Annotated in this window: 55 protein-coding genes and 1 other RNA gene; 32 read left to right on the top strand and 24 right to left on the bottom strand. The window is 37.2% G+C overall.

The genetic code is table 11. The features are described 5' to 3' along the window. On the top strand, positions 1–1,157 hold a 1,157-nt coding region (locus RLO81_RS18925), incomplete at its 5' end, for a TonB-dependent receptor family protein (protein ID WP_350115509.1). A 32-nt stretch (positions 1,158–1,189) separates the two neighbouring features. On the opposite strand, the gene RLO81_RS18920 is transcribed toward RLO81_RS18925, so the two are convergent. From RLO81_RS18920 to RLO81_RS18900, 5 genes are all read right to left on the bottom strand, one after another. Continuing rightward, complete coding sequence (locus tag RLO81_RS18920) at positions 1,190–1,720, bottom strand: ferritin (protein WP_350115506.1); 531 nt, start codon at positions 1,718–1,720, stop codon at positions 1,190–1,192. A gap of 40 nt (positions 1,721–1,760) precedes the next feature. Then, positions 1,761–2,096, bottom strand: coding sequence for a hypothetical protein (locus RLO81_RS18915; RefSeq protein ID WP_350115503.1), 336 nt, complete (start codon positions 2,094–2,096; stop codon positions 1,761–1,763). Continuing rightward, entirely contained in the window at positions 2,077–2,259 is a 183-nt protein-coding gene (locus RLO81_RS18910; RefSeq protein WP_350115500.1) for a hypothetical protein, read from the bottom strand. The genes RLO81_RS18915 and RLO81_RS18910 overlap by 20 nt, the downstream gene beginning before the upstream one ends. Before the next feature lie 320 nt (positions 2,260–2,579). Beyond that, positions 2,580–2,942 (bottom strand): transposase, encoded by a 363-nt coding sequence (locus RLO81_RS18905; RefSeq protein WP_350115497.1) that lies wholly within the window; start codon positions 2,940–2,942, stop codon positions 2,580–2,582. 305 nt (positions 2,943–3,247) lie between these two features. Continuing rightward, on the bottom strand, positions 3,248–4,498 hold the full coding sequence (locus tag RLO81_RS18900; RefSeq protein ID WP_350115494.1) for a DUF819 family protein: 1,251 nt from the start codon (positions 4,496–4,498) through the stop codon (positions 3,248–3,250). Between the two features lie 69 nt (positions 4,499–4,567). Between RLO81_RS18900 and RLO81_RS18895 the strand changes: the two genes are divergently transcribed. The 16 genes from RLO81_RS18895 to RLO81_RS18820 all read left to right on the top strand — a co-directional run bounded on the left by RLO81_RS18895 (position 4,568) and on the right by RLO81_RS18820 (position 18,322). Continuing rightward, the gene (locus RLO81_RS18895) at positions 4,568–5,428 is read left to right on the top strand and encodes a fructosamine kinase family protein (RefSeq protein WP_350115491.1); all 861 of its coding nucleotides are present in this window, start codon (positions 4,568–4,570) and stop codon (positions 5,426–5,428) included. Between the two features lie 139 nt (positions 5,429–5,567). Next, a complete protein-coding gene (locus RLO81_RS18890; RefSeq protein WP_350115488.1) occupies positions 5,568–6,575 on the top strand; it encodes an amidohydrolase family protein in 1,008 nt (335 codons plus the stop codon). Further along, positions 6,542–7,192: a hypothetical protein gene (locus tag RLO81_RS18885; protein WP_350115485.1), complete on the top strand. Its 651-nt coding sequence runs from the start codon at positions 6,542–6,544 to the stop codon at positions 7,190–7,192. The genes RLO81_RS18890 and RLO81_RS18885 overlap by 34 nt, the downstream gene beginning before the upstream one ends. A gap of 34 nt (positions 7,193–7,226) precedes the next feature. Further along, complete coding sequence (trhO, locus tag RLO81_RS18880; RefSeq protein ID WP_350115482.1) at positions 7,227–8,255, top strand: oxygen-dependent tRNA uridine(34) hydroxylase TrhO; 1,029 nt, start codon at positions 7,227–7,229, stop codon at positions 8,253–8,255. Continuing rightward, the gene (gene mog, locus RLO81_RS18875) at positions 8,255–8,785 is read left to right on the top strand and encodes a molybdopterin adenylyltransferase (RefSeq protein ID WP_350115479.1); all 531 of its coding nucleotides are present in this window, start codon (positions 8,255–8,257) and stop codon (positions 8,783–8,785) included. The genes trhO and mog overlap by 1 nt, the downstream gene beginning before the upstream one ends. Positions 8,786–8,791: 6 nt before the next feature. Further along, entirely contained in the window at positions 8,792–9,772 is a 981-nt protein-coding gene (locus RLO81_RS18870) for a peptidoglycan DD-metalloendopeptidase family protein (RefSeq protein ID WP_350115476.1), read from the top strand. 132 nt (positions 9,773–9,904) lie between these two features. Next, positions 9,905–10,588, top strand: coding sequence for a hypothetical protein (locus RLO81_RS18865; RefSeq protein ID WP_350115473.1), 684 nt, complete (start codon positions 9,905–9,907; stop codon positions 10,586–10,588). Positions 10,589–10,765: 177 nt separating this feature from the next. After that, on the top strand, positions 10,766–11,626 hold the full coding sequence (gene hisG, locus RLO81_RS18860) for an ATP phosphoribosyltransferase (protein WP_350115470.1): 861 nt from the start codon (positions 10,766–10,768) through the stop codon (positions 11,624–11,626). A 1-nt stretch (position 11,627) separates the two neighbouring features. Beyond that, positions 11,628–12,914 carry a histidinol dehydrogenase gene (gene hisD, locus RLO81_RS18855; RefSeq protein WP_350115467.1) on the top strand — a complete coding sequence of 429 codons (1,287 nt, stop codon included), beginning with the start codon at positions 11,628–11,630 and terminating at the stop codon, positions 12,912–12,914. Then, positions 12,911–13,945: a histidinol-phosphate transaminase gene (gene hisC, locus RLO81_RS18850; RefSeq protein WP_350115464.1), complete on the top strand. Its 1,035-nt coding sequence runs from the start codon at positions 12,911–12,913 to the stop codon at positions 13,943–13,945. Before hisD ends, hisC begins: the two co-directional genes overlap by 4 nt. Further along, a complete protein-coding gene (gene hisB / locus RLO81_RS18845; protein WP_350115461.1) occupies positions 13,942–15,045 on the top strand; it encodes a bifunctional histidinol-phosphatase/imidazoleglycerol-phosphate dehydratase HisB in 1,104 nt (367 codons plus the stop codon). The genes hisC and hisB overlap by 4 nt, the downstream gene beginning before the upstream one ends. Beyond that, positions 15,046–15,627 (top strand): imidazole glycerol phosphate synthase subunit HisH, encoded by a 582-nt coding sequence (gene hisH / locus RLO81_RS18840; RefSeq protein WP_350115459.1) that lies wholly within the window; start codon positions 15,046–15,048, stop codon positions 15,625–15,627. It abuts the gene before it with no gap. Next, the gene (hisA, locus tag RLO81_RS18835; RefSeq protein WP_350115456.1) at positions 15,624–16,340 is read left to right on the top strand and encodes a 1-(5-phosphoribosyl)-5-[(5-phosphoribosylamino)methylideneamino]imidazole-4-carboxamide isomerase; all 717 of its coding nucleotides are present in this window, start codon (positions 15,624–15,626) and stop codon (positions 16,338–16,340) included. The genes hisH and hisA overlap by 4 nt, the downstream gene beginning before the upstream one ends. Next, positions 16,333–17,085 (top strand): imidazole glycerol phosphate synthase subunit HisF, encoded by a 753-nt coding sequence (gene hisF, locus RLO81_RS18830; protein WP_350115453.1) that lies wholly within the window; start codon positions 16,333–16,335, stop codon positions 17,083–17,085. The genes hisA and hisF overlap by 8 nt, the downstream gene beginning before the upstream one ends. Continuing rightward, entirely contained in the window at positions 17,082–17,666 is a 585-nt protein-coding gene (gene hisIE / locus RLO81_RS18825; protein WP_350115450.1) for a bifunctional phosphoribosyl-AMP cyclohydrolase/phosphoribosyl-ATP diphosphatase HisIE, read from the top strand. The genes hisF and hisIE overlap by 4 nt, the downstream gene beginning before the upstream one ends. A gap of 56 nt (positions 17,667–17,722) precedes the next feature. Then, positions 17,723–18,322 carry a nitroreductase family protein gene (locus RLO81_RS18820; RefSeq protein WP_350115447.1) on the top strand — a complete coding sequence of 200 codons (600 nt, stop codon included), beginning with the start codon at positions 17,723–17,725 and terminating at the stop codon, positions 18,320–18,322. 18 nt (positions 18,323–18,340) lie between these two features. Here the strand turns inward: RLO81_RS18820 and RLO81_RS18815 are convergent, their stop codons facing one another. After that, a complete protein-coding gene (locus tag RLO81_RS18815) occupies positions 18,341–19,111 on the bottom strand; it encodes a bestrophin family ion channel (RefSeq protein ID WP_350115444.1) in 771 nt (256 codons plus the stop codon). A 141-nt stretch (positions 19,112–19,252) separates the two neighbouring features. Here RLO81_RS18815 and RLO81_RS18810 point away from each other — a divergent pair, with 141 nt between their 5' ends. Together RLO81_RS18810 and RLO81_RS18805 are read left to right on the top strand one after the other, a co-directional pair. Further along, a complete protein-coding gene (locus RLO81_RS18810; protein ID WP_350115441.1) occupies positions 19,253–19,963 on the top strand; it encodes a YebC/PmpR family DNA-binding transcriptional regulator in 711 nt (236 codons plus the stop codon). Beyond that, entirely contained in the window at positions 19,963–20,424 is a 462-nt protein-coding gene (locus tag RLO81_RS18805) for a hypothetical protein (RefSeq protein WP_350115438.1), read from the top strand. Before RLO81_RS18810 ends, RLO81_RS18805 begins: the two co-directional genes overlap by 1 nt. Here the strand turns inward: RLO81_RS18805 and RLO81_RS18800 are convergent. Then, complete coding sequence (locus RLO81_RS18800; RefSeq protein ID WP_350115435.1) at positions 20,421–21,902, bottom strand: dihydrolipoyl dehydrogenase family protein; 1,482 nt, start codon at positions 21,900–21,902, stop codon at positions 20,421–20,423. The genes RLO81_RS18805 and RLO81_RS18800 overlap by 4 nt on opposite strands. 106 nt (positions 21,903–22,008) lie before the next feature. After that, a complete protein-coding gene (locus tag RLO81_RS18795; RefSeq protein ID WP_350115432.1) occupies positions 22,009–22,785 on the bottom strand; it encodes a phenylalanine 4-monooxygenase in 777 nt (258 codons plus the stop codon). Positions 22,786–23,036: 251 nt separating this feature from the next. Between RLO81_RS18795 and RLO81_RS18790 the strand changes: the two genes are divergently transcribed. Next, positions 23,037–23,984: a bifunctional helix-turn-helix transcriptional regulator/GNAT family N-acetyltransferase gene (locus RLO81_RS18790; RefSeq protein WP_350115428.1), complete on the top strand. Its 948-nt coding sequence runs from the start codon at positions 23,037–23,039 to the stop codon at positions 23,982–23,984. Here the strand turns inward: RLO81_RS18790 and RLO81_RS18785 are convergent. From RLO81_RS18785 to RLO81_RS18775, 3 genes are all read right to left on the bottom strand, one after another. Then, positions 23,981–27,190 (bottom strand): sensor histidine kinase, encoded by a 3,210-nt coding sequence (locus RLO81_RS18785; protein ID WP_350115424.1) that lies wholly within the window; start codon positions 27,188–27,190, stop codon positions 23,981–23,983. The genes RLO81_RS18790 and RLO81_RS18785 overlap by 4 nt on opposite strands. 153 nt (positions 27,191–27,343) lie before the next feature. Continuing rightward, the gene (locus RLO81_RS18780) at positions 27,344–27,580 is read right to left on the bottom strand and encodes a YkgJ family cysteine cluster protein (protein WP_350115512.1); all 237 of its coding nucleotides are present in this window, start codon (positions 27,578–27,580) and stop codon (positions 27,344–27,346) included. Then, complete coding sequence (locus RLO81_RS18775; RefSeq protein ID WP_350115421.1) at positions 27,577–27,828, bottom strand: YkgJ family cysteine cluster protein; 252 nt, start codon at positions 27,826–27,828, stop codon at positions 27,577–27,579. Before RLO81_RS18775 ends, RLO81_RS18780 begins: the two co-directional genes overlap by 4 nt. Positions 27,829–27,886: 58 nt before the next feature. On the opposite strand from RLO81_RS18775, the gene RLO81_RS18770 reads away from it, so the two are divergent. The 7 genes from RLO81_RS18770 (at position 27,887) to RLO81_RS18740 (ending at position 34,806) form a co-directional block, all read left to right on the top strand. Next, positions 27,887–28,750 (top strand): TolB-like translocation protein, encoded by an 864-nt coding sequence (locus RLO81_RS18770; protein ID WP_350115418.1) that lies wholly within the window; start codon positions 27,887–27,889, stop codon positions 28,748–28,750. 31 nt (positions 28,751–28,781) lie between these two features. Next, positions 28,782–29,147, top strand: coding sequence for a DUF1801 domain-containing protein (locus RLO81_RS18765; protein WP_350115415.1), 366 nt, complete (start codon positions 28,782–28,784; stop codon positions 29,145–29,147). Beyond that, positions 29,144–30,277 (top strand): MBL fold metallo-hydrolase, encoded by a 1,134-nt coding sequence (locus RLO81_RS18760; RefSeq protein WP_350115412.1) that lies wholly within the window; start codon positions 29,144–29,146, stop codon positions 30,275–30,277. Before RLO81_RS18765 ends, RLO81_RS18760 begins: the two co-directional genes overlap by 4 nt. A 196-nt stretch (positions 30,278–30,473) precedes the next feature. Next, positions 30,474–31,586 carry an AI-2E family transporter gene (locus tag RLO81_RS18755; protein WP_350115409.1) on the top strand — a complete coding sequence of 371 codons (1,113 nt, stop codon included), beginning with the start codon at positions 30,474–30,476 and terminating at the stop codon, positions 31,584–31,586. Positions 31,587–31,768: 182 nt separating this feature from the next. Beyond that, entirely contained in the window at positions 31,769–32,743 is a 975-nt protein-coding gene (locus RLO81_RS18750; protein ID WP_350115406.1) for a M28 family peptidase, read from the top strand. Between the two features lie 143 nt (positions 32,744–32,886). Next, positions 32,887–34,221 carry a YfcC family protein gene (locus RLO81_RS18745; protein ID WP_350115403.1) on the top strand — a complete coding sequence of 445 codons (1,335 nt, stop codon included), beginning with the start codon at positions 32,887–32,889 and terminating at the stop codon, positions 34,219–34,221. Between the two features lie 174 nt (positions 34,222–34,395). Continuing rightward, positions 34,396–34,806: a hypothetical protein gene (locus RLO81_RS18740; protein WP_350115400.1), complete on the top strand. Its 411-nt coding sequence runs from the start codon at positions 34,396–34,398 to the stop codon at positions 34,804–34,806. Between the two features lie 5 nt (positions 34,807–34,811). Here RLO81_RS18740 and aroF read toward each other — a convergent pair whose 3' ends face one another. The 10 genes from aroF to RLO81_RS18690 all read right to left on the bottom strand — a co-directional run bounded on the left by aroF (position 34,812) and on the right by RLO81_RS18690 (position 45,197). After that, complete coding sequence (gene aroF, locus RLO81_RS18735; protein WP_350115397.1) at positions 34,812–35,822, bottom strand: 3-deoxy-7-phosphoheptulonate synthase; 1,011 nt, start codon at positions 35,820–35,822, stop codon at positions 34,812–34,814. An 87-nt stretch (positions 35,823–35,909) separates the two neighbouring features. Next, entirely contained in the window at positions 35,910–36,707 is a 798-nt protein-coding gene (gene trpA, locus RLO81_RS18730; protein WP_350115394.1) for a tryptophan synthase subunit alpha, read from the bottom strand. Between the two features lie 39 nt (positions 36,708–36,746). Next, positions 36,747–37,937, bottom strand: coding sequence for a tryptophan synthase subunit beta (trpB, locus tag RLO81_RS18725; RefSeq protein ID WP_350115391.1), 1,191 nt, complete (start codon positions 37,935–37,937; stop codon positions 36,747–36,749). A gap of 43 nt (positions 37,938–37,980) precedes the next feature. Next, the gene (locus RLO81_RS18720; protein WP_350115388.1) at positions 37,981–38,604 is read right to left on the bottom strand and encodes a phosphoribosylanthranilate isomerase; all 624 of its coding nucleotides are present in this window, start codon (positions 38,602–38,604) and stop codon (positions 37,981–37,983) included. Next, positions 38,597–39,406, bottom strand: a complete 810-nt coding sequence (gene trpC, locus RLO81_RS18715; protein WP_350115385.1) for an indole-3-glycerol phosphate synthase TrpC — start codon at positions 39,404–39,406, stop codon at positions 38,597–38,599. Before trpC ends, RLO81_RS18720 begins: the two co-directional genes overlap by 8 nt. Before the next feature lie 3 nt (positions 39,407–39,409). Continuing rightward, positions 39,410–40,420, bottom strand: a complete 1,011-nt coding sequence (gene trpD, locus RLO81_RS18710) for an anthranilate phosphoribosyltransferase (RefSeq protein ID WP_350115382.1) — start codon at positions 40,418–40,420, stop codon at positions 39,410–39,412. 55 nt (positions 40,421–40,475) lie between these two features. Then, a complete protein-coding gene (locus tag RLO81_RS18705) occupies positions 40,476–41,099 on the bottom strand; it encodes an anthranilate synthase component II (RefSeq protein ID WP_350115379.1) in 624 nt (207 codons plus the stop codon). Further along, positions 41,096–42,493: an anthranilate synthase component I family protein gene (locus RLO81_RS18700; RefSeq protein ID WP_350115376.1), complete on the bottom strand. Its 1,398-nt coding sequence runs from the start codon at positions 42,491–42,493 to the stop codon at positions 41,096–41,098. Before RLO81_RS18700 ends, RLO81_RS18705 begins: the two co-directional genes overlap by 4 nt. A gap of 351 nt (positions 42,494–42,844) precedes the next feature. Next, on the bottom strand, positions 42,845–43,048 hold the full coding sequence (locus RLO81_RS18695) for a 30S ribosomal protein THX (protein WP_350115373.1): 204 nt from the start codon (positions 43,046–43,048) through the stop codon (positions 42,845–42,847). An 82-nt stretch (positions 43,049–43,130) separates the two neighbouring features. Next, positions 43,131–45,197, bottom strand: a complete 2,067-nt coding sequence (locus RLO81_RS18690; protein ID WP_350115370.1) for a M13 family metallopeptidase — start codon at positions 45,195–45,197, stop codon at positions 43,131–43,133. A 171-nt stretch (positions 45,198–45,368) separates the two neighbouring features. Between RLO81_RS18690 and RLO81_RS18685 the strand changes: the two genes are divergently transcribed. Both RLO81_RS18685 and RLO81_RS18680 read left to right on the top strand, forming a co-directional pair. After that, on the top strand, positions 45,369–45,860 hold the full coding sequence (locus RLO81_RS18685; protein ID WP_350115367.1) for a hypothetical protein: 492 nt from the start codon (positions 45,369–45,371) through the stop codon (positions 45,858–45,860). Further along, complete coding sequence (locus RLO81_RS18680; RefSeq protein WP_350115364.1) at positions 45,857–46,078, top strand: hypothetical protein; 222 nt, start codon at positions 45,857–45,859, stop codon at positions 46,076–46,078. The genes RLO81_RS18685 and RLO81_RS18680 overlap by 4 nt, the downstream gene beginning before the upstream one ends. Here the strand turns inward: RLO81_RS18680 and RLO81_RS18675 are convergent. After that, positions 46,075–46,425 carry a hypothetical protein gene (locus RLO81_RS18675; RefSeq protein ID WP_350115361.1) on the bottom strand — a complete coding sequence of 117 codons (351 nt, stop codon included), beginning with the start codon at positions 46,423–46,425 and terminating at the stop codon, positions 46,075–46,077. The genes RLO81_RS18680 and RLO81_RS18675 overlap by 4 nt on opposite strands. A gap of 88 nt (positions 46,426–46,513) precedes the next feature. On the opposite strand from RLO81_RS18675, the gene ffs reads away from it, so the two are divergent. The 3 genes from ffs to RLO81_RS18660 all read left to right on the top strand — a co-directional run bounded on the left by ffs (position 46,514) and on the right by RLO81_RS18660 (position 48,090). Beyond that, positions 46,514–46,608: signal recognition particle sRNA small type (gene ffs, locus RLO81_RS18670), an RNA gene on the top strand. 108 nt (positions 46,609–46,716) lie between these two features. Further along, positions 46,717–47,373 carry a fructose-6-phosphate aldolase gene (gene fsa / locus RLO81_RS18665; protein WP_350115358.1) on the top strand — a complete coding sequence of 219 codons (657 nt, stop codon included), beginning with the start codon at positions 46,717–46,719 and terminating at the stop codon, positions 47,371–47,373. Positions 47,374–47,376: 3 nt separating this feature from the next. Beyond that, positions 47,377–48,090 (top strand): cell division ATP-binding protein FtsE, encoded by a 714-nt coding sequence (locus RLO81_RS18660; RefSeq protein WP_350115355.1) that lies wholly within the window; start codon positions 47,377–47,379, stop codon positions 48,088–48,090. Here the strand turns inward: RLO81_RS18660 and RLO81_RS18655 are convergent. Further along, positions 48,087–48,626, bottom strand: coding sequence for a hypothetical protein (locus tag RLO81_RS18655; RefSeq protein ID WP_350115352.1), 540 nt, complete (start codon positions 48,624–48,626; stop codon positions 48,087–48,089). The two genes, RLO81_RS18660 and RLO81_RS18655, sit on opposite strands and share 4 nt — an antisense overlap. Beyond that, positions 48,619–49,140: RNA polymerase sigma factor (locus tag RLO81_RS18650; RefSeq protein ID WP_502880476.1), on the bottom strand; the 522-nt coding region annotated here is incomplete at its 5' end. The genes RLO81_RS18655 and RLO81_RS18650, both read right to left, overlap by 8 nt.

The following is a 49,140-nucleotide window of genomic DNA, read 5'->3' as shown; positions in this document are numbered from 1 at the left end:
TAGCAGGTAAAAATTCCGCCATTGTTACGGGTGTGCGTTACTACAAAGGTATGACCGACAGAAAGCAAGGAGATGCTAGTGCCAGCAACCAACCAGATTTCAATTTCCTTAACCCCGATGACCCGGAAGCATTTGATTATGATTTTCCTAGTGTAAACTATTCCTTATTTGCTGAAAACCTGCTCGATCTTACCGATAAATTCAGCATTACTACAGGTATGAGAGTGGAACATATTCGCACAGAGGCTGAAGGCACTTGGAAACTAAACAGGTACGATTTTGCAGGCAACTTGGTTTCTTCTATCGAAAATGAAGATGCTTCTTCTGAAATAAGAACATTCCCATTGTTGGGTGTTGGTATTAGTTATCATATAGATGATGACCTGACAATATATAGTAACGTTTCTCAATATTTTCGCTCAATTACCTTTAGTGATTTAAGAGTTGTAAACCCTAATTTTCAGTTAGATAGTCTCATAACTGATGAAAAAGGCTATAACATTGATTTTGGCGTAAGAGGCTTACTACTCCCTTGGCTCAATGTAGATATTAGTGCATTTCTAATGAGATATAATAAGAGAATTGGCCTCTACGAACTGCCTGGCAGCACCACACTTTTTCGTACTAACATTGGCGACTCTCGACATATAGGGCTGGAGTCGTTTGCAGAAATAGATGTATTACAGCTATTGCAAGAAGCAGGGTCCAAATCACGCTTAAGTGTATTTTTAAACTTAGCGATGACAGATGCCATTTATGTTAAATCAGATATTTCTGCCATCAAAGATAGAAAAGTGGAGTATGTACCAGATGTAATGCTTCGCGCTGGGGTCAACTATCGCTACAAGGGTTTAAAATTAACCTACCAATATTCTTACTTAGGATCACAATATTCTGACGCGACCAATTCAGAGTTCAACCCCAATGCACTCACAGGCATTATCCCAGCTTATCAAGTGATGGATTTATCAGCAGAATATACGTTTAAGAGATATAAAGTCACTGGAGGTATGAACAATTTTTTAGACGAAAAGTACTTTACTCGTAGGGCAGAAAGTTATCCAGGCCCAGGCATCATACCTGCTACTCCGAGAAGTTTTTACTTTTCAGTAGGCATTAATCTCCATAGTGCTGTAAACAAAAAAGACATCCAATAAGATGTCTTTTAATTTTAAATAGTAATCAACAATTAATTACCACCATCATATTCAATTTCTAATATTCTTTCTTCAAACATACCAAGTGCTATTTTATCTTCACCTAGTACATCAAATAGCTCAACCGCTCTTCTGGCCACGTACTCTTCTTCTATCTGCTCCGTAACAAACCAACGCATAAATTCTTCTGTGGCTATATCGTTGTATTTTCTGCAGTCTCCTACAATTTCGTGAATTGAATCAGACACAGCAACTTCCATTTCTAGTGCTTTTTCAAACACTTCTCTTAATGAGCCAAAATCATGCTGTGTTTCGCCAACAATTGGTGAAATGGCATCACATTCCATATCACATAGGTAGTGAAACAATTTCAATTGATGCTTACGTTCTTCTTCTGATTGTTTGAAGAAGAAGTCTGCACTATTATCATAACCTCTCACATCGCACCATGCTGCCATAGCCAGGTAACCTGCTGAAGAATGTGCCTCCATCTTAATCTGGCGATTAATGGCAGCTACAATCTCTTCTTTAAGAATATGGTGTTTTCGCAAAATATCTTTCATAATTAACTACTGTACTTTTTTTATTTAACAAATTCAGAATTCAAAAGTTAAACACATTTCTGCGCAAAATCTTTTGAATAGATGAGTTCAGGGCTAATATATCAAACGTACCGTTTAGAAGCTCTCTAAATTGCAATATCTGATGCAGATTAAGCATCAAAAAACGATCACAGTGCGGTAGATACACAATTTCTAAATCAGGAGCATCTGTCTCTAGTAGGTCCATCAAATTCAAGTTCATAATCTTCTTTTTGAATGAGTACAAATCGCACAATGAAAAGGCAATTTCTTCATTCTCATAAGAGAGAAAAAATGAGTTTGAAAGACTGCATTGCGCAATCGAAGCATTTTTTGTTCTAAATATTTCTTCCTGCATTATTTAAAATGGCATATAACGTTGGACATGAACTACAGTACTTACCCTTCTTCTTCAAGTATTTCTCGCAACACTTCTTCTTCAACTTTTTACGCTTATGCTTTTTTGCTTCAAACTCCCTATAAAGCTTCGAAACCGGTAATTGAATGGAGGTGTTGCTCATTTACTAATCCTTATTTAGAATCTTTCTAAGCACAAATGTACTGACAAAAATCTTATTTAGACTAATTCTAAATGAATTTAGATAAGATTTTTAATCAATCAAATGAACGGACACTATAATGATATTTTTCTGACGAGAATCACTATAAGTAGTGATTGAATTGGATAGTTTAAATTCATTTTAGTTGTATTCGTACTTCGAAGCCAACTGCATTAAAATTCTATAAAAACAAGCACTATTACCCTCATTTATAGTGTATTCATCTCAACCCACTTCGCCATCGTTGGTGTTTTCACCAACGATATGTGCGAACCTATCTATTAAGAACTGTAATGTGTTAGAAAATCATACCGCACATCATCTAAAAGATAAAAGGAGGCCGATGAGTATCTGTAATTCTCAGGCAGTTTAGCTAAACCTTCCTTGACAGGGTTTTGATGAATATAATCCAACTTTTGTTCAAACACTTTAGTAGAATAAAGAGGCACATTCAATGATGCCCTCTTCCAAAACTGATATCTCCTATCTTTTAGTTTTACCTTAAAGTCCTTTAATGTTGAAGCACCTTTGTTTATCAGGTCAAATCGAAATTGCTGAGCAGTAAATTTCAAGAAATCCCTTTGAACATTATTTAGTTGATGAGCCTGCCTAACCTGCCATATAAGATGAATGTGATTATTCATAATTACAAACCCATAAATATAAACTCGATTATTGCTTACTAAGAATGATAAAATATCAATAATAATTGTTTGTAGCTGTCATCTGCCAATAGGTGTTTATGGTCTAATATTGAAGCCTTGAAGAATTGAGCCTGTTCTTCGAGAATTTCCATAAAGTCAATTAGAATCAATATCATAAATCTTGTTGGTGATAACTCCAACAAGGGCGAAATTACTTTCAAATTTTGTTAGTGAATACCTTACCATCGTTGGTGTTTTCACCAACGATTAATTGCAATTCTCACCAGCGATAATTCAAATACCTATTATTTAGAAGCCAACTGCATTAAGATCCCACATAACCAAGCACCATAAGTGCCCAAGGCATAACCCAGCACGGCCAGTAACACTCCAACAGGAGCCAATGAAGGATGAAAAGCCGCAGCTAATACAGGTGCACTGGCTGCCCCACCAATATTGGCTTTACTACCAATAGCTAAAAAGAAATAAGGCGAATGTGACAGTCTGGCCGCTACCACCATTATCAAAACATGAATAGCCATCCAGATTAATCCAACCAAAAAGAATCCGGGGTTGTCAAAAATGGCCAGTACATTCATTTTCATGCCAATGGCTGCCACTAGAATAAAGATGAATACCACACCAATTTTCGATGCGCCAGCACCTTCATAAGTTCTCATTTTGGTGAAGGAAAGGCCTATACCAATAGTAGTGGCTGTTACGATTAACCAGAAGAAGCTGCTATCCAAACTAAACTTTTTAAGCTCTGGTGCATGAGTAGCAATTAAAGGGGCAATCCAATCTGCAAAAACATGTGATAAACCTGCTACCCCAAACCCTACACCTAATATCACCATTAGGTCAGTAGTGGATGGTATTCTGGCAATGCTTAAGCTATACGCTTCCATATTGTTTTGAAGTGTGTGTATCGATGTGTTATCTGCTTTAAAGAAGGTGTTAATCTGATCTCTCCTCCCTATTCCTAAGAGCAAGATGGCCATCCATATTTCGGCAACAATTACATCTACAGTAATACTGATGGAATACAATTCGTCAGAAGGCTGAAACAACTCGTACATGGCTGCCTGATTAGCTCCGCCTCCAATCCAACTTCCTGCTATCGTACTCATACCTCTCCAAACGGCATCCGGTCCGGCACCTCCTACCCATTCGGGGTTTATTCCTGAAACAATCAGAATGGCCAGTGGACCGCCAATAACAACTCCAACAGTGGCTGCGAAAAACATGATCAATGCTTTTGGCCCCAATTTAAAAATCTCTTTTAGGTCTATGCTCAAAGTAAGCAGCACCAAACATGCAGGCAACAAATACCTGGATGCCACGAAATAAAGGTTAGATTCTTCGGCATTAACTACGCCAAATGTGTTTAACAATGAAGGTAAGAAATAGCACAACAAGATAACGGGTATAATCTTATAGAACTTTGTCCAAAAAGGGGTTTTTAAGGATGATGTTTTAAAAATTAAAGCCAACATCATCATTAAAATTCCAAAAATGATGGCATCGTTTGTTATAAGTGCGTTTGCGTGCTCCATAGTGAATTAATTCAATCGACAAACTAATCGATAAATGACAAGAATGACAAATCTTCTATTTTAGCGTAAATGATACCTCAAGAAATTAAACGCTGGCTCACAAACAACTATGGAGAATTAGAGAACTTCTCCCCTGCCTCTGGAGGTTGTATTAATAATGGTGGCACTGCAAGGTTCAGAAACTTAAGCGTTTTTATTAAGTGGAACAGTTCTGCGCTTTACCCCGGAATGTTTGACGCTGAGGCCAAAGGCTTGGATTTACTAAGACAATCAGAACTTGTAGTGCCTCATGTAATGGAAGTCGTACATGTCGACTTATATGATGCGCTAGTCTTACAAAATATAGAATCAGGATCACCCACACCCAAAACCATGGAAGATTTTGGCCGAAAATTGGCCTTGATGCACAGAATTTCACAAAAAAAGTACGGACTAGGCCATAATAACTATATGGGCTCCTTACAACAGTCAAATAATCTAAATGACGATTGGATTGAGTTTTTCATTACGCAAAGACTCGAACCACAACTAGAAATAGCCGCTTCAAAAGGTATGGCTGAATCACAATTTCGAAAGCAATTTGAAAGACTATATAAAATTTTACCTGATATTCTGGTCATAGACCAACCTGCATTAATTCATGGAGACTTATGGAGTGGTAATTATATGATAGATTCAAATGGACATGCAGTTTTAATAGACCCCGCTGTAACGTACGCTCATCGAGAGGTAGACCTTGCTATGACAAAGCTGTTTGGTGGATTTGATGCAAAGTTTTATGCAGGTTATTATGCTGAATATCCAACTGAAAAAGGATTGGATGAACGGTTAGATATTTATAACCTGTACCCTCTGCTCATTCATTTGAATCTTTTCGGAACCAGCTACAAAAGTCAATTAGTATCTATCTTAAAATATTTTAACAAGTAACATTCCCTTCCAACTTAGGGCTTGGATTAGTATGTTTGTGGGATTGGTTAACTCTGACGAAAGCAAAGCTTTATCAGGGTCTAACCTGACCAAAAAATCAAATAAATTTTTCGTCAATGGTTAATTCTAAATCGATTCTATGCTTAAGATAGACATGCACACCCACATCATTCCAGAGAATATGCCTAACTGGACTGATAAGTTTGGGTATGGAGATTTTATCTACTTACAACATCATAAACCCGGTTTTGCCAAAATGATGAAGGGCAATCAGTTTTTTAGGGAAATTGAAGCCAATTGCTGGGATCCGGAATTAAGAATGAAAGAATATGCACAGTTTAATACACAAGTGCAGGTAGTATGTACAATCCCTGTCATGTTTTCCTACTGGGCGCAACCAGATGATTGCCTGGCACTAAGTGAATTCCTAAATGATGATATCGCTCAATTAGTAGAGAAATACCCTAAGAATTACATTGGTTTAGGCACAGTACCTATGCAAGATGCCGATTTAGCCATTCAAGAGTTAGAACGCTGTAAAAAAATTGGGTTAAAAGGCATTCAGATTGGTTCCAACATCAATGATGAAAATTTAAGCGAGGATAAATTCTTTCCTATTTTCGAGGCATGCCAGGAACTGGGTTTGGCGGTGATGGTTCATCCTTGGAACATGATGGGTTTTAAGAATATGACTAAATACTGGTTGCCCTGGTTAGTAGGTATGCCGGCTGAAACATCGCGTGCCGTATGTTCAATGATCTTCTCAGGCATATTTGAACGATTACCCAGTTTAAGAGTAAACTTTGTTCATGCAGGTGGAGCATTTTTACCAACCATCGGAAGAGTTGAGCATGGTTTCAACTGTAGGCCTGACCTTGTTGCCATTGATAATCAAGTGAACCCAAGAGAATATCTATCGAAATTTTGGGTTGATTGCATAACACATGACCCTAAGATGTTACAATATGTATTAGACTTACAAGGTTCTAAAAAAGTGACATTGGGCTCTGATTACCCATTTCCGCTAGGCGATTTGGAAATTGGCAAGTTTATTGAAGAAATGAATTTACCAGAATCAACTGTAGAAGATATTTTTTGTAACTCAACGTTAGAATGGCTAAAGCTCAACAAAGAAGACTACTTATAATCAACGTAAGTATATTATTATCATTTATACTTTCGCCTATTGTTTCAATAAGTCAAACACAAGAAGAAAAAATACGTGAAGCCGAACTCCAGGCAGAGCAAATGCAAAAGGTGAAAATCACCAGACTTTTAGATGAAGGTGTAGATTTAATGAATGATGAACAATATGAACAGGCTAATGAAAAGTTCAAAGAAGTACTTGCCACTGCCAGGGTGATTCCTACAGACCTGACCTTTTTCTTTGGCAAAAACTCCTTTCATTTAGGAAAATATGAACAAAGTATCGACTGGTTGAACAAATACATTGAATTGAAAGGTACAACAGGTCAGCACTATCAGGAATGTGTTGAACTATTAGATCAATCAAACAAGGCCTTTTTAATTGTAAAAGAACAAGAACGAAAAGAAGCTAAACAAATACTTGCCTCCAATTATCAGATTGACTGCGGCCCAAGCGGAAAGGTAGTATGCCCGGTTTGCTCAGGCAACGGTGTTATCATTCAACGTGGGGCATTTGGTGATATTTACAAGACTTGTCCTTATAGCGATGAACACGGTTACCTCACTTGTGATGAATACAACCTACTATTACGAGGTGAACTGAAACCCAAATTTTAGTTACCTTTGCCTGAAATAAAATCATTCATGCAAAATGATCTTACACAACAGAGGAAACAAAGATGTACTCAAGGAGCAGCTCCAAAATAGTACAGAAAAAAGAATCACCATTTCGTTTTACAAATACGTAAAACTAGAAAATCCCCAAGAGTATAGAGACCAGTTATATGCCGACTTCTTTAAGTTGGGCGTGTACGGAAGAATATATGTAGCTCACGAAGGCATCAATGCTCAAATAAGCGTGCCTGATGCTAATTTTGATGCATTTGAAGAGTATATAGACAATAGCCCTGAATTAAGTGGGGAAAGACTAAATATTGCTGTTGATGATAATGGCAAATCTTTCTTCAAGCTCAAAATTCAGGTAAGGCATAAAATAGTTGCTGACGGGCTAAATGATGAAACATTTGATGTTACTAACAGAGGGGTTCATTTAAAAGCTGAAGAGTTCAATAAGTTAGCAAGTGACCCTAACACTGTAATTGTAGATATGCGCAACCACTATGAAAGTGAGGTTGGTCATTTCGAAAATGCCATTACACCTGATGTAGATACCTTTAAACAATCATTGCCTATTATAGAGGAAATGTTGAGCGATAAAAAGGACAAAAACCTTCTTATGTATTGTACTGGGGGTATCCGTTGCGAGAAAGCCAGCGCCTATTATAAGCACAGGGGATTTAAAAACGTTTTTCAACTAGAAGGCGGAATTATCGAATATGCCCGTCAGGTAAAATCCCAGGGGCTTGAGAATAAATTCAAAGGCAAAAATTTTGTGTTTGATGAGCGTTTAGGAGAAAGAATATCGGACGATGTGATCGCTGTTTGCCATCAATGTGGAGAAACAGCCGATACACACACCAACTGTAAAAATGATGGTTGTCACCTCTTATTCATCCAATGTGAAAAATGTGCGGAAGCATATGAAGGATGTTGTTCAAAAGAGTGTCAGGATGTCATTCATCTTTCAGAAGAAGAGCAGGCACAAATCAGAAAGGGAATAAACAAAGGCCGTCAGGTGTTCAAAAAAGGCCGATCTGAAAAACTAGCTTTCAAAAAATAATGAAGGCAAGAATAGGAATCATCAACGTATCTGATCGGGCCAGCCAGGGGGTATATGAAGACATACCCGGAAAAGCCATCGTAGAGACACTGACAGAATACCTAATATCTGAATGGGAAAGTGAATATCAGGTGTTACCAGATGAGCAGCACCTTTTGGAAGACGCGTTAAAATTCATGGCTGATGAACGTGACTGCTGCCTGATTATCACCTCAGGTGGTACAGGACCTGCTCCAAGAGATGTAACCCCAGAAGCAACAGAGACTGTTTGCCAGAAAATGATGCCTGGTTTTGGAGAACTAATGCGGCAAGAAAGCTTAAAGTTTGTTCCTACAGCCATATTATCCAGGCAAACAGCAGGAATCAGGAATAAAACACTTATCTTGAATTTACCGGGCAAACCAAAAGCCATAAGAGAATGTTTAGATGCTGTATTCCCAGCTGTGCCCTATTGTATAGATTTAATTGGTGGCCCTTATTTGGAATGTAACCCAGACGTTGTTAAAGCGTTTAGGCCTAAGAATAATTAGTGTGTAATGGCAAGAATAAAGTATTATTATGATACGGAAACCTGTAAATACGAGCGGGTTAAAGTTAAAACCCAGGATGTTGTGTTTAACTTCCTCGGCTTGGCATCACTAATTATTGGCTGTGCTGTTGGTTTACTTCTACTATACAACACTTATTTTGAGTCACCCAAAGAATTACGATTAAAAAATGAATTAACTGAGTTAAAAGATTACTATCATAATTTAGAGAATGATGTTTCTAAGATGAATGAAATTCTTGCCGCCCTCGAAAAACGCGATGATGATATTTATAGAATTGTACTTGGCGCAGACCCGATTGATGAAGAAATAAGAAATGCAGGCATTGGTGGTGCAGACCGTTATGAAAACATACGATCTTCCTCCTCTGAGTTTAAAGATGAGATTGTTAAGCTTTCTGAAAGTGTAGATAAGCTCAAACGAAAAATGTATATCCAAAGTAAATCGCATGACGAGATTGTAGAGTTGGCAGAAAACAAAGAGAAACTCTATGCAGCCATACCTGCAATTCAACCCATTGCCAATAAAGAATTAATTAGGCTGGCCTCGGGGTTTGGTTATCGCATTCATCCGGTATATAAAGTTAAAAAACTGCATACGGGCATCGACTTTTCTGCACCTATTGGTACACCAATTTATGCAACAGCTGATGGTGTTGTAGAAAAAACCAATGTTTCTTTCAGCGGATATGGTAAAACTATTCGTATAGATCATGGATATGGTTACAAAACCCGTTACGCACATATGCACGAATTTGCTGTAAAAACAGGTGATAAGGTAAAGCGAGGGCAAGTTATAGGTTATGTTGGAAATACGGGGACTTCAACCGCTCCACACTTGCATTATGAGGTAATAAGAAAAGATCGAAAAATCAACCCGGTACACTATTTCTTCAACGACCTAAACCCGGATGAATACGAAAAAATCGTTGAACTTGCTTCTATCGAGAACCAGTCTTTAGGAATGTAAACCGTCTATCTGATAATTATATCCCCCAAATTAAGGGATGGCCTTTCATCATATCATTGTCGAACTTTACCTTTCTTTCATTGCATTAAATTCAATGAATCATTTTATTTGTCGCTTTTTAAAATCAGAATCATGAAAATTACACCATTAGTGCTTTTAGTAGCGTTAGTTTTTAATTCTTTCAGTCTCAGTTTGGCCAATGGGCAAGGTGAGAAAGATGAAAAAGTAACATCTTACAAGAAGGAAATTAAAAAGATTTATGCGAACTACGAATCATATCACTTCCCTACATTAGATGAAACTTATAAAGATTTTATTGAAGCTATCGAAATCTATAATGAAGATACCAGCGAGGCCAATTTTATTGAAGTTGAGCATTTAGCTGACAAGATTAAGTTTTTTCATAAGTTAAAAGAAGAAGAAAAATGGCACGATGAAGCCATTAGTAATCGTTATTTTGATCTTTCTGCCGAAGTATTTCAGTATAAAAGAAGAGTGGACAATTTGTTTATTGTAGAGAGAGGCTCAGGTTCATTTTATGGGGGAATGGAAAACCATACGAATAGCGTTATACAAAAGAAAAGGTTGTATGAAGCAGGGATGTTAGCCTACGAAGAAAATTTAAAAGAGGTAAAACATACTAACCATTGTGACTATGCTCAAAGAATAGATTACCTTACTGAAAACAAACAATTACTGGTAAAAATGGAGACTATATTGGCTGCAGATGATACCAGAGAATTCGAAAAATCATTAAAGAATATAGAGGATACTGAAAAAATAAAAGAATTAATTTTTAATTATCAGATAGATTAATTCATATTTGCAATACAAATGCAATTATTCAGCGCATCATATAACCATCATCACCATCATCTGTTACATCATCGGATGCATGGGAGTTATATGTTTTAACTAGAATAAAAAATCTAATCATAAACAAAAGGCTTGTCATGCGACAAGCCTTTTTTATTTCTAAAATTTCAAATTAAAATGTCTCAAAAAATCAGAATAGCGGTTCAAAAATCAGGAAGACTTCAGGAGCAGTCAGTAAAACTACTCAAGGAGTGCGGTATTTCATTCGGTAATGGATCTAGTAAATTAAAAGCAGAAGCTGACAATTTTCCAGCTGAAATATTATTTCTTAGAGATGATGATATCCCACAGTACATCGAAGATAACGTGGCTGATATTGGTATAATAGGTGAAAATGTTTTTATCGAAAAGCAAAAGCAAAATGAGTTGGTTTTACGGCTAGGATTTGCGAAATGCCGTTTATCCATAGCTGTTCCCAAGTCGGAAGAATATAAATCTTCAGACTGGCTGAAGGGTAAAAAAATAGCCACCTCCTATCCTATTATAGTAAAAAATTATCTGGATCAGAAAAACATAACAGCTGAAATACACGAAATCAGTGGTTCGGTAGAAATAGCACCTAGTATAGGTTTGGCTGATGCCGTATGTGACATTGTGAGCACCGGAAGCACGTTATTAACCAATGGCTTGAAGGAAGTAGATACTGTTTTAAAATCTGAGGCAGTAATAATTGCAAGCAATAATCTTAACTCAGAAAAGTATGCTCTTTTACAGGAATTAGTTTTTCGTATTAATGCAGTGAATGAAGCTAAGTCAAACAAATATTTACTCCTAAATGCACCTAATAGCTCAATTGAAGCAATTACCGAAGTATTGCCAGGCATGAAGAGTCCTACCGTTATGCCTTTAAAAGAAGAAGGATGGAGTTCCTTGCACAGCGTTGTAAATGAAAATGATTTTTGGAATCAAATATCCAAACTTAAAGAACTTGGAGCTCAAGGAATATTGGTAATACCTATCGAAAAAATGATTTTATAATATGGAAATATTAAGAAAGATAAAGCCTGAAAACATAGAAGATCAGCTCAAAAGACCGGAGTTGGATATAGATTACCTAACTGGTTCTGTTCGAAATATTCTGCAGCGAGTTAAAACTTCTGGTGATGCTGCTCTACAAGAATTAACGGAACAATTTGATAAAATTAAATTAAAACACCTTATAGTAGATAATAATGAAATTGAGTTAGCTGGTGAAAAAATATCTGAAGAGCTAAAGGCCGCAATACTTCAGGCAAAGGCCAACATCGAAAAATTTCACTCTGCACAAAAAAGGACTCCATTGTCAATAGAAACCATGCCTGGAGTAACATGTATGAGAAAGTCTGTACCTATTGAAAAGGTTGGTTTATATATTCCTGGAGGTACGGCTCCACTTTTTTCAACTGTGCTAATGCTAGGCATACCAGCACAAATTGCCGGCTGCAAGGAAGTAGTAGTATGCACACCTCCAGACAAAAACGGGAATATTCATCCTGCTATTTTGTACACGGCATCAATTGTAGGTATTAGCACTATTATAAAAATTGGCGGAGCACAAGCGGTAGCAGCCATGGCATATGGTACTGAGTCAGTGCCCAAAGTCAATAAAATTTTTGGGCCAGGAAACCAATATGTTACGAAAGCCAAACAATTGGTGAATATGGAAGGTACCGCCATAGATATGCCCGCTGGCCCTTCAGAAGTTGTAGTAATAGCCGATAATACTGCTGATCCCGCCTTTGTTGCCGCAGATTTACTTTCTCAAGCTGAACATGGCGAAGATAGTCAGGTAGTACTATTTAGCGATTCTGAGGAATTAGTTATGAAAGTTTTAAACGAAATTGAAATTCAATTAAATGACTTGCCACGAGCAGATGTAGCAAAAAAATGTCTAGCTCAAAGTAAAGCAGTGATTGCTGAAACTCTGGATGAATGCATGGCGCTTTCTAATACGTATGCCCCGGAACATCTTATAATTAATTGTACTAATGCAGAAATTATAGCAGATAAGGTAACGCAGGCTGGTTCAGTATTTATTGGGGCATATACTCCTGAGTCAGCAGGTGATTATGCATCAGGAACTAATCATACGTTGCCTACAAATGGAGCCGCTCAAGCATACAGCGGAGTTTCACTTGATTCCTTCATGAAGGAAATCACATTTCAAAAAATTAGTAAAAAGGGAATTTCTGTTCTTGGCCCTATCGTTGAAACAATGGCTGAGGCAGAGGGGCTTGGAGCTCATAAAAATGCTGTGTCTATCAGGTTAAAAAGTATAAGGAAATGAATTTAGAGCAACTAGTGCGTCCGAACATTCGAGCGATGAAAGCTTACTCTTCAGCAAGGGATGAGTACAAACCTACTGATGAAGTAACACTTTTAGACGCTAATGAAAACCCTTATACTACTGATTACAACAGATATCCGGACCCATACCAAAACTTGCTAAAGTACAAGATTGGAAAGCTTAAAAAAGTAGGCAATGAATCCATTTTTTTGGGTAATGGAAGTGATGAAGCAATCGACCTAATTATGAGAATATTTTGTGAGCCCATAATCGATAACATCATAATTCCAGATCCTACTTATGGTATGTATGAAGTAGCTGCAGCCATTCAAAATGTAACAGTAAAAAGAGTGCCGCTCAGTGAGAATTTCGCACTGAATATAGATGATTTTTTGGCAACGATCGACAGCAGAACCAAGATTATTTTTGTATGTAATCCCAACAACCCAACTGGTAATTTATTCGATTCTAATAGCCTTCAAAAATTAATAAATAGTTTTCAAGGCATAGTAGTTATTGATGAGGCATATATCGATTTTGCTAATTCAGATTCCTTCATTAACAGGATCGATGAATTCAAAAATTTAATTGTTCTTCAAACCTTTTCCAAAGCTTGGGGGCTTGCTGGAATTCGATTGGGAATGGCATTTTCTAACCCAGAGATAATTCAACTATTTAATAAAGTTAAAGCTCCTTACAACCTTTCTTCTGTTACACAAAGTTTAGTGAGTAACCTCATTGATAACAACAAAGATCGAGTATCAACTGAAATTGAACAATTGATCAAGGACAGGCAAATAATGATTCTAGAACTGGAAAAACTACACATTATAGACAAAATCTATCAGTCAGAAACCAACTTTATACTGGTGAAATTTAAAGATCATCAAAAAGTATATAATCAATTAAAAATCAATAAGTTAATTGTTCGTGACAGATCTAGTGCTTTAAACTGTAATGGCTGTTTGCGCATTACAATTGGTACGCCATCTGAGAATAAAAAAGTATTAAAAGTATTAGAATCATTATGAAAAAAGTATTATTTATCGATCGTGATGGAACCCTTATTTTAGAGCCTGAAGATGAACAAATTGATAGTCTGGAGAAACTGGAGTTTTATCCCGGGGTATTTAAGTGGCTTGGAATGATTGCCAATGAACTTGACTATGAACTGGTAATAGTTACCAATCAGGATGGCCTCGGAACAGCATCATTTCCGGAAGAAACTTTCTGGCCTGCACAAAACAAAATGCTAAAGGCTTTTGAAAATGAAGGAATAACATTCGATGAAATTCTGATTGACAAATCATTCCCATCGGATAACGCCCCCACCCGAAAACCCAAAACCGGACTACTGGAAATGTACCTTGATAGCAATTATGATCTGGCTAATTCTTATGTTATCGGAGACAGGATCACTGATATAGAACTGGCGAAAAATTTAGGTGCAAAAGGTATTTTAATTGGAGATCCAAACACTCCACTAGGAGACCTTGAAAAAAGTTGCTCTCTAGTGACTACTAACTGGCAAAATATCTACCAATTACTCACCCAGAGAAAAGCAAAAGTAATCCGTAAAACCAATGAGACGAATATAGAAATATCACTGAATTTGGATGGTAATGGTCAAAGCAAAATCAGTACCGGTATCGCATTTTTTGATCACATGCTCGAGCAGATCTCAAAACATGGAAATCTTGATATAGTTATAATTGTAAAAGGTGATTTAGAAGTAGATGAACACCACACAATTGAAGACACGGCCATTGCATTAGGCGAAGCTTTTCTCAATGCTCTAGGCAATAAGAAAGGCATAAGCAGATATGGTTTCCTATTACCTATGGATGACTGCCTGGCGCAAGTAGCCATTGACTTTGGCGGAAGAAACTGGATAGAATGGGATGCAGATTTCAAACGGGAAATGATCGGCAAAATGCCAACTGAAATGTTCTTTCACTTCTTTAAATCTTTTTCAGATTCAGCTAAATGCAATCTGAATATTAAAGCCGAAGGCACTAATGAGCATCATAAAATTGAAGCCATTTTTAAAGGCTTTGCAAGAGCGATTAGAATGGCAGTTAAGCGTGAGGCCGGAAATAATGAACTACCATCTACTAAAGGAGTATTATAGATGAAAGTTGCAATAGTTAAGTATAACGCAGGCAATACACAATCAGTCATATTTGCTTTAAACAGACTGGGCATTGACCCTATTCTTACAGACGACTTTGATGAGCTAAAATCAGCGGATAAAGTGATATTTCCGGGTGTTGGAGAAGCTGGAAGCACAATGAAGCATCTGAAATTAAAAAAACTTGATAGGCTTATTTATGGCCTCAAGCAACCTGTACTTGGTATATGTCTTGGCATGCAACTCATGTGTAAGCATTCTGAAGAAGGTGATACAGAGTGTATAGGAGTCTTTAATACAGAAGTTAAAAGGTTTCAATCAGAATCGTTGAGTATACCACACATGGGCTGGAATGAGCTAGAGGTTAAGAAACATGCGTTAAATAAGAATTTGGGCGATAACCATATGTATTTTGTTCATAGCTACTATGTGCCAGTAATGCCTGAAACCATTGCCACGACAAACTATGCACAAGAATTCTCTGCCTCATTGCATAAAGACAATTTCTATGCGGTTCAGTTTCACCCAGAGAAATCCAGTAAACAAGGCTTACAAATGATTAAAAACTTTATTGAAATATGAGAATAATACCTGCTATCGATATTATAGATGGTAAATGCGTTCGGTTAGAACAGGGGGATTATAATGCTAAAACCGTTTACAACTCAAATCCGGTAGATGTGGCCAAGACCTTTGAAGATAATGGTATAAAATATTTACATCTCGTTGATTTGGACGGAGCTAAATCCGGAAAAATAGTGAACCACAAGGTATTAGAATCTATTGCAAAAGCCACAAATTTAACAATTGACTTTGGTGGTGGCATTAAATCTGATCTGGATATTGCATGTGCTTTTGATTCGGGGGCTTCGCAGGTTACTTGCGGGAGTATTGCCATAAAACAACAAGCGAAGGTACTTGAATGGATTGAGAAATATGGTAGCGGAAAACTTATACTTGGTGCCGATGTCAAAAATAAAATGATCGCAGTGAGCGGTTGGACAGAAACCACCTCGGTAACCATTGAAAGCCTAATAAATAGCTTCATACCTAATGGTCTGACAACAGTAATTTGCACAGACATTAGCACAGACGGTATGCTACAAGGGCCAAACGTAGCACTCTATAACGAATTAATGGGGTCGTTCCCAGCATTAAATTTGATCGCCAGTGGAGGAGTCAGCTGTATTGAAGATGTACAGAAACTAAAGGAAAACGGTTTGTTTGGCGTTATCATTGGTAAAGCCATTTATGAACACAAAATCTCATTAGCAGAACTTAGTAATTATGCTTAAGAAGAGAATTATACCCTGCCTTGATATTAAAAATGGTAGAACCGTAAAAGGGGTAAATTTTGTTAATATCCGCGATGCCGGTGATCCGGTTGAGCTGGCCAAAAGCTATGCTGAAGTAGGAGCTGATGAACTCGTTTTTCTAGACATAACTGCAACAAATGAAGGCCGCAAGACTTTTGTTGAACTTGTTAAGCAAATTGCTCAAAATATTGATATACCCTTCACTGTAGGTGGCGGGATATCAACTGTGGAAGATGTTGCACCACTACTACAAAATGGAGCAGATAAAGTGACTGTTAACTCTTCTGCTGTTAAAAGACCCGACCTAATCAAAGAATTGGTAGCAGCTTATGGCACGCAATGTATAACAGTGGCAATTGATGCTAAAAATATTGACGGGCAATGGTTTGTTCATACTCATGGAGGAAGTAAACCCACTGATAAATTATTATTTTATTGGGCTTGTGAGGTAGAACAAAGAGGAGCTGGCGAAATATTATTTACCAGCATGGATCATGACGGCACAAAAAATGGGTTTGCAATCAGCACGCTTAAGCAATTAAGCAACAAAGTTAAAATACCTATAATAGCTTCTGGTGGGGCAGGAACGATGCATCATTTTAAAGAAGTATTTAAGGAAACAACTATTGATGCGGCTTTGGCAGCCAGTATTTTTCACTTTGGCGAAATAGCCATTCCCGATTTAAAAAGTTATCTAAAAAAAGAAAATATAGCCATACGATGATACAACCAGATTTTTCAAAAGGACTAATACCTGTTATTATTCAAGATTATTTCACCAATAATGTTTTAATGCTTGGGTACATGAATCAGGAAGCTTTTGAACGAACAGAAAAAGAAAAAAGAGTAACCTTCTTTAGCAGATCAAAAAACAGGTTATGGACAAAAGGTGAAACTTCTGGCAATCATTTACATGTGAAATCTATAAGTATAGATTGCGATAACGACACACTATTGATCAAAGCAGAACCACTAGGCCCCACCTGCCATAATGGAACTGATACCTGTTTTGGCACTTTTGAAAACAAATCAACTGACCTGGGCTTTCTTCAAAACACGATTACCGACCGCAAAGAAAACCCCAAAGAAGGATCATACACTAATGAATTACTGAATAATCTTAACAAAGCTGCACAAAAGGTAGGTGAAGAGGCTGTAGAGTTAGTTATTGAAGCGAAGGACAACAATGAAGAACTTTTTCTGAATGAGGCGGCTGATCTAATGTACCATTACCTAGTTCTACTTACAGCAAAAGGCCACAACTTAAATGATGTTATCCGGGTACTAAAAAAACGCCACAGCTAGCCGGGTTGTCAAGTACCTTACATCTGCTAGTCATATACAATTAGTATAATTGTGTTATGAGCAAGACAAAGTTGATCAAAGGACACCCTTACGAGGCATATTCTAAAGAAACATACTCTAAAGAAGAGGTTATTGAAAATATCATTTTATCAGCATCAACAGCTCCTTCAGGTGCTCATAAACAACCATGGTCGTTCTGTGTGGTAAGTAACCCCGATTTAAAGAAACAAATAAGAGAGGCCGCTGAAAAAGAAGAATACGAAAGCTATAATGGGAGAATGACTGAAGACTGGCTTAAAGACTTAGAGCCGTTGGGCACCGACTGGCATAAACCATTCTTAGAAATTGCTCCTTACCTCATTATAGTATTTAAAAAGGCCTATGACATCTGTCCGGAAGGTAAGAAAAAGAATAATTACTATGTGAATGAATCCGTTGGGTTAGCGGCAGGGTTTCTTCTCACGGCCATCCATAATGCCGGTTTGGTAGCTTTAACCCATACCCCCAGCCCAATGAATTTCCTTACCAAATTGCTAGATCGACCTGAAAATGAGCGGCCAATGTTGCTAATCCCTATTGGCTACCCTGTAGAGGAAACATGGGTGCCAAACATTGAAAGAAAGCCCTTAGAAGAAGTGGCTTCATTTTATGAGTAGAAATACTTCGCAAAAAAACTACTGATCCATCATTTCTGAGAAATCCTCTACATCAAATTTAATATCATCTTCACCAATCTGATCAAAAGGATTTTCAAGATGGCCCTGAATATTATCCAAACTCACCAATATAAAACTAAATACAATAGGCATAGCATATTGTAAGCCTTCTGAATAATGTTCCGATACTGAAACAAAGTATGGGCCGTAAAGTATGGGGAATGAATAAATAAAAACTTTACTATACGCCCTAAGTGTAACTGGTGTGCGGTAGTGCAAAATCACTTTCAAGTTTTCCATCGCCACCATTATTTTACTTATGTATTGACTAACCCTAGACATCTCTCCTACCTGCAAACCATGATCTCTAAACTTTTTTGCGATCATAGAAAATTTAGAAATTTGTTCATAAATCAATCGCTCAGATTCATGCGCAGTCTGTGGTTTGCATACAAAAAAGTCCCGAATTCGAGAGTATATTTGAAGAAGTTCCAGTTTAATTTCATTCTGAAAATCCTTATCGTCACCCACCCAGTCTCGCGAAGCATGGTACAACGCAATAACGTGTGCTTTGAAGTCTCCTAAGAGTGAAAGGGCTCGCTCACGTCTTTTATAAGCACTATCAATAGAAAATACAACAGGAAACACTATAGCTATAGCTACTAATGTTAGCGGAAAATCTGCAACAATATGAAAATGATCGCATAGCCAGGTACTAACAACAGCAAGTATTGTTACTATAAAAGTTTTATAGTTTATGATTAAATAGAGGCTCTTTACAATTTTCATTGGGATTCTAAGTTATCAAGCGAATATAGAAAAAGGAGTTCATGTTAAGAAATTGTTAAGTAAACTAGTTAACTCGCATCATTACCTATTCCATAAATCTAACTTTTCTATATTTTTGCCGCTGAAATTAAATTAGTAGAAATGGGAAGAGCATTCGAATACAGAAGAGCAGCGAAAGAAAAGCGTTGGGACAAAATGTCCAAGGTATTTCCAAAACTTGCAAAGGCTATTACAGTAGCCGCGAAAGAAGGAGGAACAGACCCGGAAATGAATGCTAAATTGCGCACAGCTATTCAGAATGCTAAGGCTGAAAATATGCCTAAAGACAATATTGAAAATGCCATTAAACGTGCCGAAGGCAAAGATGCTGCAGAGTATACTGAAATAAACTATGAAGGCAAAGGGCCTCATGGTGTATTGGTATTTGTTGAGTGTGCCACTGACAATGCCAACAGAACAGTAGCGAATGTTAAAAGCTATTTTAGTAAAGCAGGCGGAGGGCTGGTACCCACAGGCTCTTTAGAGTTTATGTTTGATAGAACAGCGGTTTTTGAGTTTGTGAAAACCGAAGGGATGGATCTGGAAGAGCTTCAGTTGGAATTGATAGATGCAGGCATGGAGGAAATTGAAGAAAAGGATGATAAAGTCTTTGTTTATGGCGACTATACCAACTTCGGAAATATCTCGACTGCCTTGGAAAACTTAAATATTGAGGTTGAAAAATCTTCATTGAAACGATATCCAACAACTCCTGTAGAGTTTACAGAGGAACAAATGGAAGAGATAGAAAAAATGCTAGATAAGATTGAGGATGATGATGATGTACAGGCAGTTTTTACAAATATTGCCTAATGGATAAAAAAGCCATATCACTCTATAAAACAATAAGACTAATACATTGGGCATTGCTTACACCAATGCTTTTATTTGCTGTTTTTGCCTATATCAGTAATCTAGGTGCCGACCGATCAGACCAGAAAGGACTTGAAGTGCTCATATACTTGCCGTTGTTCATGATGGTGATGGCAATAACTGCTGGCCGTTTTTTGTACTCAAGAAATATTGCCAAATCAAGAGGAAAAGTATTCAATACAAGGCTGCAGATTTTCATGACTGCGACAATTATAAGAGACGCTTTTTATGAAGCTGCAGGTCTAACAGCTGGAGTGGCGGCATATATCACAGGTAATAACACGATCTTACTGCTTATTCCAATAATTCTATTGCAATTTTATGCCTCACGGCCTACACATCTAAAAATAGAAAATGATCTGGAAGCTACCCGAGACGAAATGAAAGCGCTGTGCGATTAGAAAATAATATCCTCGTACTTCTCATTGGTAAATGTACGGCAACTCAATTTTGCTTTTAAAGCACTCGGCTTAAACAATGATTTGCCCATAACAATTCTCACACACTCTTGAATGCCTTCTGTAATAGAAGGGTGCGGATGAACACATTCAGCCAGCTCTTCAATGCCCCTATCCATACTAATGAGAAGTGCTACTGCCTGTATTGCACTTGAAGCATGGTGACCTACCACACGCATACCCAATATCTTCATATCATCGTCATTAGTGACGAGTAATTTAATAAAGCCCTGCGTATTTCTTTTGGCAATTGCACGAGGTATACACGAGTAGTCTAGTGTTACTACCTTATAGGGTACTCCTTTTTTCTTTGCTTGAATTTCATTGAGTCCCACTCCTGCAACCTCAGGGTTTAGGAACATTATGGTTGAAATATTCTCGTAGACTAATTTACGCCTGGGTTTACCAAATATTTTTTCAACTGCATGTCGCCGTTCAAGTTCTCCCACATTAACTAGCGCAATATCGGCCGTTATATCCCCAACTGCGTACACATTCGAAACACTTGTTTGGGTTTCAGTATCTTCAATTCCTCGCTGGTTTAATGAAATAGGTACTGCATCTGCCCATAAATTTTCATAGTTAGGTACCCTACCCACAGATACCAGTGCTTTTTCAACATTAAATATTTCTTTCGACCCATCGTCATATTCCAGCTCGTATTGTACTCGGCCATCAACAACTTCCATCTTTATAAGCCGCGAATTTCTATGAATTAGTACACCACTTTCTTCCATGTTGCGCTCAATCACCTGTACAACATCTTCATCCTCAAAAGGTAAAATCCTATCCCCTTTATCAATTAAGTGGACTTTGGTTTTTCCAAAACCAGAGAATATGGTGGCATATTCGCAACCTATAACACCAGCACCCAGTATAACCATGCTTTCAGGAAAATCGCTAATGTTTTCAATACCTTCGCTGGTTAGAATTACCTTTTCATCGATAGGTATTTCTGGAAGTTTCCGAGGCCTACTTCCTGTAGCTAATACAACATAATCTGTATATACACGCTCTGTCCCGTTTTCGCCAGTTATTTCTATTTCATGATCAGTTAATAGCTTCGCACTACCTACTTTAAATTCTAGAAGGTCAGCAAATTGGGAATGCTGTAGCAAATCCATATGGTCTGACAGCAAATGCTTGCGATTGGCAATAGCAGCAACTACATCGGCCTTCACATCTTTGAACTTGATATCTGGTGGTGCTACATTAAACCTTTTTAACTGCTTGGTTAGCCGAGCAGTTTCTTTCGAGATTTCCCACCAGGTTTTTGAAGAAAGAGCCCCGTTAGTAACCCCGGCACCACCAATGCCATAGCGTTCAATAAGTAAAACCTTTTTCTTGAAGTCCAGTGCCCGCATGGCGGCAGCATAGCCTGAGGGGCCGGCACCTATTACTACTAGATCGTATTTAGTCATAATAACTACAGACAGATTATTTTTTCTAAATATAACTAATTATCAATCAAATCATTAACCTGATATGTAATCTGGAAAGTAATAGAACCAATCACCCTTCATTTCATTAAACGAACATCAATTTCTTATTTAGTTTATCATTTAGCAGTATTTTTACTTCATGAATCGATTCAAATAACTCCTCAAATGAATCGATGATAAAATACCTGTCTTGAAACACATCTTTTCTGTATGGTGTGTTTAATAGTTGATCAACATTGTATTCAAAGTGCTTAGGTTCATTACTTATACTAAATTTTGTTTCACCAGCTGAAGATAGAATACCAGCACCATAAATTCTTAATCCCTTTGATTCCCTTATTAAACCAAACTCAACTGTAAACCAATATACACGGGAAAGCAATTCAATAGCATGAGCATCGCCTGCATGCGATACCGCTATTTGGCTTAACGCTTGGAGAAAATCGACAAACGGTTGATTTACCAATAGAGGTACATGTGCGAAAACATCATGAAACATGTCAGGTTCCTCAAGATAATCGAGTTCGCTCATTTTTCTAAGCCAGGTGGTGGCTGGAAATTTCTTGTTGGCCATCAATTCGAAAAACAATTGGTCATCCACAATACCTTCCACAGCCACTAGCTCCCAACCCGTAGCTTCTCGTAATATTTTATTGGTTTTTTGAAAATTTGGTATCTCATCATTTGAAAACTGAATTATTTCCAAACCCTTTAAATATTCTTCTGTGGCGGCAATAGGTAGATTCTTAATTTGTCTGTCAAAAAGTATTCTCCATACTTCATGATCTTCGTCAGTATAGTTGTCATGTACCTGCTGCATGTTCTTCAATGTTGGAATAATTCGTTCCTGAGTCTTTTTCATAGTGTTAGTAGTTAAAAAATTGGCATTAAAAAAGCCCCGCTTTTGGAGCGGGGCTTATATATTCTGTTAATTATTTCGATTTAGATTAGAACATATAACACTTACTCCAAGAGGTTATTTCCTGGTAGTAATAATAATAGTAAGTGTTAAACGATTTGTTCATGAATTCAATGATAGAATGATTTTATTCAAAATCATACGATTTTTAAAAATAATTTTTATGTTTGTTATTACGTAACTATATACATTTTATGAATTACTTAGACCAACTTGGTGTACTTGCCCTAGGTACACGCCTCAAAAAAGTTTCTGATATGATCATGAATGATGGAATAGAAATGTACAAAGCGGCTGGTTTAAATTTTGACCCTAAATGGTTTCCAGTTTTTCATTTACTATCTACCCAGTCTCCTCTTGGGGTTGTGGAAATTTCAGAAAGGCTCAATATATCGCACCCATATGTAATTAAACTTGTAAAGGAACTCCAGAAGGCTGGATTAGTTACAAATAGCACAAATGCTAAAGATGCCAGAAAAAGATCCATTGAACTATCTGCTGCGGGTAGCAAACTCTTACATTCCATCACACCTGTTTGGAATGACATACACAATACCATTGATAGTCTACTTAGAGATTCCAAAAATACTTTGTATTCAAATCTAATTGAGTTAGAAAAATCATTTACCGAAGAAAGCTTTTTGCATCGTGTACTTACCACAAGAAAACAACGCTTGTTAGATGAAGTGGAAATAGTGTCTTATGAGCCATCACTAAAAGCGTATTTTAAAACATTAAACATAGAATGGTTGGAGAAGTATTTTACCGTAGAGCCCATTGACATTCAAGTACTAAGCGAACCGGAGAAATATATCATTGAACCTGGTGGCGCAATAGTTTTTGCCAAAGTCCAAGGCAAAGTGGTAGGTACCTGCGCCTTAAAGAAAAAAGAAGGTTATGGTTATGAACTTACCAAAATGGCTGTAACAGCATCTTCTCAGGGCTTACAAATTGGTAAAAAATTGGGCTTAGCAATAATTTCCATCGCTAAGGCTAAAAAGGCAGAATTGATTTTTCTTGAATCTAACCGAATATTAACACCGGCCATTACACTCTATAACCGATTGGGCTTTGTTGAGGCCACAACTCCATGGAAATCAGATTACCAGCGTTCCAACATATATATGGAACTAAAACTTTAAACATTACTTGGGATAAGTACCTCAAAACATGTTTGACCAGCTTTATTACTCACTAGTTTAATTTCACCCTTTAATACTTTTACCGCTGTTTTCACTGCATACAGACCCAATCCCGCACCTTGGATATATTCCTGGCCGACAAAAAACATATCGAAAATATGATCGGCTATGTCATCATCAATACCAAGCCCATTATCACTCACTTTAATACTTGCCATTCCATTATCAACCATACTTGCTTCAATTGTTAGCTCAGGTTTTTTTGCATTCCTGAATTTTACTGCATTATCAATAAGCTGGCTAAGTATTAATTTAACATTGTTCTGATCTGTGAGCAATACAAAATTATCTGATACAACAATTGTTGTTTTAACTTCACAATTCCTTTCTTCACATATTCTGGTAACTATTTCTTTAACGAGCGGTTCTAGATCTATTTTTGTTACGTTTAATTCAGAAGATTTAAGCCTGATGATATTGATAAGCCTGTAAAATAGCTCATTCATTTCATAAGCAGTAAGATTAAGGCGTTCCACCAATTCGAGTACTTTTTTATCTTCCGTTTCAAGAGAAATGAGATAGCTCAGCCCCTGAAGCCTGGCAATAGGCCCGCGCACATCATGCACAGACCTGTAAATGAACGTATCCAACTCCCGGTTTACATCTAGCAAATCCTGATAGGTAGATTTGAGCTGACTTGATCTTTCCGTTACAATATCTTCTAAACGAGTATTTATTTGCTGCAATTCGTTATTCTTTGATTCAATTTCTTTTTGCTGGGCTTCTATTTCCTCTTTCTGTGTCTCTATTTCTTCTTTTCTCATCAATATTTCAGAAGTACGCTCATCGATCAGTTTTTCAAGCAATAGTTTAGATTTCTTAAGAGACCTCACTCGTAAATTGTAACCCATAAATGCCAATGCCATTATCAAAATGGTAATGAGCGCGGTAAAATTTCTTGTCTGTGTGAAAAAAGGCGTTTTTGTAAAGGAAATGGCTGCGCCCTCTTGGTTCCAGATACCATCACTATTTGCTCCTATTACTTTAAACGTGTAATCACCAGGTGCAAGATTCGTATAACTTGTTTCTGGCACGCCTTCTGCATCTTGCCAGGTTTCATCAAACCCTTCCAATTTATATTTGTATTGTAGCTTGTCAGAAGCGACATAACTGAGAGCTGCAAATTTAATAGTAATTCGTTGTTTACCAGGCGCAATTACAACAGCGGAATCGAGTGAAATCACTTCATTTTCCACCTTGAATTCTTCAATAACCACCGGTGGTTTACGTTTATTCTGGTTGATATTTTCTGGGTCAATAACCTCAATACCTTCATTTGTTGCAAATAACAAAAGACCATCCCTTGTCTTAAAACTTGTACCTGATGAAGTGGCTGAACTGGACTGTAACCCATCTGCTTTGGTAAATTCAACTGAAGTTATTTCTGATATTTTTCCATCAAAATAATCGTTTAACTCATCTTTGGAAACTTTAAATACTGTGATGTTTTTCTGATTTGTCGTCATCCAGAAATTCCCCAAATCATCTTCTAATATTTGGAAAATGGTATTACTTCCGAGCCCGTTATGTGATGTTATGTGTTTAAATTCACCATCCTTGTATCGCGTTAAACCAGCATTACCACAGACCCATAATATGCCTTGCTTGTCTTCATATGTTTTAAATACAAAATCCCCGGCCATACCATCTTTCATATGATAGGACTCAAATTTTTCACCATTAAATAAATTTAGCCCATTACGTGTGGCGATTGCCATACGCCCATCTGATAGTTCATTGAAGTGCATGATATATTCATGGCTTAAACCTGTTTCTGGCGTATAGTTTTTTATAGAACCATTTTCGTGAATTACGCTGATGCCATTATTGGTCCCTACCCAAATTTTTCCTGATTTATCTTCGTAAATAGTTCTTACATTATCATGGACTAACCCATTGGTATCATTAAACTTTTCTACTCTACCATCTCTGGACTTCAAAAGGAACTCACCTGTACCTATCCATAAATTACCTTTCGAATCCCACAGGCCATATTTTAGTTTAGTCTCTGTAAACTTATACCCAATATCATATTCTACAATAGTGTTGTTTTTCAGATCCAGTTTGTTAATACCCAGTTCATGTACCACAAATAGGTTTTCCTGATTATCCCTGAAAATGGCATGAACAATATATGGGTAAGTAATATGTGATTTATCAATTGAATAATTGGTGAATTTTCCATTCCATAACTTGAACAATCCTTTTCTGTAAGTTGAAACCCAGATATTACCTTCATAATCGTTTATGATGTTGGTAAAATCATTATTATGCAATGGGCTACCTTTAGAGGGATAGTCGGCTATTCCATCTTTAAATCGGACAAACCCCTTAAACGTACCAACAAATACTGCCCGTGAAACTGGATCAACCAGTGATGAGGATACTACTTTATGGGGTAAGCCATCATCGGTAGTGAGATTTTCAATGCTATTATCAGCACTAATAATTGAAAGACCATCTTCGGTTCCTACCCATATACGATCATCATCGTACCTAACATAATTGATGGTATTACTTACCAAACCATTAGACGTATTAAATAATTTTAACTCTTTTGACTTTTTATAAGCATATAAACCTTCGCTGGTGGTTGCTACCCATAATGTACCTTCTTTATCAACATCCAGGCTTTTTAGCCGCTCTGTTTTTAATTGCTCTGGTGTTTCTGTATTCTCAAATTTATTATCTTTTAAATAACACAACCCATCGCTGGTTGCTACCCACAACCTGCCAGATTCATCCTGAACAACTTCTTCAATAAAATTGCTAGGCAGTCCATCAACAGTGGTATAAATGTGAACTGCATCATTTTTCACAGTTGCTAGTCCACCACCACTGGAAGCAGCCCAAATCACACCATCCTTATCTTCAAAAATATGTGTAAATGAATTGTTGGTGATTGAAGGTGTATTGTAGGAATTGAAATTTTTAAAATCACGGCCATTAAATCTGCTTATTCCTCCATATGATACCAACCATAAATAACCCGTTTCAGAAAAAAGAGTATGGATGATCGCATTGTCTGGTAGGCCATTCTTGGTAGTCCAATGTTCCAGATTATATTGATTAAGATTTTTGTTGATCTTGGGCGTTTGAGCAAAGCTGATAATACTTGCCAACATCACCCAACAAAGGCTGATCACTAATCTTAGTTTATGGAAATTGGCTATCAATAGAATTAAGTCTAGTATATCAATATCGTAAATAATAAGTTATCCTCAAACTTCATTGGCCAGAAGGATCATTAGAAGTTGAAAGCAGGTAGAAGTATTTTAAATAACAGCTCTAACATGACCTTAATACTCTATTTTTAAGCGTTCTACTATTGCCAATACTGCCGGGCACACGAGTGTGTTTTTATATGTTAGATGTAATATGCCAGACATTTTCTTTCTATTGGTATGAGGATAATCGCGACAAGCTTTTGGACGAATTTCATAAACGGAGCAAAAATTATCTTCGGTTAAAAACGGGCAGGGTGAACCATTTAATACATAGTCATTATCGTCATCAAGATGTAGATATTTTTCTATAACTCTCCAGGCTTGATTCTGAAGTGCATGGCAAGACGTTCTATGTCTTTATTCCGAAAAATGGGGCTGGTGGTTTTGCAGCAGTTTGCACAATTCAGGCAGTCAACTTCTTCGAACACCTCCTCGTGCAAGGTATGAAATGCATTATCAAGCTTTCTTGGGTTTGCATTTTTAAGTGATGAAAGAAATTTCTTGTTCTCTTTAGATTTATTGTTTGAAGCAAATTTGAACTGTTTCAAATCAATCATACTGGTGTTTATAGTATTTTGGTTCCTTCGATATCAAATAACAGATAAATTCCATAATATGAAAATTATTAACTATTTGAAAGCAGCATTCGGAATATTGGCTGTGTTGCCAAGTATTATTTACAGTCAAACGGTAACTCCTTACGCACCAGAGTTGTTTAGCTCAAGTACATCTGGCGCGGTTTGTGGATTTTCCAATAATGGAAATCTTATTTACTTTGTAAGAGAAGATATACTAAAAGACAAGTTGTTCATTTACCAGGCTGAGCGAAATGATAATCTATGGGTAAATGCCCAAATTCTCCCATTTTCCGGTGTTTACAACGACATGGGAGGAAGACTAACACCTGATGGTAAAAAGTTCTACTTTACTTCAGACAGGCCAGGTGGCTCGAGTAGAGAGAATGACGTGTGGAATATCTGGGTGTCGGAATTAACAGACAATAAATGGAGTAAGGCAAAGCCTTTAAAAGAAATCAATGACCTGGGTAATGAGTGCTGCGGAACACCGCTAGATAACTCAAACCTTCTATTTTCAAGTGATAACCTCGATGGGCGTGCCTGGTGGATCTACAATTGGGATGGAACTGAAATTACCACAATTAAAAACTTAACCATTAATGACGCATGGCAATGGCCTTCTTATTACGATCAGGATTTAAAATTACTATTTTTCAATAGCATGAAGAGGCCTGATACGCATGGTAAAGATGATGTATATGTATCTTTTTTGGACAATGGCAAGTGGGCTTCTCCTTTAAACATTGGGAACGTAGTAAATACAGAAATTTACGAAGATGGTGCCATATTATCCTTTGATAAAAAGATCTTACTATTTAATCAGCATACAGGCACTTCATCATCTCGGGTTATGCAAGTAGAATGGCAACCTATTTATGATCAAATTATGAATAGAGAATAGATTTAAATCAGAATATAACTTCTAAACAATAATGCTTAGGGAATTAGATTACTTTTACTTAAATCAACCAGAGCCCAATAAAAGTTGTTTGCTTGCCCTGCGCAGCATTATTTTGGATCAGGATGAGCATGTAACAGAAACTAAAAAGTATGGAATGCCCTGTTTCTGCTACAAGAAAAAAATGTTTGCATATTTATGGACTGATAAAAAAACAGAAGAGCCGTATATCTTGTTTGTGGAGGGCAAGCTTTTGGATCATCCCGATTTAGAACAAGGAAGTAGAGCAAAAATGAAAATATTAAAAGTAAATCCCACTAAAAATATTCCATTAAGTAAAGTTGAGATGCTTTTAAATAATGCACTTGACTTGTATCGCAGTGGTAAACTCAAAGTATGAACCTACAAAAGGAAATTAGAGTAATCAAAAACATTGTAAAGTGGGTTGTAATCATTGCGGCCATACTATTTATTGGAATATGGTCTTTTGTAACATTTTCTCCTGCATTTGGCGATGCTCCATCAGGTGAAGGTCTTGCAAGAGTTAATGCTTCAAAAAATTACAACGGTGAAGTATTTGTAAATCTCATTGAAACGAAAATTCAAACCCCTGACCCAGAGAATGAGCAATCCATAGCAGGCTTTCTTTACAGAATATTTTTTCCGCCAGAAGGCAAAAATCCAACAAAACCGTTGCCTACAAAGAAGCTGAATGGCAACGAATTGAAAAATGGTCAGTTTGTGTGGCTTGGGCATTCAACAATCCTTTTTAAAACTAATGGCAAGCATATTATAACTGATCCTGTTTTTTTTAATGCCTCACCTATTCCAGGTTCTTTGAGTCAATTTGATATGGAAAATAGGCCTTTGATTGCAGATTTACCTGAAAAAATTGATGTAGTACTCATTTCACATGACCATTACGACCATTTAGATTACCGAGCCATACTGGAACTGGATGAAAGGGTTGTAAGGTATTTAGTGCCGCTCGGTGTAGGTGCACATTTAAAACATTGGGGAGTAGATGAATCAAAAATTGAAGAAAAAGATTGGTATGAAAGTGTGCGATACTCTTCCATTAAATTCATATTCACGCCTTCCAGACACTTCAGTGGCCGTGGACTATCAGATCGATTTTCAACACTTTGGGGTAGTTGGGTGATACAATCCGATAGTCTGAATGTGTTTTTTAGTGGCGATAGTGGCTATTTTGATGAGTTTAAAAAGATAGGTGAACTGTTTGGGCCGTTTGATATAGCTTTTATGGAAAATGGCGCATACAATACTAACTGGAACGAAATCCATTTTATGCCTGAGCAATCCGTGCAGGCCAGCAAAGATCTCAATGCCAAGCTCATGTTCCCAATCCACTGGGCTAAGTTCGACCTTTCGGTGCACCCATGGAAAGAACCTATTTTACGAGCCAATAAAGCAGCCGAGTTAGATAGTGTAATTTTAGTAACGCCACTAATTGGTGAAGTTTTTACTTTGGATGCGCCTCCAAAGAAGGATTGGTGGGAATTTGAGTAATGTGAATCGATATTTTTGCTAGCTTCAGTTAAAGGTTTTTTTATTTAATAAGTAAGATCAGATACTCGATAGTCAATAGTTAAGTATAACAGCAACCTTCCTTGACAATACCTCGTGATTAGTATTAAATAGGTTATCTTTAACGCCCTCACACTCCTCTTGATTAAAAGAATGAGTTTAGTTTAATCGTAAATTTATGCAGCTATCATTTCAAAAATTATTTTATGTGATTGCCAGCATTATTGGCTTGTTCGCTATTTTAATTTTAGCAAAATCTGTTTTAATACCTATAGCCTTTGCCTTTTTGTTTGCTTTTATACTTCATCCTGTTGCACGCAAAATTGAAGGCTGGGGCACCAACGAGCTCATATCGGCCCTTCTCTCTATCCTCGGCTCGTTTCTCATTATTGCAGCGGCCATTTTTCTGTTTTCAAATCAAATCATCAACTTATCAGAAAACCTTACAGGCTTCAGGGTTAAAATTCTAAATGTTTTCGCAGACACAACCCTATTTATCAATCAAAACATTGAATTTCTACCACAATTGGACAAAGAAGAACTACTCGATAAATTAAAAAACTGGTTGAATGAATCTGCTGGTACTTTAATCAGCCAAACATTTAGCAACACTGCAAACATTATTTTCGGTTTTCTTACGTCCATCATTTTCACCTTTTTAATACTTATTTATCGTAGAGGCGTAATACGAGCATTGGTTAGGTTTTATCCTGAAAAGCATAGAAAAAATGCTCTTAACATGTTTCAATCTGTGCAAAAAGTTGGTCAACAATACCTTTTCGGTATGCTGGTGATTGTGGTAATTCTTGGAATAATTGATAGTATCGGACTTTGGATTATTGGTATCGACAACCCATTTCTGTTTGGATTTTTAGCGGCCACGTTAGCGCTTATACCCTATGCAGGCACATTTATAGGTGCTGCTATACCAGTTATGTATTCATTTATCTCGCATGATTCAATTTGGATGCCCGTTACCATTATTATTTTCTTTTGGTTGGTACAACTCATTGAAGGAAATGTACTAACGCCAAAAATTGTAGGGGAAAATCTCAAAATTAATGCTTTTACCTCCATCTTAAGTATCATCATTGGTGCCTCTGTTTGGGGTATAGCAGGAATGATTTTGTTCCTGCCTTTTGCTGCCATGCTAAAAGCAGTTTGCGAAGAGTATACTGAGCTTAAGCCCTTTGCTTTACTCATTGGCGAGAGCAACTACAAAACCAAAGATGCTGATGACAAATTCATCTCAAGATCCTTTAAAAGGTTCATATCATGGTTTAAAAAATAAAGGTTAATTATGGTTAGGCTGAAAGAGCGAATCAAAGTTCCATGTAAAACCCAAAGAACAAAGAATATCAATCATAAGAAACAAACTACAGCTCACTAAAATTGTATCATATTAAAATAGATTATGAATTATAATGAGTATAAAAAGTTAACATTTCGAATAAGTTCTGGTTATTAAATACCATGATTAAACAACTATTAGCAGCAGCATTATTATTATCTATAATAGTTGGTTGTCAACCAAATACTGATACCAGCAGAATTATAATTGATGAAAAAAATATTCTTCGTAATGTTGAACTCATTTCACATGACTCCCTGGAAGGAAGATTATTTGGAACTCAAGGGCACAAAAAAGCTCAACAGTTTATTGCCAATTACTTTAACTCATTGGGGCTAGACCCCGCCTTTAATACTGGTTATATTCAGCCCTTCTCAATTACATTAAGCGGAGATAAACGAAACTGGTTGTTTCCTGTTTCTGATTATAAAGATAGTTCTGTTATCATACCAGACACAACTCTAAAAGGAGGAAATGTAATAGCCATAAAAAAAGGACTGACGGATAAGGTACTTTTAATAACTGCACATTACGATCATTTGGGAATGCGCAATGGTGAAATTTACAATGGCGCAGATGATAATGCTTCAGGTGTTGCTGCCCTTCTGGCCATAGCGGAGTACTTCCATGACAAATCACTGAACCATACACTTATTTTTTCCGCCATAGATTCCGAGGAAATAGATTTGGAAGGTAGTTATTATTTGTCAGCACATTTTCCTGTTGACATAAACAGTGTTGTTTTGAACATTAACATGGATATGATCTCAAAAAACGATTCCATGGAGCTATATGCTGCAGGCACATACCACTACCCTCACCTAAAGCCCACATTGAATCAAATAAAATCGCCAATCAATTTAAAATACGGTCATGATGATCCCGGCAATACCAAGCAATTAGATTGGACAGACGCCTCAGATCATGCACCATTTCATGAGAAGGGTATTCCTTTTATCTATTTTGCTGTGGAAGATCACCCAAACTATCACCAGCCATCAGATACATTTGATAGTATCGATCATGACTTTTACATAGAAGTTGTTAAACTAATTATTCAGGCTGTTGAAAGGTTTGATGTTGAGTTGTCTGTTTGAATGTTTTTACTTTTCTCCCATCGATTAATAATATTCAGTTTAACTTGGTGTAATGTTTCCAATTCATTAGCTTGTAATGAACTATATCCAAAGGCATGTGCCTGCTAAAAAGATGTTAGTCAGGTACTTACAAACACTTTCGTATGAAAAATTTCCCTAATGCCTTTGTGATAATATTATACTTTATCCTTTTTGCCTGGATACTGACGTTTATCATTCCTAAAGGAAATTACCAAAGAGAGTTAAACACCGAAACTAACAGAAATATCGTAATTGCCAATTCTTATGAACAAAAAGATGCTCCACATCTTTCTGTTTTTCACGTGCTGTTGGCAATACCAAAAGGAATTGCCGATCGTGCAGATTTAATAGTTCTCATTTTAATACTAGGCGGATGCTTTTATTTAATAGAAAAAACAGGAGCGCTTAACCAGGGTCTAAACCAACTGATAACCATTTTAAAAGGCAAGGAACTTTTGGCTTTGATTATAATTTGCATCTTGTTTCTTTTTGGTGGGTTTGCAATTGCTATACAGGAGGAAATTATTGCGATGACTCCGGTACTTCTATTATTTGGACGAACATTGGGATATAATCCATCGGCTATGATCTATTCAAGTTTTGGATCAGCTGTCGTTGGATCAGCATTCAGTCCATTCAATCCATTTGGTGTAATCATTGCTCAGAAAGAAGCTGAAGTTGAATTACTATCCGGCTCAGAATTCAGATTGATTGTTTTTCTAATCGCATCAATTGTTTGGATCATCTACATTATAAAATATGTTTCTAAGAATCGTGTAGATAAGTCAGTAGCCAATATTGAAGCTGGGAAACTGTCAATTAGGAGTAAAACAATACTGACATTATTAGCCTTAACCTTTGGAATTGTAACCTTTGGCCTCATTCAATTATCCTGGGGATTTAATGAAATGTCAGCTTGCTTTTTTGTATTAGCACTAGTTTCTGGATCTATTGCTGGCTTCAGTTTTAACAAGACCACCGAAGTTTATATTGACGGTTTTAAAGAAATGATTTTTGCATGCATCATTATAGGTCTCGCTAACTGTATCTCAATTGTATTAAAAGAAGGATTAATTGTTGACAGTATTATACATGCCCTTTTTGCGCCTCTGAAAAATGTGCCTCCAAATATTTCCGCAGTATTGATGATGATTTCTCATTCGATTCTTCATTTTCCAATTCCAAGTTATTCGGGACAGGCTATACTCACCATGCCAATACTTACGCCACTATCAGATTTAATTGGCCTTTCAAGACAGGTTACAGTGTTGGCCTATCAATATGGCGCCATTATGATGGATGCAGTTATTCCAACTAATGGAGCATTAATGGCCATTATTGCACTAGGTGGCATTAAATACAATCAATGGATATCCTTTATTATTAAACCAACACTGCTTATGCTCTTTATTGCCGCTCTAGCTATACTTGTAGCGGTACAAATAGGGTACAATTAAAATGTTTGCATAAACTACATCTCCTCCCTCAATTCAAACACCTTTCTCATTTTATTAATCAACTTATCGGGTTACTCTTTTTGTCAACAAATCTTAGTCATACCTTTCTTACAATATATTTTATATGTTAGCCGTTTCATGGTTAAATCCAACATGAAATTAATTTTATCCCCCGTGCTTATCTTATTTTCTTTCTTTTCATGCGAAGAGAGCTGTGATTCCGTAAAGTGCCGCGATGATATTCCCGCAGCAACTTTCACTTTTAGACTTTTAGATACTGCTACAGGTAAAAATCTATACTTTGGTCTAAATCCAATCAATCATCCAGACTCAGTAACTATAACTGAACGTGATGTTCAATTATTTAAAGCCAATTACTATGATAGTACGTTAAGTTATTTTTTTGCAAGAGATACAGTTTACTTTTACCCCGGCTACAAAAAAGAAATAAAGGATACATTAGCTTTTGAATTTAAGAGTTTAGGTAAACAAGAGTGTTGTGTAGAATACATAATTATCAAAACCAATTATAATGGCGTTGATTATTTTCCAATGGAAGACAACTCATTTACCTTATATAAGTAAACCAATTACATCTCCTCCCGCAATTCAAATACCCTTCTCATTTTATTAATCAACTTTTCTGATTCTCTAAAATTCAAGGTTTGCTGGCCATCAGAGTAAGCTTCTTCCGGCTTTTCGTGCGTTTCATAAATAACACCATCAGCTCCAGCCATAATACATGCCAATGCCACGGGCTCCACATGATCTCTGATACCAATGCCATGTGATGGGTCAGCTATCACAGGTAAATGAGACTTCTCTTTCAGAATAGTAATAGCATTAATGTCCATTGTGTTTCTACTCGCCTTCTCATAGGTTCTGATACCTCTCTCGCATAACATTAAATTCTCATTACCTGCCGAAAAGACATATTCAGCAGATGAAAGTAATTCATCGATTGTTCCAGAAATACCTCTTTTGATCAACACAGGTTTATGAACCTTGCCCAACTCGTCCAATAAATTGAAGTTCTGCGTATTTCGTGCACCAACCTGGAATATATCAATGTAATCATGCATCTCCTCTATCTGGCTCACTTGCATTACTTCGGTAATGATTTTAATACCAGCTTTTCTGGCAGCATCGTACCAAACCTTTAATCCATCGATACCCAACCCTCGGAATGAATATGGAGAGCTTCTTGGCTTATATACACCGCCACGCATAATCTTCACATTGTTATCTAGTAAATGCTGAATAACTTTCTCTATCTGCTCTTCACTTTCGATAGAACACGGTCCAGCCATAATCGCCATACCTCCTTCTTCAATGGTCACGTCATCACCAAGGTCAATCACAGTGGGTTTCACTTTCCATTTTTTAGAAACCAGTTTGTAATCATCAGATACAATATGAACATCCGAAATTCCGGGCATATGGCCAATATCACGGATATCAAAGTCCTTTTTACCAATTCCTACAATGTATTCACCTTTCTGCGTAGCTACTTGTGTGGTTTTATATTTTAAGCCATTTACTTTACTTGTGATTCTTTCTCTTATTTCTGGCTTGAGGTTATTTTCTAGTTGTATGATCATTTTTTTAGTCTTTAGTTATTAGTCGTGAGTCGTAAGTCGTAAGTCTTAAGTTGTTAGTAGTAAGTATTTAGTAATTAGGTTTTTTAGTTAACGGTTAACAGTTAACTGGACATTGTTTTTAATTGATTTAACGAAGTCATTTATATCTGTTTTCAGGTCAATGGAATCAGAAACAGCCTTAATAAAAGCACTTCCAATAATTGCCCCACTTGCCGATTTACACGCTTGTTCGAATGTGATATTATTCGATATGCCAAATCCAATCAGTCTGGGATTTTTAAGTTTCAAACTGTTTATCCTCGCAAAATAGGCTACTGCTTCATCACTAAACTTATCCTTTGCTCCTGTAGTACCAGCGGTGGAAACCATGTAAATAAAGGCATCAGATTGTTGATCAATTTCCCTTATTCTGTTTTCCGATGTTTGCGGAGAAATCAGAAATACATTGCGCAATCCATGCTGCTCAAAAAGTGCTTTATATTTTGTTTGATATTCGATCATCGGTAAATCTGGTAAGATCAAACCATCAACTCCTGCTTGGTCGCAAGCCTTGCAGAAGTCTTCAATTCCATACTGAAGAATAGGATTTATATACCCCATCAATATCACAGGAATATTCACTGTCGTTCGTAAGACTTGCAGTTGCTCAAATAACTTAGTTAAAGTCATTCCATTTTTCAATGCCTGATTATTACTTGCTTGAATGGTAGGGCCATCAGCAATTGGGTCAGAAAATGGTATGCCAATTTCGAGCATATCAGCCCCGACTTCCTGCAACTCTTCGGCTATTGGAATTGTGTCTTCCAACTTCGGAAACCCGGCTGTAAAGTAGACGGATAAGATGTCCTTTCCTTTATCCTTAAATAGTTTATTTATTCTGTTCATTTTTCAAGTGCTCATTGTTCATTGATAATTGTACATTGACTAGTATTCTCCCCATTTTATATAAGTCTCCAAATCTTTATCTCCACGGCCTGAGAGGTTTATTACAACCACCTCATCCTTATTAAATTTCATCTTTTCTAAAGAAGCCAGCGCATGAGCAGTCTCAATAGCAGGAATAATTCCTTCTAACCTACTCAGTCGAACTCCTGCCTCCATAGCTTCCTGATCTGTCACACTATCAAACTGAACTCTTCCAGTTTCGTACAAGTGTGCGTGTATTGGTCCAATACCAGGGTAATCTAGTCCTGCAGATATAGAATAAGGTTCAACCACCTGACCATCAGCTGTTTGCATAAGAAGTGTTTTACTTCCGTGCAATACCCCAGGTTTTCCCAGTACAGTAGTAGCAGCCGACTCTCCTGTATCATTACCCTTGCCAGCTGCCTCCACTGCGACTAGTTTTACTGCTTCATCTTCCAGAAAATGATAAAAAGCTCCTGCCGCATTACTTCCTCCTCCAACACAAGCCAACACATAGTCCGGCAGCTCTTTACCTTCTTGTTCTTTTAATTGTTTTCTTATCTCTTCACTGATCACCGACTGAAAGCGGGTGACCATGTCGGGATAAGGGTGTGGCCCTACCACTGATCCGATAATGTAATGAGTATCTTCAGGGTGACCGATCCAGTGCCTCATGGCTTCATTGGTAGCATCTTTCAATGTTTTGCTACCTGAGGTGGCTGGCACAACCTGTGCCCCAAGCAGCTTCATACGCTCTACATTGGGCTTCTGACGAGCCATATCCACTTCCCCCATGTACACAATGCATTCCAAGCCCATCAATGCGCACACAGTAGCAGTGGCTACACCGTGTTGACCTGCTCCTGTTTCTGCAATAATTTTATGCTTACCTAATTTCTTGGCAAGGATAATCTGCCCAATGGTATTATTAATTTTATGTGCACCCGTGTGGCATAAGTCCTCACGCTTTAAATATATTTTAGCTCCATACTTCTCTGATAATCGAGAGGCGAAATATAATGGTGTAGGCCTTCCCACATATTGCTTTAGCAGATCGTGAAACTCATTTTGAAAATCAGCATCAGCAGTTATATCTAAATATTTAGTCCTTAGCTCCTCTACGTTTGGATACAGCATTTCTGGAATAAAGGCTCCTCCAAAATTGCCATAGTACCCATTTTCATCTACTTGGTATTTAGTTGTATTCATATCTATTCTTTTATTGTCATGTTGAGGTTGTCGAAACCTAGTCTCATTTCGACTGGCTCAATGTGACAGTTAATTCCTTTAATCTTTTTATGTCTTTCAATCCCGGTGATATCTCGAACTTGCTATTCACATCTACAGCAAAGGGTATATTTACCGATCTTGATACTTCGACTACATTATCCAAACTAATCCCTCCACTCAAAATGTAAGGCTTTTTCAGTCTCAGCTGATCGATATTAGTCCAATCGAAAGCAATACCATTACCACCGTGCTTATCCATTTTTGTATCGAATAAATAATAATCGATGAATTCAGAATAGCTATCCAACACCTCTTGATTTAATGGTTTATTACCAGCAAACACTTTGATTATCTTTGAATCAACAGCTTTTAACTCTACACAATAGTCCACCGACTCATCGCCATGTAATTGCAGGTAATCCAACTGATATTTCTGTTTCAAACTCATCACTTCTTCTATAGACTGATTTACAAACACTCCTACCTTTTTAGCCCTTATTCCATTTGGCATAACAAAATCTTCACCTACAAATCGGGGTGATTTTTTATAGAATATAAATCCCATAAAATCAGGCTCGACATCTGTTACTTCAATAACATTATCTCGAAGTCCACACACCTTCAACTTGATTGATTGACTAGGCATACTGCTTCTTTTCTAATTGACTTAACTGCTCAATAAATCGTGCACAAGACTTCTCAGGCCGACTGCTTTGCATGAATCGCTCTCCTATCAAAAACCCTTCAAATCCTTCTTGTTTTAACTCCAGTATAACCTCCGGATCACTAATTCCACTTTCAGAAACCTTTACAAATTCTTTAGGTATGGCATGAGCCAATGATTTAGATGTGTCAATCGAAACCTCGAAATTTTTCAAATCACGATTATTTACTCCCACCAAATCAATGAATTCATTAAGTGATGAATCCAGCTCTTTTTGATTATGCACTTCCAGCAATGTCTCCAGCCCTAGCGATTTAGCAAACTCAGCAAACTGTTTGATTTGCTTACCTTCTAAGGCAGCGGCAATAAGTAAAATAGCATCAGCTCCAATAGATTTAGCTTCTAGAATTTGATATTCATCCACCACGAAATCTTTTCTAAGTATAGGGCAGAAATTAAATTTCCGAGCAGTCATCAAATCTTCATTTTTGCCACCAAAATAATTCTGATCAGTGAGTACAGATAGTGCAGATGCCCCTGCCTGCATATAGCCAATAGAGGTTCGTTCTACAGAAACATGTGCATTGATCATTCCCTTAGAAGGTGATTTACGCTTTATTTCCGCAATAATGCCCGACTTATCTTCCCTCTGGATATATTTCCTGAGTGACACTGATTTAGAGCCAAAGTAAATGCTCTGCTCTAACAACTTCTCTGGAAATAGCGATCGTTTTTCAGCTACTTCTTTATGCTTATGTGCGATAATTTCTTCTAGTATATTCATCTTTTAGTTCGTTGGTACTGTGATATTTTTATTGATTAAACTTTTAAATGCGTTCAGTGCTTTTCCAGATTTTAATGATTCGTCTGCCTTCGCGATAGCATCGGAAATCGAAAGGTTTTCATCAGCACAATGCAGGGCCATTCCGGCATTGGCCACTACAACATTATGCTGAGCTTCCGTTGCTTCACACTTCAATACTTGTTCGAATATTTTGGCTGATGACTCAATAGTCTCTCCTCCATAGATATCTGAAGGTTTTAATTGATTCAACCCTAAATCTGCCGGTGTGAGGAGTTGCTCGCCAGCATTGGAGATCATCTTGAATCCTCCAGTGAGAGATATTTCATCATACCCATCCAGTGCATGAAGGATTAGAAATCGCTTGTCCGTTTTCTGGTATAAATAGCCATACAAGCGAGCGAGCTCAAGACTAAAAACTCCTACAAGCTGCTTCTTTGGAAAAGAAGGATTAACCATCGGGCCAAGCATATTAAAGAATGTTTTCACTCCTAATTCCTTTCTGATTGGTGCTACATTTTTCATAGCAGGGTGAAATAATGGGGCATGTAAGAAGCAAATGTTGGCCACATCTAAACTTCGCTTCAATTCATCTTTCTCATTGGTAAACTCATATCCAAAATAATTCATGAGATTACTTGAGCCACATACAGAGGAAACACCATTATTACCGTGTTTGGCTACAGCCTGACCGGCACCCGCCACAACGAAAGAGCTCAGCGTAGAGATGTTGAATGTATTTCGTCCATCACCTCCGGTTCCACAAAGATCTATGGCATCATAATCCTGAATTTCCACAGGTAAGCATAATTCCAGCATAGCATCTCTGAAGCCTGTAAGTTCTTCTACCGTGATGCTTCGCATCATATACACAGTAAGAAAAGCCGCAACCTGACTTTGGTTGAATTTACCTCCTGCAAGATCTACAAGTACTTGACGGGCTGTTTCCTTATCTAGAGTTTCGTGGTTAAAAAGTTTGTAGAGTATTTCTTTCATTGCTGGTTACTGGTTGTTAGTTTTTAGTTGTAGCTAATTCCCCTCTCGGGAGGGGTTAGGGGTGGGATTTTATTGCTTCATGCCCACCCCTTGCCCCTCCAAGGAGGGGATTATTTTGCCCAAGCCAATTCTCAATAATTCTCATTCCGCCCACTGTCAATATTGATTCAGGATGAAACTGAAGTCCTTTTACATCATTTTGTTCATGAGAGATGCCCATCACTAATCCACTTTTATCTTTAGCCGTTATCTTAAGTGGACTAGAAATGGTAGCCTCTTTTACTACCCATGAGTGATAATGACCAATCTTAAATGACGCAGGCATTCCATCGAAAATTTCATCGTCATGCTCTACAAGTTCTCCTTCAATGCCGTGTAATACTTCTTTCATATTGTACAGCTCAGCTCCATACACCTCGGCTATAGCCTGATGACCTAAGCAAATACCTAAGATTGATTTTGTTGAACCATATTTCTTAATTAATTCCTTCATGATCCCAGCTTCATCAGGAATACCAGGTCCTGGTGAAAGCAATATCTTATCAAATTGGTCAACTTCTTCTAATGTGATTTTATCATTTCTAACAACTGTGAGATCATTCCCATAACCTAGCTCGCGCACACCATGCACAAGGTTGTAGACAAATGAATCGTAATTATCTAACACTAAAATCCTCATCTGTTTATCTCCTCCGCTAAAGTAAGGGCATTGCGTAATGCTGCCAGTTTGTTATCAACTTCTTTCAACTCACTTTCAGGGCTAGATTTTGCCACAACTCCAGCTCCTGCCTGGTAGTGCAATTGGTTGTTTTTACTTAAAAATGACCTTATCATAATAGCATGATTATAATCTCCATTGAAGCCAATGAAGCCAATAGCACCCGCGTAGTAGTTTCTACCTGTCTGCTCATATTGATCTATCAGCTCCATAGCCTTGTACTTTGGAGCACCTGATAACGTACCTGCCGGAAAGGTGTCAGCAACAAGTTGTAATGAAGAACCATGCCCATTTAACTGTCCTGTAACTTTCGATACCAAGTGTATAACATGAGAGTAATATTGCACCTCCTTATAAACTTCCACCTCCACATTCTTCGAGCTTCTGCTCAAATCATTTCTAGCCAGATCTACAAGCATGATGTGCTCTGCATTTTCCTTTTCATCTTCTGATAATTTCTTAGCCAATTCTGCATCGGCAGCATCATCCCCAGTTCTTCTAAATGTACCTGCTATTGGAAATATAGATGCCTTGTCTCCCTTGATCAGAATTTGAGACTCTGGGCTTGAGCCAAATAGTTTAAAGCTTCCATAATCGAAATAAAATAAATAAGGCGATGGGTTAATGGATCTCAGCGCTCGATACACATTAAACTCATCGCCTTGGAAGGTGGACATAAACCTCCTCGATAAAACTATTTGAAATACATCGCCTCTATGGCAATGATCCACGCCTTTTTGAAGTATTTCTAAAAATTGTTGGTCATCATATACTGAAGACTCCTCCCCCTGTATCTTAAATTCAAATTGCGGATCAGCATGTCTGTTGATCAATGAAATCAATTCTTCTATCCTATTCTCCTGGTCTTCAGTTGTATGTTCAAACACATACATCTCATTTTTGAAGTGATCTACAACTATCACAAAACGATACACCCTATATAGCAAATCGGGTATTTCACTATTATCATTTTTTAAGTCGAGGTCTTCGAAATGCCGAATAACATTGTAGGCCATATAACCGAAAAGGCCATTTGTACTAAATTTGAATTTATTTTCAGCTACCTGAAAAGAATTCATAAATGACACTAATTCTGCAACTAGCTGACCCTCCTCAATAGATTTTATCTGTTCTGTATAGCCTGGAAGTTGCTTATAAAGCTTCTTGCCTGATGCTTTGATCTCTGCAAGAGGCTCGCAACAGATATAAGAGAAGCTGTTCTCATTGCCATGATAGTCAGAGCTTTCGAGTAGAATGCTGTCGGCATATTTATCTCTTAGCCGAAGATAGATACTCACCGGTGTTAGTGTATCGGCTAGTAGTTTTTTATATTTGGTATTTAATTTTACTTTCATTTTTCAGTTCATTGGAATAAAAAAAGGCCTTGTGAGTGAACACAAGGCCTTTATATTTTAGACATACTTCTTGCGTTCAATCCCCATTGATTTTAAAATACCACCACCAGTTTTTAAATGCCTTGTTCATATTTTTAATCATAAAAAAAGCTCGCTGTATGAACAGCGAGCTTTAAGTTTTGTTTTATATTTTTTATACAATAACGCTGTTCCTTTTCTTTTTAGAAAAGTACCACCAAGCGTTATATGTAAAAATTTTCTTCATTGATTCTCAAATATAGATTTGGTTTTCAAATAAAAAAATGATTCCTGGAAAATTTTACAATTTCTTTTTCATTCTACTTTTTTAGACTAATCCTTCTTTTTAGTCGCGGCTTTTTTAGCTGCAGGTTTTTTAGTTGCAGCTGCTTTTTTAGGTTCGGCCTTTTTCTCTGCTTTAGGTTTTGCCTCTGCTGGGCGATTTACAGACTTCTTGTTTTTCGATCTCTGTCGAGTAACACCATAAGACCCCATCGATATTTTACCCTTTTTAGTTTTTTTATCTCCTTTTCCCATATGTTTAAAATCTTGTTGAACTCTTAAATTAAAAAACCTCTGAATAAATATCCAGAGGTTTTCCATTTAGTTCGTTTTCGACTTACCAAATTTTCACTCTCGTGCTATCAGGCTTATACATGGCATCGCCTTCTTTCACATTAAACGCAGTAAAAAACTCCTCCATGTTCGATATTGGGCCATTGGCTCTATACATTCCAGGTGAATGTGGATCAGTAAGAATCTGTGTTCTTAAGGACTCATCCTTATATTTCACTCTCCAAATAGTCGCCCATGATAAAAAGAATCTTTGCTCAGGAGTAAAACCATCTATTTTACCTGGATCACCATTGGCGGCAAGGTGTCTCTGCAATCCGTCATAGGCAGCACTTATTCCACCTAAGTCACCAATATTTTCACCCAATGTAAATTCTCCATTTACATTCACACTATCCAATGGCTCATAGGCATCGTACTGTGCAACCAACTGGCCAGTTCTAGCCTGAAAGTTTTTCAGGTCTTCGTCAGACCACCAATTTTTCAAGTTACCATCAGCGTCAAATCTACTTCCCTGATCATCGAAACAATGTGATATTTCGTGGCCGATTACCGCACCAATACCACCGTAATTTACTGCAGCATCTGCTTTATAATTATAGAATGGCGGTTGTAAAATAGCTGCAGGAAATACAATTTCATTATTTAATGGGTTAAAATAAGCATTCACCGTCTGAGGACTCATTCCCCACTCTTTTTTATCTACAGGCTCACCGAGTTTGGAAGCATTGTATTCAAATCCAAACTTGGCAGCATTCATTAAATTCTGAACATAAGATGAAGTCTCAGGATCACCGTTAACTTCCAATTCGGCATAACTTCTCCACTCATCTGGATAGCCAATTTTAACCACCATCTTTTTAAGCTTTTCTAATGCTTTAGTTTTGGTAGAATCAGTCATCCAATCGAGATTTTTAATTCTTTCTGCATAAGCAAGTTTGATGTTTTCCACCATTTCCTGAGCCTTTTGTTTCGCTTCAGGGGGGAATACCTCATCTACATACAATTTACCAATTGCTTCTCCTAAAGAGTTATTGGTCGTGCTCAATACTCTCTTCCAGCGAGGCCTCATTTCTTCTACACCTCTCAATTCTTTACTGAAAAATTCAAAATTGGCCTGTACGAAATCATTACTTAAGTATGCGGCAGCACCATCTATTAAACGCCATCTCAGGTACTCTTTCCACACATCAACAATACCATCATTTACGATTGCCTGAAACTCTTTCATAAACTCCGGCTGTGTAACAATAATGGTATCAATGTCATTCACGCCCATGTCAGCAAAATACATTTTCCAATCTACTGAAGGAACAATTTCTCCAAGCTGAGTTAAGGACATTTTATTATACAATGCAGGTATGTTTCTTTGCTCAACATTGGTCATAGATGCTTCTGCCAACCTTGTTTCCAGTGCCATAATTCTTTTAGCCTGAGCATCTGCCGATTCAGGAGCATCCCCCAAGAGTTGTAGCATTCTCGAAACATGCACCACATATTTTTCTCTAATTTCTTTGGAACGAGAGTCCGTTTTGGTGTAATAGTCTCTGTCTGGAAGACCTAAACCACCCTGTCCAAGATATCCTGCATTCATATTACTATTTTTCAAATCGGCAAAAACCCCAAAACCGAAGAATGCCCCACCGCCATATGTTTCTTGTTCCGATAAATATTTTTGAAGGCTACTAGCATCATTGATTCCGGCAATCATATCTAAATGCGGTTGCAATGGTTGAATACCTGCTTTTTCTGCTAGTAAAGAATCCATACCAATAGAGTAGAAATCAGCTGCCTTTCTTTGGTCGGTTCCTTTCGCGTATTTGTCGCTGCTTGCTGCCGTTTCCAGCACTTTTAATACAATATCGTTAGTCTGCTCGCGAATTTCCCCGAAAGTATTCCAGCTACCTCTGTCGCCAGGTATCTCTGTGTTTTTCAACCAACCTCCGTTGGCAAATTGAAAAAAGTCGTCCCCTGGATTAACTGTAGAATCCAGATTGGCCATATTCAGTGCTTGAATATCATCAGATGTTTTTTCCTCTTTTGGTTCTGAGCATGATGCCAGTAAAATTATACCGGATGCCAGCCAAGCAAGGTTGTTTTTAATTAATTTCATAATAATTTTAGTTGTTAGATTTGGCGTAACAAATCTACGAAAGTAGGATCATTGACTAATAATAACTTTGATTAGCGGTTATTAAGAAGGATGGATATGGCTTTTATTCTTCAAACAAATAGTATAGAACCTAAATGCACATCTGTTGTTATATTACAAACTATTAAAACTATGGCCAGAGCAACTTTAAATATTGTAAACGTATTACGAAGAACCGCTTCAAAGTTGGCATCTAGTAAAAACTATCAATGGGGGCACATGGGTAGTTGTAATTGTGGGTTTTTAGCACAGGAAATTACTCAAATTTCAAGTGCAGATATTCATAAAAGAGCCATGCAGAAATACGGTGATTGGAATGAACAATTAAATGATTATTGCCCAACAAGTGGTCTTTTGATGGATGATTTGATAAGTACCATGCTAAATTTTGGTTTTGATTCAGATGATTTAAAGCACCTTGAAAAACTAAGTGACAAGAACGTACTTCACAGTTTGCCCCTTGAAGAGCGTTACCTTAATCATAATAGAAAAGAAGATGTTATAAAATATTTAAAAGCATGGGCCGCTTTACTAGAAGAAAAATTAGTTGAAGATATTGAACTTGAAAATGTAGTTAGTAAAAAGCCATCTAAAAAAGTTAGTATTGCTGCTACATTAGCATGATACACGAATACTTCAAAAAAGAATTTGACGATTTTACCATTCTTGTTCAACTGAACCCAAAGTCGTTTGAGGGTTTAGAATTAACTATTCGTAATAACAAAATTGTCGAGAAAAGAAAAATGCAGTTTGATCAGGATATCTACGATGATTTCGAAGTAGATGACTTTAAACCATCCAGCCCAATTGAATTTAACCTTTATTTAAAAGGCATTAGCTAATACGCCTCCCACTCTAAGCTATACTTGGCTTCCTCCTCATTGGTTGTTCGTAAATCTGTCGTAAATGGACCACCCTTTTCATTAATCAACATGTTAAATGTTCCGAGTTTATCATTGGGGGTTAGAAGATCGTAATCCCACAATTCAATTTCCATTTGTGTACCTGAAATGAGACCAGCTATATCAACATTTACAACCTGACTACCTTCTTTCATACTTTCATATTTGGAATTCAGAGGCCAGATTTTTTCGTTTTTATATTTTAGAAACACTTCATCTCCATCGCTTTCTTCTTGTCTGTAGCAATGAAGCTTTAGTAACCGTAGTTGGTAGGTAGTTTCAGCCATAGCAGCTATTTTTAATCAATTTAAAAAAGATAGCCGAAAGAAGGTAATTATATTTTAACTATTCAGTTATTCGGCCTACCTTTGCATTGGCAAATCAGTACGACCAGCTCCTGCTGAACTCCCCCAGGACCGGAAGGTAGCAAGGGTAAGCGGTTGTAGCGGTGCGATACTTGGTTTGCCTTTTTTTTGTTTCCTCCCTCACTTACATACTGGCAATTAATTTATTTTAGGAACCTTGCCATTTCATAATTAACTTAGCAGCATCTATTAATTTAACCACTAAATACCCCTATGAAATTCTTTATCGATACCGCAAATCTTGATGAAATTAAACAAGCTTATGACCTGGGCGTACTGGACGGTGTAACTACCAACCCATCGTTAATGGCTAAGGAAGGCATTACTGGTGATAAAAACATTAAAGCACATTATAAAGCGATCTGCGATATTGTAGATAATAATGTGAGTGCAGAAGTAATAGCCACAGATTACAAGGGTATTATAAAAGAAGGTGAAGAGCTCGCTAAAATTGATGATAAAATTGTGGTGAAAGTCCCAATGATTAAAGAAGGTGTAAAAGCTATTAAATACTTTAGCGATAACGGAATAAGAACTAACTGTACATTGATTTTTTCTGCGGGACAAGCGCTTTTAGCGGCTAAAGCGGGAGCTAGTTATGTATCACCATTTATTGGCCGACTTGATGATATCTCGCATGATGGATTAACCCTTATTGAGCAAATTGTTCAAATCTACGATAATTATGGCTTTGAAACTGAGATTCTGGCCGCCAGTGTAAGACACACGATGCACCTTATTCAGTGTGCTGAAATAGGTGCTGATGTTGCCACGTGCCCACTAAATGTAATTACAAGTTTGCTCAACCACCCGCTAACTGACAAAGGGTTAGCACAATTTTTAGCTGACCATAAAAAAGGCAATAAATAATCTATGTCATTTTCTACTGACCCAGTTGTAAGAGTAAAGGATGCTACCATATTTCAGGACAGTAATACTGTTTTGGGCGAAGTAAACTTTGAACTTGAAAAAGGCGAGTTTGCTTTTCTTATTGGTAGAACCGGAGGTGGTAAATCTTCACTGCTTAGAACTCTTTATGCAGATTTACCTTTGCGCCTGGGTCAGATAGATGTTGCCGGATATAATATTGGCAACATTAAAAAATCGGAAGTTCCTTTGCTTCGAAGAAAATTGGGCATCATTTTTCAGGACTTTCAACTTTTTCCTGATAGAACAGTCGCAGAGAATTTAACATTTGTTATGAAAGCAACCGGCTGGAGGGATAATTCTAAAATGAAAGCACGCCAGGCGGAAGTACTTATGCAGGTTGGATTAGGATCGGTGGGCTCGAAAATGCCACATCAGCTCTCTGGAGGTGAGCAGCAGCGCGTTGTAATTGCACGGGCAATGATTAACGAACCAGTAATGTTAATTGCCGATGAGCCAACCGGAAATTTGGATCCGGAAGTATCCCAAGGCATTTTCAGACTGTTTTTGGATATAAATAAGAAAGGAACTGCAATATTAATGGCAACACATGACCATACACTGGTAAGGGATCATTCAGCCAGAATTTTGAAGTGTGAAAAAGGCAAACTATTAGATTCTAAACTAGAGCAATTTGATTTGAAAACCACTGTGTACTAAATCTGTACTTCTTTTTCAGTGGCTTCGTCAAGTTTGGAATAATCCTCATCACCTTCTAACTCCTCAATTTTTTCATTGAGAACATCAATTCTAACTAATAGATTTAGAATTAACGCGTCCACCACTTTTTTACTTGGGTTGGCTTTTAATTCTTCCTTGAGAACTTGATACATTGCATCAAGTTTTTGCAGATCCTGCTCGAAATCTACTTTGATTGGTGAATCACCCGTATCGTATTCATATATAAGCTCTCTTTTTTCAGAAATAATCTGGAAATAATAAGATTCTACATCACCGAAATCATCGGTTATATTTTCCTTTTGAGCAACTAGCTTCTGCTCTGATGACCGATTAAATTTATCCAGGCTCAAATAAAGTGAAGTGCAAAAAAATACAGCAGCTGCCACTTTCCAAACCCACGAGAAGTTGAACGGCTTAGGCAAATCAGATTCTATCCTATTCCAAACCTCTTCAGACGGCTCCTGATCATCAAACTCACTTCGGTGATCTTTTATGTATTTATCAAGCTTATCCATTCACTTGTAGTAATTCCCTTAACTTCTTTTTTGATCTGTTAAATTGAGATTTACTGGTTGATTCTGATATTCCAAGTATCTCTCCTATTTCACTATGATCGTAACCCTCTAGTAAATACAGCGAGAAAACTAACCTGTAACCTTCAGGTAATTTTTCCACTGCATCTTTAATTCTTTCCACTGAAAGTTCACCATAAAAAGTTTCTTCATCCTCTTCACCATATTCAGGTAAATTCTCTAGAGGCGTTACATCAATACTTCTTTTATTAAGAAAATTCAGAGACTTATTAATTACAATGCGTTTTAACCAAGCTCCAAATGATGATTCCCCTTTAAAACTTTTCAGGTTCTTAAAAGCACTAACGAAAGCATCCTGCAAAACGTCTTCTGCATCACCAGAGTTTTTGACTATTCTAAAGCTAACGTTATACATGGCCTTGGAATAAAGTCTATATAGCTGATGCTGCGCAGCCCGATTGCCACGTAAGCATTCATCTATAATATGCTGATGTAT

The sequence above is a fragment of the Fulvivirga sp. genome (assembly GCF_040220315.1).
In the GTDB taxonomy this organism is placed as follows: domain Bacteria; phylum Bacteroidota; class Bacteroidia; order Cytophagales; family Cyclobacteriaceae; genus Fulvivirga.
Note: the sequence above shows the minus strand (reverse complement) of the source record. Positions and strands in the feature narration are given on the sequence as shown.

Coding starts and splice junctions, on each gene's coding strand:
- hisD (WP_350115467.1), top strand. CDS start 11,628: ATGGAAATATTAAGAAAGATAAAGCCTGAAAACATAGAAGATCAGCTC.
- RLO81_RS18690 (WP_350115370.1), bottom strand. CDS start 45,197: ATGAAATTAATTAAAAACAACCTTGCTTGGCTGGCATCCGGTATAATT.
- RLO81_RS18890 (WP_350115488.1), top strand. CDS start 5,568: ATGCTTAAGATAGACATGCACACCCACATCATTCCAGAGAATATGCCT.
- RLO81_RS18760 (WP_350115412.1), top strand. CDS start 29,144: ATGAACCTACAAAAGGAAATTAGAGTAATCAAAAACATTGTAAAGTGG.
- RLO81_RS18745 (WP_350115403.1), top strand. CDS start 32,887: ATGAAAAATTTCCCTAATGCCTTTGTGATAATATTATACTTTATCCTT.
- RLO81_RS18865 (WP_350115473.1), top strand. CDS start 9,905: ATGAAAATTACACCATTAGTGCTTTTAGTAGCGTTAGTTTTTAATTCT.
- hisH (WP_350115459.1), top strand. CDS start 15,046: ATGAAAGTTGCAATAGTTAAGTATAACGCAGGCAATACACAATCAGTC.
- trpB (WP_350115391.1), bottom strand. CDS start 37,937: ATGAATACAACTAAATACCAAGTAGATGAAAATGGGTACTATGGCAAT.
- RLO81_RS18675 (WP_350115361.1), bottom strand. CDS start 46,425: ATGGCTGAAACTACCTACCAACTACGGTTACTAAAGCTTCATTGCTAC.
- RLO81_RS18705 (WP_350115379.1), bottom strand. CDS start 41,099: ATGAGGATTTTAGTGTTAGATAATTACGATTCATTTGTCTACAACCTT.
- hisF (WP_350115453.1), top strand. CDS start 16,333: ATGCTTAAGAAGAGAATTATACCCTGCCTTGATATTAAAAATGGTAGA.
- trpD (WP_350115382.1), bottom strand. CDS start 40,420: ATGAAAGAAATACTCTACAAACTTTTTAACCACGAAACTCTAGATAAG.
- trhO (WP_350115482.1), top strand. CDS start 7,227: ATGATCTTACACAACAGAGGAAACAAAGATGTACTCAAGGAGCAGCTC.
- hisA (WP_350115456.1), top strand. CDS start 15,624: ATGAGAATAATACCTGCTATCGATATTATAGATGGTAAATGCGTTCGG.
- RLO81_RS18920 (WP_350115506.1), bottom strand. CDS start 1,720: ATGAAAGATATTTTGCGAAAACACCATATTCTTAAAGAAGAGATTGTA.
- RLO81_RS18820 (WP_350115447.1), top strand. CDS start 17,723: ATGAGCAAGACAAAGTTGATCAAAGGACACCCTTACGAGGCATATTCT.
- RLO81_RS18800 (WP_350115435.1), bottom strand. CDS start 21,902: ATGACTAAATACGATCTAGTAGTAATAGGTGCCGGCCCCTCAGGCTAT.
- trpC (WP_350115385.1), bottom strand. CDS start 39,406: ATGAATATACTAGAAGAAATTATCGCACATAAGCATAAAGAAGTAGCT.
- RLO81_RS18770 (WP_350115418.1), top strand. CDS start 27,887: ATGAAAATTATTAACTATTTGAAAGCAGCATTCGGAATATTGGCTGTG.
- RLO81_RS18905 (WP_350115497.1), bottom strand. CDS start 2,942: ATGAATAATCACATTCATCTTATATGGCAGGTTAGGCAGGCTCATCAA.
- RLO81_RS18750 (WP_350115406.1), top strand. CDS start 31,769: ATGATTAAACAACTATTAGCAGCAGCATTATTATTATCTATAATAGTT.
- RLO81_RS18660 (WP_350115355.1), top strand. CDS start 47,377: ATGTCATTTTCTACTGACCCAGTTGTAAGAGTAAAGGATGCTACCATA.
- RLO81_RS18790 (WP_350115428.1), top strand. CDS start 23,037: ATGAATTACTTAGACCAACTTGGTGTACTTGCCCTAGGTACACGCCTC.
- mog (WP_350115479.1), top strand. CDS start 8,255: ATGAAGGCAAGAATAGGAATCATCAACGTATCTGATCGGGCCAGCCAG.
- RLO81_RS18915 (WP_350115503.1), bottom strand. CDS start 2,096: ATGCAGGAAGAAATATTTAGAACAAAAAATGCTTCGATTGCGCAATGC.
- RLO81_RS18700 (WP_350115376.1), bottom strand. CDS start 42,493: ATGAAAGTAAAATTAAATACCAAATATAAAAAACTACTAGCCGATACA.
- RLO81_RS18680 (WP_350115364.1), top strand. CDS start 45,857: ATGATACACGAATACTTCAAAAAAGAATTTGACGATTTTACCATTCTT.
- RLO81_RS18870 (WP_350115476.1), top strand. CDS start 8,792: ATGGCAAGAATAAAGTATTATTATGATACGGAAACCTGTAAATACGAG.
- hisC (WP_350115464.1), top strand. CDS start 12,911: ATGAATTTAGAGCAACTAGTGCGTCCGAACATTCGAGCGATGAAAGCT.
- hisB (WP_350115461.1), top strand. CDS start 13,942: ATGAAAAAAGTATTATTTATCGATCGTGATGGAACCCTTATTTTAGAG.
- RLO81_RS18775 (WP_350115421.1), bottom strand. CDS start 27,828: ATGATTGATTTGAAACAGTTCAAATTTGCTTCAAACAATAAATCTAAA.
- hisIE (WP_350115450.1), top strand. CDS start 17,082: ATGATACAACCAGATTTTTCAAAAGGACTAATACCTGTTATTATTCAA.
- aroF (WP_350115397.1), bottom strand. CDS start 35,822: ATGATCATACAACTAGAAAATAACCTCAAGCCAGAAATAAGAGAAAGA.
- RLO81_RS18755 (WP_350115409.1), top strand. CDS start 30,474: ATGCAGCTATCATTTCAAAAATTATTTTATGTGATTGCCAGCATTATT.
- RLO81_RS18765 (WP_350115415.1), top strand. CDS start 28,782: ATGCTTAGGGAATTAGATTACTTTTACTTAAATCAACCAGAGCCCAAT.
- RLO81_RS18805 (WP_350115438.1), top strand. CDS start 19,963: ATGGATAAAAAAGCCATATCACTCTATAAAACAATAAGACTAATACAT.
- RLO81_RS18695 (WP_350115373.1), bottom strand. CDS start 43,048: ATGGGAAAAGGAGATAAAAAAACTAAAAAGGGTAAAATATCGATGGGG.
- RLO81_RS18810 (WP_350115441.1), top strand. CDS start 19,253: ATGGGAAGAGCATTCGAATACAGAAGAGCAGCGAAAGAAAAGCGTTGG.
- RLO81_RS18655 (WP_350115352.1), bottom strand. CDS start 48,626: ATGGATAAGCTTGATAAATACATAAAAGATCACCGAAGTGAGTTTGAT.
- RLO81_RS18720 (WP_350115388.1), bottom strand. CDS start 38,604: ATGCCTAGTCAATCAATCAAGTTGAAGGTGTGTGGACTTCGAGATAAT.
- RLO81_RS18795 (WP_350115432.1), bottom strand. CDS start 22,785: ATGAAAAAGACTCAGGAACGAATTATTCCAACATTGAAGAACATGCAG.
- RLO81_RS18900 (WP_350115494.1), bottom strand. CDS start 4,498: ATGGAGCACGCAAACGCACTTATAACAAACGATGCCATCATTTTTGGA.
- trpA (WP_350115394.1), bottom strand. CDS start 36,707: ATGAACAGAATAAATAAACTATTTAAGGATAAAGGAAAGGACATCTTA.
- RLO81_RS18910 (WP_350115500.1), bottom strand. CDS start 2,259: ATGAGCAACACCTCCATTCAATTACCGGTTTCGAAGCTTTATAGGGAG.
- RLO81_RS18815 (WP_350115444.1), bottom strand. CDS start 19,111: ATGAAAATTGTAAAGAGCCTCTATTTAATCATAAACTATAAAACTTTT.
- hisG (WP_350115470.1), top strand. CDS start 10,766: ATGTCTCAAAAAATCAGAATAGCGGTTCAAAAATCAGGAAGACTTCAG.
- fsa (WP_350115358.1), top strand. CDS start 46,717: ATGAAATTCTTTATCGATACCGCAAATCTTGATGAAATTAAACAAGCT.
- RLO81_RS18685 (WP_350115367.1), top strand. CDS start 45,369: ATGGCCAGAGCAACTTTAAATATTGTAAACGTATTACGAAGAACCGCT.
- RLO81_RS18895 (WP_350115491.1), top strand. CDS start 4,568: ATGATACCTCAAGAAATTAAACGCTGGCTCACAAACAACTATGGAGAA.
- RLO81_RS18885 (WP_350115485.1), top strand. CDS start 6,542: ATGGCTAAAGCTCAACAAAGAAGACTACTTATAATCAACGTAAGTATA.